Consider the following 57,671-nt stretch of genomic DNA (forward strand, 5'->3'; position numbering starts at 1 on the left):
GGCTACAGCAAGTTCTTCTCCAGCGGTTCCTAGATCATTGTGATCTGCCATGATTTTATTGTGATATGGTAACAGTAAGAGAACGGATATCTATGGTAATAGGCTTGCCTAAAACGAAACTATAATTATCAATAAGATGCCCAGCAGGAAAGTCAAAAATCACAGGATAACTCTTGCCTGCCGTATGTTCTTCAATAATCTCTCGGGCATTTTTACCAAATGGTATCTCGTGATCCTTCATGTCAGTCATTCCACCTATGACTAATGCTTTTAAATCATCCAGCTTCCCTGAACGTTTAAGCGTCGTCATCATCCGGTCGATATGATATAGGTATTCGTCAAGATCTTCTATAAACAAGATGTGATCTTTCAAATCAGGAAAAGTTGGGGATGATAGCATGCTCAATAGAACTGATAAATTCCCGCCTATCACTGGCGCAGTAATCACTTGCTCCTCTATTTCATTTGTATTTTCAAAAGTCAAAGATTGCGACTGTCCAGTAACAACCCGACTCCAGCTGCGCAACAATTCTTCTGATTTTTCAGGAAACTCTTGCGGCATGAAACAATGCACACTTTGCAATCCATGTCGCTGCCACAATCCATGCAAATTAGTAACGTCAGAATAGCCTAGCAACAACTTATTGCGACCTTCCAATATACTCAGGTCAATATCGTCTACAATCTTGATGCTTCCATAACCACCACGAGCGATCCAGATCGCATCAATGGCAGGATTTGCTAATGCTTCTTGAAAATCAGCAAGGCGTTCCTCGTTTGAGCCTCCATATTGATGGTGTTTTTTACCTATCGTTTTTCCTAGACTTACTTGATACCCTTGTGATTTGAGCCAGCCTATCGCAGGGGCAAGTTTTTCTACACTCGCAATTCTAGCGGTGCAAAGAATACGGATGTGAGAGTTGGATTCGAGCGGTGAGAAAGACTGATAATAGGGCATTACTTGTTTTAGGGAATTTATTAAAAATACAATATAAACCGCAGTTGTAAAATGAAAGCCCATGTGGCTTTGTGCTTGTGGGAAAGTTCGCTTTCGCGAAAGCGAAATACCCACCTCTTAAAATCTTTTAACAGACGAATTATTAAACCAGATCACCTATCAATTGTACCTGTATTATGATGACGACTCTGGGGGGCAAAACATCAAGGGACCGCCATAGGAGTTTTCAAAGACATTCTTACAAAGAACCTGAACCCTCGACAGCACCAGCACCTTTAACCCTAAGAGGTAAAAAAGTAAGGAATATTACTTCAACTGTAGGCACTAGGATCTTATAGCTACAGCATAAAAACTTCTACCAGAACAGGGTGTAAACTTTTTATTGTACCTAAAGTTATTTTGTAGCAGGGCCGTTAGTAACAGGAATATCCATTTGAACCCGGGTGATGTAAAGCTTGAGGTCTTTTGATTCAGGACTGGAAGAGTCAAAGCTATTATAACTGTAATATTCTGTTGGGATAAGATCTGATGTTGGACGTACCGCAAAAGTTATTTTTTTATCGACCAGGTTGCCGTTATCAATTTTCACTTTACCAGGTAGGTCGTAGCCTAGACCGTAAAATTTAACGCTCGCACCGTTAGCTTCTACTAGCTTTGTGATAGGGTCGCCTACGGTTCCATAAGGCGTGGTCCATTGTCCAGACTTATACCAATAAAGCGTTTCCGGAGTATCGCCGTTGTAGATAATGACCAGCTCATCTTCGGTTTCTGGATATAAAGTTTTGACGGTACGCTCGGCATTGTATTCGTCTAGAAACTTAGTTTCAGTAGATATGTTGGCATCATTGTATTCTTTTTCCCAATTTGGACCTGCTGATATTAAACTGACCAATCGCTCTGCATCCCAAGGATCCACAGATTCTTGATCATCTTTACAGGCAATCAAAGTAATAGCAAGAAATAGAATCAAAAATCGTTTCATGGAATTGAATTTTTCAGTTCACAAAGATAACTGTGCTTTTAAAACTTATAGGTAATGCTGGAAACGTATAAATGAAGTTTTTCAACATTTGCCGCGTCAGAATCAAAAAAAGTACTGCCCATAAACTCATATGCGTCCTCCTCATTGATGTCGTTATAACTAGGCGATACAAAAATGGAATACCTATCCTCATTGATAGAACCTCCATTGAAACGTATAAGGCCGCTGTAATCCCAGCCAAATCCAGCAAATTGTACTGCAGTTCCATTGATGTCATTCAGTTGCTTTATAGGCAGTCCTATATAAATAGGATGTCTAGTGCGCCAGCGTCCACGATCGCCATAAAGCATTTCAAAAGGTTTTCCATTCTCGTAAGAAACTAGGATTTGATCATCAGTCCCGCTATTGAAAATTTTGACAGGCCGCTCGATAGTCCCCTCACCGAAGAGCATCACATCTTCTTCCATAATCAAGTCAGGATAAGCGCTAGCCAGCCTATTTTCCCTAATCGCATCAGCTAGATTCTCGAGAGTCCAATAGGCAACTTCCTCTGGAGTATCCACTTTCATTTCGCTAGCTTCCACAGGGGACAAATCACTTGACCCGGCGTTGATAGGGGTGTCTCGAGATTCCTTTTTACAGCTTGCAAAACAGACGAATAAAGCACAAAAGAGAATTATTTTCATGAGTGTAGTGGTATTTACGCTTTCGCGAAAGCTTACAATTTACAGCTTTTACAGCTTTTTTAGGCTCATCTTATCTACAGGAATAAATGACCATTGCTAAAAAAATGATCTAAAGTCCTTTCATGGCATCAATATCTAAGAATGGTAAATAGTAATAGGATGGATGGAATGATGCTATAGAAGGTTGATGTGTATATTAATTTGAACGGAGATCCAATAATCTCATTTTCCTCTACCTTTTTACAACCTAAAGCCCTGTGTTTACGTACCTAAGTTATTAAACACTATTAATCGCGACTGAAAAGAACTTAGTACGCCTTAAACAAAACGAAAATTCAAAAAAAATGAAAAATTCAAAAAAATTATTGCTGACCTTGTTTTGTTTGCCTTTGGCATTCCTGAGCTGCGATTCTAATGACGATTTAGATGAAGCAAGTGAGCCGACCGTTGTAAATTCTAAAGTATACACATTAGGTTCTGTTAGCAATCCTTCCATATCGGGCACTGCTACATTTATAGAAAAAAGCGACGCTACTTTAAGTATAGAGCTTTCTCTTCAAAACACAAGCACAGGCAATACACATCCAGCGCACATCCATATGAATACGGCTGCTGAAACTGGTAGCATTGTTCTTGATCTTGAGGCCGTTGATGGAGCCACTGGAAAAAGTACAACCACCTTTAGCACTCTTAAAGATGGAACGCCTATAACTTATCAAGGTCTGTTAGGGTTTGACGGTTACATTAATGTTCATGAAAGTGCTACTAATCTGTCTACCCTGATTGCACAAGGCGATATAGGCCAGAACGAGTTGACAGGTGAAACTAAATCCTATACGCTCAATGCAACTGGTGGTTCAGGAATTAGTGGTAACGTGCAATTTGCTCAGCGTGTAAACGCTACAACACTTGTTACAGTTAATTTAAACGGTACTGCTAATGGTGCTAGTTATCCAGCTCACATTCATGAAAATGATATAGCGGCTACAGGTGCTATTATTGCTGGATTAAACCCAATCGACGGTACCACAGGAATAAGCAAGACTCAAATTTCTCAACTCGTTGGAGGAGCTGCCGTAACATATTCACAATTCCTAACTATTGACGCATATGTAAATATTCATTTGAGTGATAATACAGTAGTCGCACAAGCAAACATAGGGGCAAATGAAGGGAATAATACGGGCAGTGCAGAGTCAAAAACGTTTAATGTGACTAATAATGGGGCGACTTCATATATATTTAATGGAGATGGACAGACAAATGCAGTCAATCCTAATTTCACATTTAAAAGAGGAGGCACCTATACTTTCAATTTAAATACTCCAGGACATCCATTTTTGATCAAAACAGTTCAGGGTACAGGACAAGCAAATACGTATACCAATGGAGTAACGAACAGCGGTGCAGTATCAGGAGCTTTGACCTTTACAGTTCCTATGGATGCACCCAACACCTTATTTTACAACTGTGAATTTCACGGTTCAATGACAGGAACAATTACCATTACAGACTAGTTAGTTTAGTTTTCTATGAAACCGCAGTATGTCATTGACATGCTGCGGTTTTTTATGCTTAAGCGGGTGGTCATTTTTAATTCCATAGCTCTTTTATCTGTAAGCGATATTAAACAACCTCTATCTTAAATATGTTAAAGGCACAAATTGACATCTATCTACTATCAGTGCAAATTTTATCAATTATACGCCCTTACTTTTTAATACCACAATAAACATTTTGGCTTCAATGCGACCTACGCCTTGTATACCAAAAGCAATCGTTAATACCTTTTACTTGTTATGTTGTGGGATAGTTTTTTCGCTTTCCTGTCTGCCGACAGGCAGGCGCGAAAGCGAACTAACGATAACCATAACTGCTTTCATGAGCACATCAAAGCTGCTACAGTTATTGTAAATTTGTGGCTTTGATACGATTTCATGAGCAATCAACAACGATTTACGATTACCGCGGCATTGCCGTATACTAACGGACCGGTTCACATAGGTCACCTAGCAGGCGTTTACGTACCGGCAGATATTTATGCGCGTTACCAGCGATTAAAAGGTGCAGACGTTGCCTTTATTTGCGGGAGCGATGAGCATGGGGTGCCTATTACGCTTAAGGCCAAAAAAGAAGGCGTCTCACCACAGGAAATCGTGGATCGTTACCATAAGATCATTGGAGATTCTTTTGAAGAATTTGGTATCTCGTTTGATAATTACAGCCGCACTAGTGCGCCTATTCATCATGAAACAGCAAGTAAATTCTTTACTAAATTATACGATGATGGCAAGTTTATCGAGCAAGTCACAGAACAACTCTATGATGCTGAGGCTAATCAGTTTCTAGCCGACCGTTTTGTCGTGGGAACTTGTCCGAAATGCGGCAATCCAGAATCCTACGGCGATCAATGCGAGCGCTGTGGAACTTCTCACAACGCAACCGATTTGATCGAGCCCAAAAGCGCCATCACTGGCAACGTTCCAGAATTGCGCGAGACCAAACACTGGTTCCTGCCACTGGACCAATATAGTGACTGGCTCAATGAGTGGATTGTGGAAGGCCATGCGGCTGATTGGAAAACTAACGTATTGGGCCAAGTAAAAGGTTGGGTGACCGACGGTCTCAAGCCACGCGCGGTAACCCGTGATCTGGATTGGGGAATTCCAGTTCCTGTAGAAGGTGCTGATGGCAAGGTGTTGTACGTTTGGTTTGATGCGCCTATAGGCTATATATCAGCTACTAAAGAATGGGCAGCAGATAATGACAAGAATTGGGAAGATTACTGGAAGGATAAAGACACAAAACTGCTTCATTTTATAGGCAAGGATAACATTGTTTTTCACTGCATCATTTTCCCAGCGATGTTGAAGGCGCACGGTGAATTTATTTTGCCAGACAACGTTCCAGCAAACGAGTTTTTAAACTTGGAAGACGACAAGATCTCGACCTCTAGAAATTGGGCGGTTTGGTTGCATGAATATTTACAGGACTTTCCTAATCAACAGGATGTGTTGCGATATGTATTGACTGCAAACGCTCCAGAAACTAAGGATAATAACTTTACCTGGAAGGATTTCCAGGCGCGTAACAATAATGAATTGGTGGCCGTGCTGGGGAACTTTATCAATCGCGCCCTGGTATTGACGCATAAATATTACGATGGAGTAGTGCCGCAGCCTGGCGAGTTTACGGCGGTCGATCAAGAAACGCTTGATGCCGTTAATGCATTTCCCAAAAGCATAGAAGATAGTCTGGAACGATATCGCTTTCGCGAAAGCGCAAACGAGTTCATGAATCTCGCACGACTAGGAAACAAATACCTAGCCGATGAAGAACCTTGGAAACTCATCAAAACCGATCCAGAACGTGTCAAAACCATCATGTTTATTGGTCTACAAATTGCAGGAGCACTAGCCGTTCTTGCAGAACCATTCCTACCGCATACGGCTACGAAATTACAGGACATGCTCAACATCGCGTCAAATCCTGCAGCGAGACTGCGTACAGATCTAGTCAAGATCGAATGGAACGACATTGCTGAGAAACAAGAACTATTGCACCACGGCTACAAAATCAATACAGCCGAATTGCTATTCTCAAAAATCGAGGACGAACAAATAGAAGCGCAGCTGCAAAAATTGGAAGCAACCAAAGCTGCCAACAAATCCACAACACCTAATCTTATGCCACAGAAAGAAGAAACTAACTACGATGATTTCATGAAAATGGACCTGCGCGTTGCAGAAATCCTAACCGCAGAAAAATTGCCGAAGTCCAACAAATTGATGGTCATGACCGTAGATACGGGCATCGACAAAAGAACCATTGTTTCAGGAATAGCAAAGCACTACAGTGCAGAAGAATTAGTAGGCAGAAAAGTAACCGTTCTGGCGAACCTCGCACCCAGAAAATTGATGGGCGTAGAATCTCAAGGAATGATTTTATTAGCTGAAGATCCTGAAGGGAAACTGGTTTTTGTAAATCCGGATGATGCAATCGTGAATGGGGCGACCATAGCATAATGTAATTATTATGAAAGAATTTTTGCCATACCTATCGATATTCACTGTTTTTTTAGCTTCGTTTTTTGCTATAATGGGGGCTTATCTAAATGCGAAACAAAATGCAAGAAATAAATGGCTCGATGATTTTCGAAATGCTATTTCAAGTTATAGTTCATCTATACAACAATTTGAATTTTTTTCTGCAGAGGCAAGAATCGCTTTTCAATCTGGAAAGATAGAATTGGAGCAAATTGAAAAATACAAGCTGACAATTCAATCAATAACCAAAAACAATCAGGATGTTATGTACTTATTATTACCAAATGATAAAACCCATCAGTCATTACAAACAGCACTAAATAATCAGCAAATGCAAATAATTAGCTACGCGCAAACTGATTCAGAAGAATTGGATTTGAAAAGTGCCAGAATTTTTACCCTCGGAAAAACAATCTATCACAAAGTTCAAACTACTAATTATTTTAATCTGAGATCAACCCTATAATCTTGGTTTAATTGAACTTTTAAAACAATAGAGTTATAATTAAAATCAAAGTTCACTTTTGAAAGGAAAGGCGAAAATGTGGTTTTATAATTTTAGATGATGCTATAGTGAATGGAGCTACGATAGCATAACTTTAAATAAATTTTTAATTATGAATTTAAAAAGCGTAATGCTAATTGCTTCATTTGCCTTGTTGACTTCTTGTGCCTTGAAGCCTATTCCATCCCAGATGGAATATCAAAAAATTGAAAATGTTGAATTAGATCAGCTGGGCAACGGAAAGATTATGATATATAACGGCTCCAATGTTTTTCATAAAGCAGATAATACAGAAAGGCTCAATATTCACATAAACGATAAAGCTTTAGGGCAATTACGTGGAAGTGAATATGTAATCATTAATCTAACTGATGGAGATTACAAGTTTGACGTATTGCATCTTGACTTAGTAAATATGCGAAGTTCCCATGATGTCACTGTTAATTCACAGACTAAGGTTATTATGATCAGGCCAAACATTACTTCAAACAAATTAGAAGTCACCAATGAGCTTCCAGAAAAATGGGAGAAATTCAAGTATGTAGAGCCAAGATAGTCTGCTTCTCATGTTAATTTCATAACAGAAAAGGCGCAGAATTATTTCTGCGCCTTTTCTGTTTTCATATAGAAACTTAACTACTCTTCCTCGCTACTATTCTTTGCAGCCTCACCTTTCTTGATGGAATCTGGTTGTAGATTATCGTCCTTAGCAATTCCTTTAGCGTGAGGTATTGGGTGTTTTCCTTTAGTTTCTTCGAAGTTTGGCGTTTTCATAGTTTTCTTTTTTAATTAGTTCATCGCTCTAAAGCGATTTCCTACAAGTTAAAGAAAATGAGGTCAAGTTTTGTGGTTGCTAACATTACTTTACGATTTCTTGGGATTGAAATCGAATAAAATATTATTGAAGTTCTCTAACCTTTTCTTTTTGCCATAGGGCTAGATAAAGTAGAATTCCAATTACCGGCGCAAGAACAACCACTAGAATATAGATTAATTTGTTGTCATCTTTTTTAAAGGTGCTCCGCGCGATGTCAACGATGCAATAAATCCATAATCCGATTAAGGAAAGAACTAATATTAAAATAAAGCTAGCAGGCAAGAAACTGTCCATTTTCAAGAATTTATTAAAAATACAAGTATTTCTTGAATATTATAAGTTATTCCGGCAACGCCACATAAGTATCATCATTTTCCATCATAGGGAAAGTCTTGTCTTTCCAGGCTTCTTTAGCCGCTTCAATCTTGTCTTTAGAATGGCTTACAAAGTTCCAGTAGATATGCCGCTCTTCTGGGAACGGCTCACCGCCAAAAATCAGTATGTGGCTGCCGGCTTTGATGGTTATGTCGCAGACATCTTCGGTTTTACTGACCAGCATATTTCCTGCTTCAATCACGTCACCGCAAGCGGTAACACTTCCTGTGACGATGGTGATGCCTATTTCACCAGATAGATTTCCGGCGGCTTTGAATTGATAATCGGTTGTGGTTTTGATGTCAATCATGAAAAGCTCTGAATGCACAGGTACGGGTGATTCCTTACCATATCCTTTTCCAGCGACTAGTTTGAAGTCTGCGCCACGATCTTGCCATGCGGGCAACGCATCGGCTTCTATGTGGTAAAATTCGGGTTCGATATCTTCCAGTTCTTTTGGAAGTGCGACCCAAATTTGATAGCCGTGCATGGTAAATTCGGTATTGGAGGCGCGTAGGTGTTGAGGCGTGCGTTCGGTATGTGTGACTCCTTTTCCGGCTACCATCCAGTTGACTGATCCAGGTAAAATGGTTTGGTTGGTCCCAATTCCATCTAGGTGTTGCAACTCGCCTTCCATCAAATAAGTTAAAGTGGATAACCCGATGTGCGGGTGTTGATCCACATCCATGTATTTCTCTGGACCTAACGCTTCAGGTCCCATATGATCAATAAAAATAAATGGACCTACCATGCGCTTCTTACGGAAAGGAATCAATCTTCCCACTAGAAAGTCGCCTATATCGCGACTGCGCTCTTCAATAATTAAACCCGTGTTGGACATCTTTGGAAGTTTAGTTCATTGAGTTTGAGATTTTTCTTCTAAATGTAAAAAGAAAAAATATGCTAAATAATACTATAAAGGCGATCCCATAATCAAAGATTGATCTACCCAAATCAAAATGGTGCGAACGCTTCCTAGGTATAAGAATCAACGAATCTTCTCCCGCATCAATATTGCAAGCAGATAATGCATCGATATATGGTTTTTTGTCAACTGGAGCAACAACCTTTTCAAAATATGCGAACTCCTGAAAGTCTTGTTTGGTAAATGCCAGTCTCGATTCATTCAAAAATACCGCTACCTCCTCATTCTGTTTTTCATATTTTTTAATATTATTTAACTGGTCCTGATAATGAACGCCAAAATAAATGGTTTCTTGACCCTCAAAACGTCCAGCAAAGTTTAGATAGATTTTCGCATTATTGCCTCCTCTCATTCCTCTAATATTTATAGAGAGCAATGTGTCTTCGCAGGTCAATTTTTTTTCCAATCCGAATCTATTAATCCGAAAATAGCGTTCTTCAGGATAGTTTTTAATGGTAGCGGGTACCTGAACTGTGATGATTTCAAAAGCTGCTTTATGTAAGTTAAACTGACTTATGATTAGAGGTAAGGAGATAAGAAAAGCACAGAGAAAAGGAATCGTACGGCGCAGCTTGTCATGTCTGTAGTCAAGCAAGTTCAATTTTTTTCTATACCAAATAAATATTGGTATCCAAGGAAAGAAAAAAGGGATCCAGAAATTCCAAGCCCATTTTGGTAAAGTGACCCATCCAAGTTCAAAATCTAATAGCCATCTTAAGATATTGTAGCTAAAAAATGAACCTATCAATAAGGCGATAAATGGCAGGTATATCTTTTGCCATTTCGTCGAAAACTTGAACATGTATATGCTTAAAAAGTTCAATTTAAGGATAATGTATATTCCGCTTTCGCGAAAGCGAAATAAACCTTAAAATTATTTTTGATTTTACTTTCGATTCTGATTTTACACTGTACTTTTGCGGCATCTCAAGGGGTGCTTTTTTAACCGAAGGCTGAGATTATACCCGAGGAACCTGGGCAGGTAATGCTGCCAAGGGATTTGATAACAAGCCATTCTCGACTGTCGCTCGAATCGGCTTGCCATCAATAAACGAGAATCCTCTCAAACATTTTATTTTAACCAAGACCGAATAAATGCCCCTTTTATTTGAACTAATTTAAGTTCATATGAAACATTTTTCTGTCGCTGTACTAGCCGTTGCATTAACACTATCGAGCACGGTATCAGCACAAAACAAACAACCACAAGACACCACCAAAACAGAACAACTGGGTGAAGTACTTGTAAAAGCCGTAAGGGTAGATGCTAAATCACCCATTACCCACAGCAATGTGTCCAAGGAAGAACTTGCCAAACGTAACCTGGGGCAAGACATTCCTATGTTGCTCAATTTTTTACCATCTGTAGTGACTACCAGTGATGCTGGTGCAGGAATTGGCTATACAGGCCTGAGGGTGCGCGGTGTAAGTTCGCAGTCTACTAATGTCACCATCAACGGTATTCCTTATTCTGACGCAGAATCCCTAGGAACCTTTTGGGTGAACCTGGGTGACTTTGCATCCTCCGTCGAGAGTTTGCAATTGCAACGTGGTGTGGGAACCAGTGTGAATGGTAGTGGCGCCTTTGGCGCGAGTATCAATATATTGACTGATGTGGTCAATGAGGATGCCAGCGGAGAAATCTCCAATTCATTTGGAAGTTTCAATAGCCGAAAACACACGGTCAAATTCTCCACAGGACTGATGAACGATCATTTTGAAATTGCAGGGCGCCTGTCTAATATTGCCTCTGACGGTTACATTGATCGCGCCTCAACTGATTTAAAATCCTACTTTTTACAAGGATCCTATGTGGATGATAATACGTTGATCAAGGCCGTCACTTTTGGCGGTAGCGAGGTCACTTATCAGTCTTGGTTTGGTATAGATAAAGAAACCTTAGAAAACGACCGCACCTTCAATCCTGCTGGTCAATATGAAGATGAGAATGGTGTTACCAGATTTTATGACAATGAAGTGGATGATTATAAACAGGATCACTATCAGTTGCACTGGAATCAGCGATATGATGGGAATTGGTCTACTAACATTGGTTTGAATTATACCTATGGACGTGGCTTCTTTGAACAGTATAGAGAAGATGATGATTTTGACACCTACGGTTTTAACCCATTAGTAGTGAATGGTCAGCTCGTAAACTCTACTGACTTAGTGCGTCGCAGGTGGTTGGACAATGATTATTATGTAATCAATGCAAATGCCAATTATAAGACTAATGAACTCGACCTGATTTTTGGAACATCGTATAGTCATTATGATGGAGACCATTTTGGCGAAGTGATCTGGGCACGATTTGCCAGCCAGAGCAATATTAGAGATCGCTATTATGATGGAAATGGGAAGAAAGATGATTTTTCCGCTTTCGCGAAAGCTACTTTCAAACTTAATGATAGGGTGCAATTATATGGCGATCTTCAAGTGAGGAATGTGGATTATAGTACTTCAGGAATTAATTCTGATCTTTCGAATTTTGTGGTGGACGAGAATTTTACCTTCTTCAATCCTAAAGCAGGTATCACCTATGAATTGAATGAGATAAACGACTTGTATTTCTCATATGCTAGAGCAAATCGCGAACCTAACAGGAACGATTTTGAAAGCGACCCAAACATCAATCCAGAACAATTGAATGATTTTGAATTGGGATGGAGACATAAGAAAGGTAATTTCAGCTTTAATGCAAACAGTTACTTGATGCTCTACGACGAGCAGCTGGTACTGAGTGGTGAGATCAATGATGTAGGAGCACCCTTAAGAACCAATAGTGGGCAAAGTTACCGCCTTGGTTTAGAGCTGGAAGCAGTAATCCCTGTAACGCCTCAACTCACCTTACAACCTAATCTTGCGTTGAGCAGCAATAAGAATACGGAAACTATCCGTTCATTTGATGGCGAGATCCAAAATCTGGGAAGTACGGAGATTGCGTTCTCGCCTAGTGTGGTAGGAGCAAATGCTATCGTTTTCCAGCCGGTAAAGAATTTTCAAGTTTCGTTGCTTAGTAAATTTGTTGGTGAGCAATTCATGAGCAATACGGAGGCGCCAGCTTCAAAATTGGATAGTTATTTCACTAACGACATCAACTTGATTTATACCATAGAACCCAAGTCTATTTTTGAAACCATCACTTTTACTGGTCTAGTCAATAATATTTTTGATGAAAAGTATGTGTCTAATGGATACTATTTCACATTTGATGATGATTTTAGTAATCCGGGAATTGTAAATACGGTGGAAGGCGCTGGTTTTTACCCACAGGCAGGAATTAATTTCTTAGCAGGAATGACACTTAGTTTTTAGAAATAATTGCAGAGTGTAATACTTTGAGTCAGAAAAAACCCGAAAGTTGACTTTCGGGTTTTTTGGATTTGAAGAAATTTTTAGCGTTTGAATTCTTCTCGCTCATAAAAGGTATCATCCTGCGGATAATCCGTTTTATTTTCTGAACGCACATAAGTATCTAAAATAATGACCTCATAATCTCTATCAATACGAGTACCTTTTTTCACTCTCTTAGTTCGTGAAAAAGTATCGTGATTTATTTTAGTCGTGGAGACAGTTTCATTGTCTAAGTCTAAGTGAGCCATTCCTATGGGAATAATCACGTGGTTTTCGCCATCTTTATTAATGAAATTGTGTACGCCGTCTTTAGCCCTTGAACTGTAAGGTTGATAATTATTATCAATAACGGATTTATCTAATTCTACATCTAGATATACCACACGCTCTGTATTTTTATTGACTAAGAGGTTATCCACCTTTCCAATATTTCTATTGTCATTGTCCATGACTTCCCAGCCACGAACATCCTTATCGTCGTCAGCGACTTTGTAATTACTTAATTCTTCTAAATAATATAAGTTCTTTTTATTATCTGTATTCATGATTAATGAGTTTTTTATTTCATTTTTAAAAGCAAAGATTCAGCTGCTTTAAAAAATGTATTAACGTCAGTTTTTTGATTCAAAGTTTTTTCACTTTTTATAATGTCGGCGAGATTTTGCTCTACTGCTGACAGTTCATTAGTAAGATTCGGGAACTTTTCTTTTTGCAATGTGGAAAGTGCACGAGTGATAATACCACCAGATTGTTTTATCAAATCTGCATGATTCACTTTATATGGATTTTCCATGATTTGTTTAGCACTCTCTCTAGCCTCTCTAAGATCAGCTGTAACTTCCACATCATGAACATCTGCTTTTGCTTGTACGGCATCAATGAGTAATAGTAGAGCCCCATTACTATATTCATGGTCAATGCTCATTTGGCCAGTATCACCTATATAAGTAGAGTAGTTTTCCAATGCAGTTTCAAATTGGGAAATTGCTGCAGTATTTAGGTCATCACTTTGATCATCCATCCCATCACCTTCCATGACTTGTTCTGTTAGAACTTCATCGTCCATATCGTCTTCGTCATTTGCATATACAAAAAAGTAAATAATTGCTGCTAGGACTAGGATCGCTAGAAGTATCCAGGGCCAAACTGGTTTTTTCTTTTCAATTTTAATTTCTGCCATGATAATTCAGTTTTTAAGGTTAATAGTTGTGTTTAAGCTTTACTTGTCAATAAGTGAGTAGGTAATTTAAGTAGGAATCTACTTTATTTATGGAGTTTAGCATTACAAAATTATTATAAAATTCAAATAAATGGTTGGTATACAAGGGTCTAAGGATACCCCCTGTTTTCAATAGCTATATAAAAAGCAGATTGCCCAATTATCAATGAAGATTCACCTCTATTATTCAAACCAATGAAATATCAGTTCATTTAACGAGTATACTTTTGGAACAATTCAAACGAAGACTTAAGCATGAGATGCTAGTTAGACACAACGATAGTGCTCCCGCTACGATTGACTCGATAGGCTTTCATGCCATATTCTCCACTACCAGATTTAGGCTGGCCGAAGGTGATATCATAAGAATTTGAATCCTCTGGACAGGGACAAGTGGCAGTAAGGCCGCTTACTGTCATAGTGCTGCATGAATTAGGAGCATGATTGGGATCACTCAACTCAAAAGCGCTGTACTGATTATTACCCAGACTGTAAATTACAAAACCACGTATGCCTTGATTTCTAACAATCACGCTATTTCCAGCAAAATTAAGGCTAGAATATTGTGGCAAATCAGTGTTCAAACTGGCTTGAAATGAGATGTCAATCAGGAAAGGATTGCCACGGCGCCCGTCATCACTTTCACAAGAGAGCATTACTAGGGCAGCGAATAGAAACAAAATCTTTTTCATGGGAGTTCTCTAAGAGGTTAAAAGTATAACGATACTATTCATATTTCGTATATTTGCCCTATAAATCCCGCAGCAATGATGGGATTTTGTGTTTTGTAGAGACCTGTGTGTTTTACGGGTTGTGTTAATGAGTTCGCTTTCGCGAAAGCGTAAACTCCACACCATTATCTAAACCATTTGAATCATGAGTAACGTATCCTATTATACTGAAGAAGGCTTAAAAAAGCTCAAAGATGAGTTACACCACTTAAAAGATGTGGAGCGACCAGCGGCATCCCAAGCGATTGGAGAAGCCCGCGATAAAGGAGACTTGAGTGAAAATGCAGAGTACGATGCGGCTAAAGAAGCGCAAGGAATGCTGGAAATGCGCATTTCTAAATTAGAAGCTATCGTTTCTAACGCGAGGATAATTGATGAGAATTCGCTAGATTTGTCTAAAGCATTGATCCACAGTACGGTAAAAATCAAAAACCATAACAATAAAATGGTGATGAATTACAAGCTAGTGGCACAAAGCGAGGCAGACCTTTCTAAAGGTCATATAAGCGTGGATTCTCCTATAGGTAAAGGCTTGCTAGGAAAAGAAGTAGGCGATATGGCTGAGGTTACGGTACCAGTAGGAACCATCAAACTAGAAATCTTAGAAATATCTAGAGATTAAATAATGAGTGTATTTACAAAGATCATATCTGGAGAAATCCCTTCGTATAAGGTGGCAGAAACTGCTGACTTTTACGCATTTCTAGATATCAACCCTAATGCACCAGGACACACCTTATGTGTTCCTAAACAAGAAACCGATAAGCTCTTTGATCTAGAAGAAGACGTTTACACCCGTTTAATGCAATTTTCTAGGAATGTGGCGTTGTGTTTACGGGAAGAAGTGAGCTGTAAGCGATTGGGAATGGCTGTTATAGGCCTAGAGGTACCACATGTACATGTACATCTAATCCCATTGCGAGATATGGAAGACATGCGCTTTAGCAACAAGGTTTCCTTAGAAAATGAAGAGATGCAAGACATTGCAGATAGAGTGAACAATAGATATAATAACACGTTTAATTAAAAAATGGCAACACCTAAACAACCATTGGTCCCCTTCGATGCGTTGAGACGTATGCGCAGTCTTGTAGACCGCGATGCAACAGAAGAATTAATGACTTTACTAGATGATCATGGAGTCGATGCAAAAGATGCTGATGGAAGAACAGCGCTGATACACGCCTCATTTTTTGGTAAAGTAGAATTACTTAAAACCTTAATTGAAAAAGGCGCTGATACGAACCATCAAGATAAGATAGGTTACAGCGCATTGCACCACTGCAGCCTTGAAAAGCAAACAGAAACCGCACAGGTACTACTCAATAACTTTGCAGACCCTAACCTTTTAGATGAGCATGAAAACGGGCCATTATGGGTGGCGCTCATGAATTCTAAAGGAGATTTTAGACTAGTACGCCAGCTTATAGAGCATGGCGCAGATCCAGAAATTGAAAATTTGTACGAGCGTACACCAGAAGACCTGGCAGAAACACTCTATAAGAAAGAACTGGACGAATTACTAGAGGAAGACGAGGAAGAATAGACATCAGTTTCCCATACCAGACGATAGGAACAAATGATGACGGCTTCCTTAGCCAACTCAATAATTGCCATTACCTTTGTAAAAATTTAAAACTATGTACCCAGCAGAAATGGTTCAACCCATGCGTGATGATTTAGGAAACGCAGGTTTTGAACAATTATATACAGAAGATGCCGTAAAAGAGGCGTTAAATAAAAAAGGAACTACTCTAGTAGTTGTAAATTCCGTTTGTGGATGCGCGGCAGCAAATGCACGCCCAGGCGCTAAAATGTCTTTAGCAAACGACAAGAAGCCAGACAACTTAGTAACTGTTTTTGCAGGTGTAGATCGCGAGGCGGTAGACACAGCGAGAGCGGCTATGGTTCCATTCCCACCTAGTTCCCCAAGTATGGCACTATTCAAGGATGGTGAATTGGTTCACATGTTAGAGCGTCATCATATTGAAGGACGTCCTGCGGAGATGATCGCAGAAAACCTAAAAGAAGCATATAACGAGAACTGTTAGATAGCAAACCTTGTTTAAATGACTAAAACGCATTCCTTGATCGGGATGCGTTTTTTATTTGCATTAAGATGAATGCATGCTCGAGCATGGATCCTAGAAATTTGAAAATACTATGCATGCATACTGATTCCTTCCTACAGACTATTACAACGTTGACGCACAGACTATCTTTGCGGGATGCAGAAAATTATTTCCTATCCATTATCAGTTATTCATCTGATTTTGTTCTTTTTGGTCCTGTTGATTTTTCATCCCATACAATTGATATGCTACAAACTAGGCGGTCATAAACTGCATCAGCAAAGTGTCGCTTTACTCAATTGGTTTCTAATGGGAACACAGCTGGTACTCTTCAACCGCTTCTCGATCAATTATAAAACCGATTTACCTGTTGGACCTTCCTATATTTTTGTAAGCAATCATCAAAGTATGTTCGACATACCGCCGTTAATCTATTATTTGAGAAAATACTATCCCAAATTTGTGGCAAAGAAAGAACTCGCCAAAGGCATTCCCAGCATTTCATTGAATCTACGCATAGGAGAGAACTGTGCCATCGACCGTAAAAATCCTAAAGAAGCTGTAGTCGCTCTATCTAAATTTGCTAAAAACGTCCACGAAAAGAACCGCAGTGTCGTTATCTTTCCTGAAGGCACGCGTAGTCGCACGGGTGTTCCTAAGCCATTTCAGGTTAGAGGTTTACAAACTATTTTTAAATATGTTCCAGATGCGGTGATAGTTCCTGTTACAGTCAACAACAGTTGGAAAGTGGATCGCTACGGTAAATTTCCCTTCGGGATGGGGAACCATATCAAGGTTACGATTCATGAACCTATGCCCATAGCTGGTAAAGATCCTATTGAAATCATACAAACGGCACAGTCTGTGGTACATAACAGTATCACATCAACCGCCTTTTAATGCAGGAGAGTTGTTAATGTTTTCGCTTTCGCGAAAGCGTACTCACCTGAATCACTTAATTTTACATTTTTAATACAATAAATGATACAACCTCTTAAAAACATTCGAATCGAAGTCATGCAAACCCTAGAATCTAAGGTGGAGTCCTTCATGGACAAATTCCTGATTCCTGTGGAGAAGATATGGCAGCCAACGGACTTTTTGCCAGATTCCACTGTGGATGGTTTCTACGACAAATTGAAAGAACTACGTGAGCTTGCTAAGGAATTGCCTTATGATTTCTGGGTAACTCTTGTAGGAGATACCATTACTGAAGAAGCACTGCCAACCTACGAGTCCTGGTTAATGGACGTGGAAGGTGTGAACCAAATGGAAGGGAAAGGCAACGCCTGGTCTAAGTGGGTGCGTCAATGGACATCTGAAGAAAATCGCCATGGGGATGTGCTTAACAAGTATTTATATTTATCAGGTCGTGTGAACATGCGCGAGGTAGAAGTAACTACCCAACACTTGATCGCTGATGGTTTTGACATTGGGACGGACCGCGATCCTTATAAAAACTTCGTATACACGAGCTTCCAGGAATTAGCAACCTACATTTCGCACAACCGTGTGGCCAAAATGGCTAGAGAATACGGTAGTACTACTTTATCTCGCATGTGCCGTATAATTTCTGGAGACGAGATGCGTCACCATAAAGCTTATTCCACATTTGTAGATGAGATCTTTAAGATCGACCCTAGCAACATGATGATTGCTTTTAAAGAAATGATGGTTCACAAGATTGTAATGCCAGCCCATTTCTTGAGAGAATCTGGACAAACTATTGGTGCTGCGTTTGAAGATTTTTCTAACAGTGCGCAACGTATAGGTGTCTACACCGCTCAAGATTATATCGATATTTTGCAAAATTTGATTGATACTTGGGATATCGGTAATATCACTGATCTTACAGAGGAGGCGGAGAAGGCTCGTGACTATTTGATGAAATTACCTGCTCGTATGGAGCGCGTTGCACAACGCATGAAAATTCCAGCAGAATCTCACAAATTTAAGTGGGTGACACCGGCGTTGGTTTCATAACTCAACTGCGATAATCCAAATTTATAAACCCTATGAAATTCCAATTCATAGGGTTTCTTTTTATTATCCAATTCTCAAATCTTTCCAATAACTATCTGGCTTCAAACCTACTTTAGAATTTGGATAAATACGTTCCTGCATCTTGGGCTGGAAAAAGGTGTAAGGATAAGGAACGTCGGGCGCACTGCACTCGTTGAGTTTTTTCATCAACTCTGACGGGATTTCAAAATCAAGAGATTTCATATTGGCTTCAATCTGATTCATTTTAGTTGCACCTACAAGTACACTGGCAACGCTAGGCTGGCTGGCCGTCCAGTTGAGCGCAACGCTTGCCATAGGTTGGTTAATTTCTTCACTTACCTCATGTAGTGTTTTGACGATATTCCAGTTGCGCTCATTGTCTTTTGAACTTACCTCGCCGCCATTATCGGTAATGTGTTTCAGGCGACCTTTTACATCTTCTTGATCATCTATTCCAGGTTTGTATTTACCAGAGAGTAACCCGCCACCTAGCGGTGACCAGGCCATGATCCCAGCATTCATGTCTTGAGTTAGATCAATGTACTCGTGTTCAATACTGCGCTGGATCAACGAATACTCCAATTGCAATGCGCTAATAGGCTCATAATTGAATTGGCGAGTCAATGCTTGTGCTTTGCTGGCGTACCAAGCAGGAACATTAGAAAGCGCGTAGTGCAAAATCTTTCCTTCAGATATAAGATCATTGAGGGTTCGCAGTACTTCTTCCACAGGTGTCATGCGATCCCAACAGTGTAGAATGTAAAGGTCTATATAATCGGTTTTTAGTCTTTTGAGAGATTCTTCTAGCGTGCGGCGTATGTTTTTACGCGAGTTACCGCCGCCGTTGATGTGCTGGTTTTTACTAGTATTAAATGTAAACTTAGTAGCAAGCACGATTTCCTCTCGGTTTTGACGCTCCTTCATAAAATCACCTAGGAATTCTTCACTGCTTCCGCCGGTATACATATCTGCGGTATCCACAAAATTACCGCCATGATCTAGGTAGTAATCAAATATTTGAGCAGCATCTTTTTTGGCATTTCCCCAGCCCCATTCCTCACCAAAGGTCATGGTTCCCAAAGCTAATCGGCTTACTCTTAATCCGGTGTTTCCTAGTGTATAGTATCGTTCGATGGCCATTTTATACGTTTTGATGTTGAAGATAGTTTCGCTTTCGCGAAAGCGATATTAAACCCGTCTTAAACTTTCTTGAAGAAGTTCCTGCGAAGACTGGCGCAATAATTGCTATTTTCAAGGCTATGAAATTGTACAGAAACAGCCTGCGAAACCGGATTTTCTTCTCCATGATCCTGTTGACGCTTATTTCAAGCTTATTGATCGCAGGAATGTCGATTTATCAATATTCAGAACAAGGGAAGGATTACCACTACAAACGACTGCAACGTAAGGAAGAAGCGATTCTTGAGAGTTTTAAGTATGTACTCAAAAAGACGGACTTCCCGGTAGTGACGTCTAACCTGCCTTTTATTTTTGCCTCAGAGATTTATGAAATAAGTGACATTCACAGCATGCCGGTGGTGATGTATGACTTGCGAGGTCATTTGATCAAAACATCCAGCAAAAAGCTTCCCCCTTATGATGTCACTTTACAATTAGATTCTTTGACGCTTAGAAACTTGCGTAATTCTGATGACGGTAGGTTTGTTTATCAGTTTGATGAAAACGGGCAGACTTTTCGATCCAGCTACACCTACTTGATGGATGATCAATTCAAAAACATTGCTATCATCCACTTGCCCTATCTGGAGAATGACGACTTCATTGATTACGAACTAAAAGAGTTTTTATACCGTATAGGGATCGTTTATGTGCTGATGTTCTTATTCTCCATCTTGATTGCTTATTTGCTTTCTAGATACATTACAAAATCTATTCGAGTAATAAGCGACAAAATTAAGGAACTGAGTATAGCCAAGCGCAACCAGAAGATACGCGTCGATGTTTCAGGAACTGAAGAGATCAACACTTTAGTAGAGTCGTACAATGATATGGTGGATGAGCTGGAAGAAAGTGCTGTAAAGCTAGCTACCAGTGAGCGGGAGCAGGCCTGGAGAGAAATGGCGAAGCAAGTAGCTCATGAAATCAAAAACCCGCTAACACCTATGCGCCTGACGGTACAAAGTTTTGAACGTAGATTTGATCCTCAGGATCCAGAGGTCAACGAGAAACTTGCCGAATTCTCCAACTCATTAATTGAGCAAATTGACGTGATGAGCAATATTGCAAGTGCATTCTCTACCTATGCTACCATGCCAGCTCAAAAATCAGAAGTGACTAACGTCCCAAAAATCACTCAGCTCGCACTAGACATTTTCAATGAATCTAATATTGAGTACACAGAAGATGCTGAGGAATTACTGGCTATTTTTGACCGTACGCAATTGATACGGGTAGTGACAAATCTGGTTAAAAATGCGATGCAAGCGGCAGTTCCAGAAAGGAAATCGGTCATCAAGGTTTCCGTTACGCATGATGATCAAAACATCTATTTAAAAGTTTCCGACAATGGGACGGGTATCGACCCAGACCACGAGCACAAGGTATTTGAGCCTAAGTTTACTACTAAAACGAGTGGTATGGGATTAGGATTAGCCATGGTAAAACAAATCGTTGAGAATTATAACGGGAACGTAACCATGAAGACAGTGTATGGTGAAGGAACCACCTTTACCGTGAGCTTGCCCATAAGCCGATAGCACATTTTTGAATTTACAGCAAAATCTCCAAGTTCAAATTTGAGGGTGCCTGGTCTCCCCAATATTGATCAAGGAACATTGTCTTCCATTTAAATTCTCTCTATTTTTGGTAATGCGGTCTTGACCGCAGTATCAACTTCAAAATACAGTCATGAACAACGTCCTTATTTCTACAGAAAATAATATCGCAACTATAACGGTCGATAGACCTAGCAAGCTTAATGCTTTAAATGCCGAGACCATTGCCGAATTGGCAGAAGCAGTAGGTAATGCAGAGGATGACGATGATGTGAGAGTGATTGTACTGACTGGTTCAGGAGAGAAAGCATTTGTAGCTGGAGCGGATATCTCAGAATTTGCTGATTATGATGAGTCTGAAGGTAGAAAGCTAGCAGGAAAAGGCCAGAAAGAGTTATTTGATCTATTAGAAAATTGCTCTAAGCCAATTATCGCGGCGGTTAATGGATTTGCTTTAGGCGGTGGATTAGAACTTGCTATGGCGGCTCATTTTAGAGTAGCAAGTGACAACGCTAGATTGGGCTTGCCAGAGACCTCTTTAGGTGTGATTCCGGGATATGGTGGCACACAACGTTTGCCTCAATTAGTAGGCAAAGGACGTGCGATGGAAATGATCATGACTGCTGGTATGATTGATGCTAACCAGGCTTTGACTTATGGATTAGTCAATCACGTGGTAACTCAAGAGGAGTTACTGGAATTCACATACGGTATCGCCAAAAAAATTATGCGCAACAGTCCTATGGCAATCAGCGCAGCGATTGATAGTGTGAATGCGGGTTATGTGGATGGAACAGACGGTTATCAGGTCGAGATCGATAACTTCGGGAGCTGCTTTGGAACGGAGGAGTTTGTAGAAGGAACCACAGCATTTTTAGAAAAGCGTAGAGCTGAGTTTTAGTTCGCTGAAGTTCATGTTGAGCGCAGTCGAAATAGGAAAGAGTAGATAACCTTCAACCCCTGAACAAGAAGAAGTCATCTTTCATGGCTTCGATCTTCTCGTCCTTGTTGGTAATGATGTATTCTAGAGCCTTTTCAGTAAATTCCAGCCCTTTTCGAGTCAAGGAAACTACTTGATTCTCAATCGTGATCATGTTGTTTTGAACGGCGAGATCTAAGACGGATTTTGCCCGTACTTTTTGCCAATTGATATGTTCCTGCAAGTGTGCTACATGGCGTTCTTCCTTGCTGTCGTGGTTGTTAAGGTGGAGTAGAAAGGTCAAAAGGGAAACTTCTTTGCGCTGACGATTTTGGCGCAGTAGCACCGCGATTAATCCTTTACTAGGAGCAAATAGATAAACTCCCAAGAACAATAATCCTAAAACCGTTGTGATGGATCCAGAGATGGAAGCATCCAGCCAGTGCGCTAACCAGTATCCACCTATAGCGCTACCCATACCGAAAAGTAAGGACAGTAAAATCATTTTCCTTAAGTCCGTTGTCAATAAATAGGCCGTTGCTGCCGGTGTAATCATCAAGGCGACAACTAAAATGGCACCTACCGCATCAAAGGCGGCAACTGTAGTTACTGAGGCGACACTCATCAATCCATAATGTAAAATCACCGGAGAAAAGCCAAGTGCGGAGGACAATCCTATGTCAAATGTGCTCAATTTTAATTCTTTGTAAAACGCCAGCATTAAACTGATCGTGAGTAGTAAAATCCCAGATATGATCCATAGCGCTTTTGGTCCTAAGTCCGTTCCTTCATAAAACAACCTGTCGAAAGGGGCAAAGGCAAGCTCTCCCAATAATACGGCGTCAACGTCAAGGTGCACGTCATTGGCATTTTGCGCGATCAATATAACCCCAATACTAAAGAGTGCGGGAAAGACGAGACCTATAGCAGTATCTTCTTTAACCAATCCCGTCTTTTGAATCATCTCGACTAAAACGACGGTGATAATTCCGCTGATGGCGGCCAATAGAATGAGCCATGGAGAGGCAAGGTCTTGAGTAATCATAAACCCAATGACAATTCCTGGTAGTATAGAATGACTGATAGCATCACTGATCAAGGCCATTTTGCGGAGCACTAAAAACACTCCTGGTATAGCACAAGCTGCTGCGGTAACAAGGGCAATCAACTGTATTTCTATGGATGGATTCATACCAGGGGATTGTTTGTATTATATAAATTAGAAGCTGTCTCAAAGCCAGAGTCGGTAAGTGACCACGTATTGCCTTTTACGGTGATCCAGTGCTTTTGTTCTAATTTAGATAAGGTGTTTTTAGTAAACCCTTGAAAGTTATTCAATATCCTGATCGCATGAGGTCTAGAAATATCATCGTGTTTGCGCACAATCGAGTACATGAAATACAGTGTTTTTTGAAGCTCTAACTCTCTACGGTTGCGCAGCAGTCGTATTTGTTTGAATAGAATTCCACGACCTGGCGAGAAAATAAATGAGAAGACCACAAAAACAGCCGCTACCAATACGATCACTGGGCCCGTAGAAAGATTAGGCTGGCTGGAACTTATGGCTGTTCCAAAAACTCCAGAAAACATTCCGAAAATAGCCGCGAGTAAAACCATAACGCTCAAGCTATTAGTCCACTGTCGGGCTGCCGCTGCTGGAGCAAGCAACATCGCACTCATGAGTACCACACCTACAGTTTGCAGGCCTATAACTATGGCTACCACAATAAAAAAGCTGATAAGCCCATCAATGAATTTTGTATTGAATCCCAAGGTCATGGCATAATCTTGATCAAACAGCAATAGCTTAAACTCTTTCCAAAATAGCAATAAGACTAGAAAACTGATTCCGGTAATCACGGACATCAGGATCACGTCGCTCTCTACTAAGGTTGCCGCTTGACCGAATAAATACTTGTCCAGTCCTGCTTGGTTAGCATTCGGTTGCTTTTGAATGTAAGTCAACAACAACATTCCAAATCCAAAAAACAGACTTAAGATCAAGCCTAAAGCCGTGTCTGTTTTCAAGTGTGTTTTAGAAACAATGCCGCGTATCCACCAGATGCCTATCAAGCCGCTAACTAGAGCACCTAGCAGCAATACGTTAGAGTCTTTTGCGCCAGTGATTAAGAAAGCAATGGCAATACCAGGCAGAGCAGCATGAGAGATCGCATCTCCCAATAAACTTTCCTTACGCAATACAGCAAAGCTTCCTAACATACCACAAATAGCTCCCAAAACCGCTGTTCCCAGCGTTATGGTTCTTAGGGTGTAATCTGTGAAGTATTGTGTAATGTCCACTATTCTAGGTTATGTCTATTGTCCTGCTGAATTCATTTCAGCATCTCACTTGTTGTTTTACTTATCTTTTTTCGCTTTCGCGAAAGCGGTACTCACTTAAAATGTCATTCCGCCAACTCTCGCTGACCTTGTTGAAGCGAGGACGGAATCGGTTGTAGCCCTGCGCAATGCTTTAAATATTCTTGTAATGTTCAAAGCTTTTGAACAAAACCTTTTCTCGACTGCCGCTCGAAACAGGTTTAAAAGCATTTTTCTTAACTCTTAACTCTTAACTCTTAACTCTTAACTCTTAACTCTTAACTCTTAACTCTTAACTCTTAACTCTTAACTCTTAACTCTTAACTCCTAACTCTTAACTATTTCTGAACCGCAACTTTATAGTTAATGCCATAAGTCTTGGTCAAATTATCGTCATTGAAAATATCTTTTACCGGTCCTGTGGCGATGTGCTTGACATTTAAAAAGGTGACCCAGTCAAAATATTCTGGAACGGTCTGTAAGTCGTGGTGAACTACGATCACTGTTTTCCCTGCTTTACGCAACTCTTTCAAAATATTAATGATCGCAATTTCAGTAGTCGCATCTACCCCTTGAAAAGGCTCGTCCATAAAGTAGATGGCTGCATTTTGAACGAGTGCCCGTGCTAGAAATATGCGCTGTTGTTGACCTCCAGAAAGCTGACTTATTTGGCGGCTTTTAAAAGCCAGCATGCCGACTTTTTCCAGCGCTTCTAAGGATTGTTTTTTCTCCTTAGCTCCGGGACGTTTGATCCAGCCTAGTGCGCCATAGGTTCCCATCATAACCACATCCAGGGCTGTGGTGGGGAAATCCCAATCTACGCTTCCTTTTTGGGGAACGTAGGCTACTTTATCTCGTTGTTTAGCATATGGTTTGCCATAAATGGCAACAGATCCTGCTATGGGATCTATAATACCTAAAATAGATTTGATTAATGTAGATTTCCCAGCACCATTGGGACCAACAATAGCCATCAAAACGCCCTCTGGAATGGACAAGTCAATATCCCACAATACGGGCTTATAATTGTAAGCTACAGTCAAGTCATCTACGGCAACGGCTATTTTCTCTTCCATTATTTCAAAGCATTAACTATAGTTTCAACGTTGTGTTTGTACATGCCTACATAGGTACCTTCAGCAGTTCCGGCGCTGCCTAGAGCATCACTATACAACTCACCGCCTATAGAAACTTCATGGTTTTGATCCCTGACCGCAGCTTGTAAAGCTTCTACGGTACGACGTGGCACACTGCTCTCTATGAAAACAGCTTTCACTTTGTTGTCAATGATGAACTGAGTGATGCGCTGTACGTCCTGAACTCCAGCTTCTGTCGCGGTAGAAATGCCTTGTAAGCCTACTACTTCAAAACCAAACCTGCGACCGAAATAATTGAATGCATCATGAGCAGTGACTAGTATCCGTTTTTCTTGCGGCAATTCATCAATTTTAGCAGTCAAGTCATCTTTCAAAACCTTGATCTTCTCGAGATAGGCATCTCTATTAGAAACATAATATGCCGCGTTTTCAGGATCTGCTTCTGTGATTTTTTCGGTAACGTAATGGGTCATTGTTGCCCAGTAATCCACATCAAACCAAATGTGTGGGTCGTAATTACTAGCAAAGTACTCACTACCTATCAACGTTTTTTTATCTAAAGCGTCGCTAATAGCGATGGTGTTTTTACCCTGAGCAGACATCTTTTCAAAAACCTCCACTAGTTTACCTTCCAGGTGTAAGCCGCTATAAAAAATGATATCTGCATTGTATAGTTTTGAAACATCGCCTTCACTGGCTTTGTATAGGTGTGGATCTACTCCACTACCCATCAGTCCTTCTACCTGTACTTTATCACCACCTATGTTCTCGACCATATCTGTAATCATGGTGGTTGTGGTAACAACCTTAATTTTGCCGTCGTTACTTCCAGTGTTTCCGCAAGAAACGAGCAACACAGCTAGAAATAAATATAAAAGATTCTTCATAGGTAATATATTTTGGAGGAATTCGCTTTCGCGAAAGCGGGATTATGACTTTTTCAATTATAAATTTCTGAATCGGTAACTTAATCCAGCACTCAGCAATAGGTTTTGCCCATCAGTAAATCCAGAGCCGAAGGTCACATCAAACTGCAGGTCGTCGTTCGCTAGGTATGTGAATCCTGCGTCCCACAAATGGTTAGCGCTAGAGTCCTCTGGAAAATCACCGTAAACTTCAACATAGGTTCCTATCTTATCACTAAGGCTATAACCATATGCAATGGTATACAAGTACTTGAGTTCAGGGTCATCTGCATCAATCCTTGCTCCGAGATTATAGGCAAGGCCAGAGCGGTCTGATAAGGTATGGTTGAAAGCAAACCTGAAATCCATCCCTGTAGTCTCTGGTTGGTAGTCGCTACTCGCGGTTAATGGTAAATAAATATGACCTAATAAAGCGATTTGAGGTTTCCAGCCATCTTCTGGAGCGATTCCTATTTTAGCCCCCAATAACATAGGAGACGTCCCGCTTAAGTCATCGCCTAATTGCTGGCCGTTCACTTCAAACTCAGTACGACGAGTATCAAGACCCAAACGCAATTCTAGATTGTCCAACAACCCATAACGCAGTAGCGTAGTATTGAATGTAGTTTCCTTGATATCGATACCGTTTTCCTCACTTTCAGTATAAAAACCACCCGTCTCAATTTGAAGATAACCTCTTCTAACAAGGCTGGGAGATTCTGTTGCGTCTGGGCGATCAGTGATCAAAGGGCCATCCGTATTTTGGGACTGTTGTGCTACTGCAGGAAACGTAATTATCGAAATTAATAAAAGGAGAAGTTTTTTCATGAGTTGGTCTTTAGATAAATATTATTAGCAATATTCTGGGAAATGTGTAGTGTTTTATGATCTGTTTTTATGGTAAAAGATTCATCAAAATCCTCGCGTTCTAATATTTCTATACTGCTGCCCAGTTGTATCTGGTGCTTGTCTAGATATTTAAGAAAATCCTTTGAGGTGTCAATGACGCCAGTGATTGTTCCTGTCGCTCCCTTTTCTAATTTGGATAGTTGGACCTGTTTTACTTTTTCATAATTCCCCTCACTATCAGGGATAGGATCTCCATGTGGGTCCTGCCTGGGAAAACCTAAATGTTTATCGAGTTCATCTATGAGTTTTCTAGACTGGATGTGCTCTAGTTGCTCTGCCACGTCATGGACTTCATCCCAAGAAAAATCGAGTTTTTCCACTAAAAAAACTTCCCACAGCCGGTGCTTCCGAACGATTTGATTTGCACAGTCTACACCGTTTTGCGTGAGTCGAGCTCCTTTATAAGGAACATATACCGCCAGATTTTTGTCGGCTAGTTTTTTGAGCATGTCGGTGACTGATGAAGCTTTAGTATTCATTTTGCCAGCGATGTCGTTAGTAGAGACTAATTCACTGCGTTTTTGTAGGTGATGAATGGCTTTAATATAATTTTCCTCTGATACTGAATGCATGCGGCAAAGGTAAATTATTTATTCGATTTACAAAAATAAATATTTAGACACGACTAAAAATATCTAATCTTAAGGTCTGTAGTTTAAAATTTCCAACTCGAAACCGACAAATGACAACTCAAGTTCCCTTTGGGAACTCTTGTGCCGAATGACGTAAGACTTTTTTGAGTGAATTAGTAGGAAGTGGGAATTGAATAACGGCTTAATCTCGTAGATAAATTGGGGAGTGTTGACTGCTTATTGAACAATTCCAGCCGGTTCGAGTCCCGATAGTTATCGGGATAGAGAACGAGCGGTGTAAACAATGAGCTTCATACCAAGAACCATATCTCGACTGCCGTTCGATACTGGTTTACAGGACATTTGTAAGTCCTGTTAGAAAGATAAAAAATAGACAATTGGCAATCACAGTTTGCGCAGCAAATCAAGAATCGGTAATGGAAGCTATCAGGATTGAAGCTTGCGGTTTGAGGTTTAAATCGCAGCGAGCTAGACCATACCACGTTCCTTCTGGATCGTTTCATAAGCTTCTTGCACCTTGCGGAATTTCTCCTCGGCACCCCTGCGATACGCCTCGTCCATGTCGATGACTTTGTCTGGATGGTATTTTTTAGCCATGGTACGGTACGCCTTTTTCACCTCGTGATCTGGAACAGACTTGTCTATTTCTAAGATCTTGTAGGCATTGTCTTGATCCTTAACAAACATCGCTTTAATAGAAATAAAGTCACGCTGTGTTAATCGCAAATAGCTAGCAATTTGATCCAGCATGCGAACTTCCGCTTCCCCTACATGACCGTCTGCTTGTGCGATCCCAAATAGGAAGTGCAATATCTGTAACCTGGATTCATAACGCGTCCTGGCATTCAAGTATTGACAAACCCGAGCAGGATTGATCTCCCGCTTTTTTACCACCTCATTGAACACTTTGAATATGGCATTTGCACGATCCTTACCGTAACTGCTTACAAAATACTGCTGTACATAAGCCATTTCGCTTTCCGTCACTTTACCGTCGGCCTTCATTACGATGGACGATAAAGTCAGTAAATGAAGTTCAAAATCTTCAGGACTTACGGTAGTTGATCGCTGCTGGAAAGGAGCCCCAGTACGCTGGGTAGTAGCTGAACTATTGACAAATAGGGAATACAGCCACCTCAGGACTATAAAAAGAAAAATATAACCGAAAAAACTCATGCGCTCAATTAGCTGGCAAAAATAAGCAATAGCCTCTCGCTATCAAATGCAGCCTAAGTTTATTACTTATAACTCTGTTTCAGCACATAAATGTCCTCAATAAGCGCTTCAATTTCCTCCTCGTCCGTACCGTCATAAGAGCGTTCCCTTAAGCGGCCTTCCTTATCTATCAATAAGAAATTCTCTGTATGGATCATGGCGTTTTCACCGCCGTATTTGTTCTTTTTAACGGCGAGATAGGATTTCCTAGCTAGATCATATATCTGCTGGCGATCGCCGGTCACTAGATTCCATTTGGAATCCATTACACCTTTACGGTCCGCATATTCTCGCAGTACAGACACGCTATCAATTTCAGGGGTAACACTATGAGATAACAACATCACTTCAGGATCATTTTTAAATTCCTCTTGTAGTAGTGTCATGTTTTTAGTCATCACAGGGCAAATACTAGGGCAAGTGGTGAAGAAAAAGTCAGCAACATAGATCTTGCCTTCGTAGTCGGCTTGAGTGATGGTGTCACCGTTTTGATTGACTAGAGAAAAAGGAGCGATTTTGTGGTATTTTTTCACAAATAACATGCTGTCATCGACTAACGACGGGTCAAACTGGTCGGGTTGAAGAATCGCCAGTTTTCTTTCAGGCGTCAAAGCATACTGGAACGCTGCCATAATACACGCACACAGCATGACCATAAATAGAATGCGGTATTTGTTGTCTTTAATAAACTTAAGCATGCTTCAATTTTGCTACAAAATTACGATCTTAGAGTCTATTAGTGGAGTCTTTAGACGAGAACTAACAGAGTTAAACATGAGGGAATGAAGTTCTATTTTAAATGTCTTGCAGGGATGTTGCTATTTTTCGCTTTCGCGAAAGCGTACTCCTTTCAATTTCCTGAAATTGTTTCAAACTCTCTACAAACCCAGGGGATAGACGCTTGTCTAGCTAAAGCCAAAATTCTACCCAATCTTCCCGCTAAAAACGCCTTGGTCGACCAATCCAATTATGACCTGAAAGCGGTTCGATTAAGTTTAACGGTTGACCCAGATATTGCTGTATTGAGAGGTGAAGTTAAACTTACATTCACTGCAATGCGCGATTTAACTACCATTTACCTTGATTTTGCTAATGGTATGAATGTTAGAAATATAACTAGTGATAGCGGTAACGTGACTATGAGCCATATCCCTAATGATTTGCTACAAATTGATTTTGATACTACCATTCTTGTAGGGGAAACTAGGATGATATCCGTGTTATACGATGGTGACCCAGTAGGAACAGGTTTTGGCAGTTATGCACGGGAGCAACACAACGGGATAGGTATTATTTGGACATTGTCAGAACCTTATGGGGCAAAATCCTGGTGGCCTACCAAGCAAGATTTGAATGATAAGATTGATAAAACGTCATTTGAGATCACTGTTCCAGAGGGTTATGAAGCTGTAGCTAACGGTCTGAAAGGCGCAACCACCCTTGCGGGCGGCAGCAAAACAGTTACCTGGGAGCATAATTATCCCATTCCCGCCTATCTCATCGCTTTTGCAGTAACAAATTATCAAACCTATACTCAAGTTTTTGAAGGCTCTCGAAGCAGCTTTCCTATCGACAATTATTTCTATCCAGAGAATTTTGAGACTGCAAAACAATCTGTTCAATTGACGCTGCCTATGATGAGGTATTTTGAGAACACCTTTGGTCCCTATCCATTTGATCAGGAGAAGTACGGTCACGCCCAATTCGGCTGGGGTGGTGGGATGGAGCACACCACCATTTCATTTATGGGTAGTTTTTCCCAAAATCTCATAGCTCATGAACTGGCGCATCAATGGTTTGGCAACCTGGTCACTTGCGGTAGCTGGCAAGATATCTGGCTTAATGAGAGTTTTGCTACCTATGCGACTGGGAAATCAGTTGAGGTTATTGATGGAGCTTCTGCTTTTAAGAATTGGCGAGAGACAACTGTCAATTCTATCACTTCTCAAGATGGCGGTAGTGTTTACGTTCCCGCTGCCGATACCTTATCAGTTAGCCGAGTATTCAACGGCCGCTTGTCCTATCGCAAGGGAGCAATGGTGCTCCACATGCTAGAGCAACGCCTGGGAACTGAGATTTTTAATCAAGCGTTGCAAAACTACTTGCAGGATCCCCAGTTGAAATTCGCTTACGCGAAAACGGAAGACTTCATCCGCATTGTGGAACAGACCAGCGGTGTTGATTTACAAGAGTTTTTTGCAGACTGGATTTATGGAGAGGGCCATCCATCGTATCAGCTCCGTTTTAAGCCTGAGGATAATGGGCAAGTAAAAATTACAGTGAATCAAACAACAAGTCACCCCAGCGTGTCTTTTTTTGAAGGCAATGTACCGTTGCAACTGCAAGGGGATGGTCAAATGATGAAAATCGTGCTAGACGTTGCTCAAAACGGGCAGGAATTTACGGTGGAAGTTCCCTTTCGCGTAAGCGATATCATCATCGACCCAGAAACGCACATCATTTCAAAACAAAATACAGCCACTCTAGATTCTGAAATTAGCGCCGCTGCACCGCGCATGCGACTTTATCCTAATCCCACACGAGGTGGTTTCAATATCCAGTCGGACCAGCCACTAGAATCGGTGCAGTTGTGGGATCTTCAAGGGCGTTTAATCATAGATTTTGAGCTCTCGCCTATTGTTGCTGGCGCTTCATTTTTTGAGCTGCAACGACCCAGCGGAATTTATTTTGTGACGGTTAAAACTGTCTCAGGGATCTTTCATAAACAATTGGTCGTCCGTTAAATGCGTGAATGTTGCATTGGCAGCACCTAATCCCTTATTTTTGCCGCTTTAAAATTGATTGAACACATGCATCCTACGATTGTATTAATTATAAACTTCCTGATGAGTTTGTCCCTGCTCATCGTTCTTCATGAATTGGGTCACTTTATCCCAGCGCGACTTTTCAAAATCAAGGTGGAGAAATTCTATTTATTTTTTGATATCAAATTTTCTTTGTTTAAGAAGAAGATAGGTGATACCGTATATGGGATAGGCTGGTTGCCATTAGGGGGTTATGTCAAGATTGCCGGGATGATTGACGAGAGCATGGACAAGGAACAGATGGCATTGCCACCGCAGCCTTGGGAGTTTAGATCAAAGCCGGCCTGGCAACGATTGATCGTGATGCTAGGTGGTGTCGTGGTCAATGTGATTGTAGGTTTTGTGATTTGCGCTGGTTTGCTTTATACGCAGGGAACACAAATTGCTACCGGTGACGATTTCAAATATGGATTCGGTTTTCCAAAAGTATTGGAGGATATCGGGTTTCAACAAGGAGATAATCCGTTACTAGTCAATGGTGACACGCTGCCACAAGCACAAATGCTAACGCGCCAAATCCTTTTTAGGGATGTAGAAACTGTGACTGTGCTGCGTGATGGCGAACTGGTAGAAATAGCGGTGCCAGAGGGGACAGATGATAAAATATTCGACGCTGGGGTTAGTCCGGGACTTCAATACAGGTATCCTTTTGTTGTAGATTCTATAGGTGTAAATAGCCTAGTCGATTCTCTGGGTATCAATGCAGGAGCTGATATTATTTCTGTCGCAGGGTATCCCATCGAGTATCAGACAGATCTTTCCTATGCTGTGAACAATAAAATCGAACCTAATGTTCCTTTTATACTATCGACTGTGAGTAAGGATGGCGAGCAAAAAGACCTTGAAATTACTTTGTCAGAATCCCAGCTGGAAAAAGGCTTTGGTATTTATACTAAAGGAGCTGAATCCATCAGAGATATAGTGAATATTAAGCAACGGAAATATGCAGTTGGAGAAAGCCTGGTTGAAGGTGTTTCTATGGGCTACTGGATCATGTATGACTACATCGCACAAATGAAATACATCTTTACTTCAAAAGGTGCAGGACAACTGGGAGGTTTTGGAACCATCGCAAAACTATATCCAGATACCTTTGACTGGGTTGGTTTCTGGAGAACTACCGCATTGATATCCTTTATACTTGCGATTATGAATATTTTGCCTATTCCTGCACTGGATGGTGGTCACGTGATGTTCTTATTGTATGAAATCGTTACCGGCCGTAAGCCTGGCGATAAGTTTTTAGAACGTGCTCAGATCATTGGGATTTTATTGTTATTGGCATTGATGGTGTATGCTAACGGGAATGATATCTACCGCTGGTTGTTTGAGTAAAAAAAGCCTTTGATTTTTTTACTGAAAATATTGGCTCAAATTTGAAAACGTATTATATTTGCCCTCGCTTAAGCAAATAGCTTGAGTTTGTGTTTATCACAGTCCTCCTTAGCTCAGTTGGTTAGAGCATCTGACTGTTAATCAGAGGGTCCTTGGTTCGAGCCCAAGAGGAGGAGCAAAATCCCAATCAGCAATGGTTGGGATTTTTGTTTTTACTGGTTTTCAGTAAGTTACAAAACGATCAGTTCATTAGAAATAGGCTTTTAGCTCTAAATAAGGTAACAATAAGGATACCCTCTAATTAATTTTAGTCTACCCTTCTGTATTGTGTCAAATTATTAACAATCAAATAATTAGACATGAAACACACTAAACTTTACATCCGATTCTTTGCAGTCCTCAGCAAACAAAATAAAAGAGGTTATTGCCCCATCCGCTGCATTATCTCCTTCAATAAAGCATCAAAGAAGTTCTCTACAGGAATATTTATAGATCCCAGTAACTGGTCTAAAGATGATCAGACTGTGACAGAAGGTGATGTAGATCATATTGCCAAAAATGGATTGCTGCAAACCATATCTTCTAAACTGCAAAGAATTGAATTAGAACTGCAATTGGAATCCCAGCTGATTAATATAAATGCTATTTACGATAGATATAAAGGTGTTAATAGGCAATCAGCCATAAGCGTAACAGAATTCTACGATACCTACGTAAACAAGCTAGAAAAGCTTATTGACAAGGATATCAAGTTGTCAACGTGGAAAAAATTCAAATATATCAAAGACCATGTTGCTCAATTTGTAAAATTAGAGACTATAAAAAACACAGCTATTGATAAGCTAGATATTTCCTTTCTAGAGGAATTTGAGTATTGGCTTAAGGTGACAAAAAATCAGAAGCAAATAACTATCAATAAAACGATTCAACGTTTTAGAAAACCATTTAAGGCAGCAGTTAATCAAGGGTTGTTACCAAAAGATCCATTTGCAGACTACAAAACTAAAACAGTTTCAAATCGTATTGTTTTCTTGACACCTGAAGAGCTTGTAATTTTTCAGGATACTACTTTGGTTCAAAGCAGACTTGATTTAGTACGGCAGTTATTCATATTTTGTTGTTATTCTGGACTTGCATATGCAGAAATGACAGCATTGAATAGAACACACATTCAAAAAGGATTTGATGGTAAGGACTGGATCATCATAACCAGATTGAAAACCTCCAAAACTATATCTATCCCTTTACTTCCAAAAGCAAATCGTGTACTACTTGATTTAGATTTTTACAGTAACAATAGCTTACCTAAACTTTCAAATCAACGTTTCAATAGCTATTTAAAGGAGATTGCAGTCATCTTAGATATAAATAAAAGGTTAACTCACCACACAGCTAGAAAAACGTTTGCCTCAACCGTACTTCTTTATAATGATGTTCCCATGGAAATTGTTCAAAAGCTATTAGGACATTCCAGTATTACGATAACTGAACAGAGTTATGGTAAAATTTTAAATAAACAGGTAAGTAAGGAATTGGCCAAGTTTTATTTGCCAAATTAAATAGATTCGAAAAAGGAGGGTTCAAGCTGTTTAAAACTATAGCATGATAAGTACGCACGGACTTTGATTCAATTTATCAACCAAAAATTGGAGCAACTATTAGCTTCATTAAGAGATTCAATGGTTTTTTTGTGCTTGTTGCACCAATATCCATCATAGGTTTTCTTAAAAGCGAATCTACATGCCACACAATTCTTGAATGAGCTATCAGTTTTACCGAATGAGCTGACTAGACTTTTGAACTTTTCAGATACTTCAGTGAAACCAAGTCTTCTATCGTAAACTTTATAATGCTTCAAATTTTTATCCGTGATTAACGACTCTATCTCGGACATTTTTGAAACAGCGGTAGAGTAACTATTATCTTCAAAAACTCTAAAAAATCCGAACTTACGAAAACAGTACTTTGGGTTATATATCTTTTTAGAGGTCTCTTTAGCTTGAAAATTATAAAAGTAAAGGTTTTCATTTTTTAATTTCATACGTCTAGAATTTATGAAAGATAAATCTGCTTCATCACTTAGGTTGACTTCTACAATCCTAAACCCCTTGTTTATTTTTGTGTCATCACATTTGTGGGTGACAGCAAATTCAAGTGCTAAATATTCGTTCGGCTTTCTGGATGATGATAGTAAAATATCAGCAATTGATCCTTGTATTCCTTTCTCAATTTGTACAATATCAAATACCTTGGTCAAATCAAACTTCTTTGTGACATGATGCGTTTTACATGAAATGTCGTGATGGGCACAAGAAAAACAAGTCATATCAACTAGATATTCAATATAGAAAGGCTCCTTTTTACTCAGACATTGCCTATAAGAATTGAAAAAATGAATTTTACTTACTTTATGGAGATATGATTCATAGCTGCAGTTGCCTTCATGTTTATGAGCGAAATGATGGGAAACTACCTTTCCTTTTTTTGCAATTAGCTGTTCATTGCAATTGCAACATGTATAAATAGATTTCTGATTCTTATCCACCATGTCAATATGGATAAGGTTACCATCTAAATCTAGAGCTCTTAAATTCTTCAAAAGATTACTGATTTAAATGACAATATAGTATCAAGAACTCAATATTCAATTGGTATACACCTTGCATTGGAAACTCATTTAAATTTTTTCTGATTTTTTTTCTAGATTTTTTTTGAAACTCTCACCGTTCACCAACTCACAAATCACCCCCATGCTTTTTAATAAAAGGGAATAATCCCCGCCAAAAATCTTAAATAATTAAAACCATGGTAACGATTACAGATTACAAAACAATTGAAAAAGAAAACGGAGAGTCATTCAACATTTTGATTGTCCAAGGAGGGCTTCAAGCCGAGAAGAGCAAATCAACAGGCAAAACTTACTTCACTGCAAAAACTGCGAGTGTGTCTAGCACATTTGATGAAGCTATGTGCAAGTCACTTGTTGGTCAGCAGATTGAAGGTAGTGTTAAGAAGGTAACGGTAGAGCCTTATGAATATACAGTGGCAGGAACAGATGAGGTGATAACCTTGTCACACCGCTATGAGTATGTTGATGAAAATGACACCATAATCAACGAACAAGTTGCTTCACCTGAAGTAGTGTATTAGAAACAACCTATTAATTGTAAATCAAGAGCCTTTCTATTGAGGGGCTCTTTTCTTATGCTAAAAACTCAACAAAATGAAATTAATTAAAGCCGAAAGGCATCAAGTGAAACTACGCTTAGGATTAAGTGGAGCTTCTGGATTTGGCAAAACAATGTCAGCACTACTGTTAGCTTATGGAATAACAGAAAATTGGTCAAAAATCTGTGTTATTGATACGGAGAACAATAGTGCCAGTTTATACTCTCATCTAGGTGACTACAACGTATTAACTCTAAATGAGCCTTATTCTCCAGAGAGATACATAGAAGCTATCACTATATGTGAAGAACAAGGCATGGAGGTCATTATCGTTGATAGTATCACTCACGAATGGCAAGGTGCTGGAGGTTGCTTGAGCATTCACGAAAAATTGGGTGGACGGTTTCAAGATTGGGCAAAGGTTTCCCCTAGACATCAATCGTTCATTGATAAAATATTGAATTCTACAGCTCACATTATAACGACTGTAAGGAGGAAAATAGATTATTCATTGGATACAAATGGCAATGGTAGAACCACAGTCATAAAGCACGGAACAAAGGAAATTACTCGTGAAGGTTTTGAATATGAATTGACTGTAAACTTTGAGTTGATCAATGATAAACACTTGGTTAGCGTTTCAAAGGATAGGACTGGTCTGTTTATGGATAAACCTGAGTTTGTGATTAATTCAGCAACTGGCAAAAAGTTGAAGAATTGGTGTAATACAGGTAAATCACTGGATGAAATCAAAAAGGAAATCCAATCAGCTAGAACAGAAGCAGATTTAAAGACAATATATGATAGTTACAAAAACCACCATAGCATAATAATCCCTTTGCTTAGTCTTAGAAAGAAGGAGATCCTTCAATCCATTGAAAAAGCCAGTGAAAACTCAAATATTATTAACCCAAATCAAATCGTAAAATGAATAATCTAATAGAATACAACCCTAAGCCTTTGGAAATGGTGATTGAAGAACATAATCACATTGGAAATGATTTTATAGTGGCTAATACAGAGGTGGTCACTTTGGAACATCTGAGAGATGATTGCATTGTTCCAGTTTTCACCAAAGACAATGAAACAACGATAAGCCATTTTCAATTTATTGATAAGGTCAATCAGAGCGTTAGAAACTCCTTACCTGATTACCATGTGAATGATGCTTCCGTAAGAGTTAGTCATGTCATTAAAGGAAGGGTGCCTGGTGCTATTGGTAAATCAGTTAAGGATCTCTTTGAGCACGAAAAGACTAGATACTATGAGAGATGCGCATTTACAATAGATATCCCTGATATTTATCAGGTGATTGGTAATAGCAAGTTATCACTAAGTATTGGTGGTGTTAGAGCCTATAATCAAGAAAACCTCTATAGCAGTAAGTCCATGGAGAAATTCAAGTTGTTCATAGGATTTAAAAATTGGGTGTGCACCAATTTATGCATCAGTACAGATGGTTTGATGGATTCTGTACGGGTATCAAGTTTAGAGGAATTGGGAGAAAAGGCATCAGATTTAATTAACAGCTTTGATGCTCAAAGACAGTTGCTTGATATGGAACAGCTCATAGAACATAAGCTGTCTGAAAAGCAGTTTTCATTACTGGTTGGAAAATTGAGAATGCTGCCCTATTTAGATCGTTCAAAAAATCCTGATGTGATGAACTGTACTCTGTCAGAAAGTCAAGCTTCTACTATTGTAAAAGATTATTATACGGATAAGAACTTTGCAAAAGAATCTGATGGGTCTATAACCTTGTGGTCATTGTACAATTTAATGACAGCTGCCAACAAGTCATCTTACATTGATCGCAGTTTTCAACGTAACGCCAACTGTTTTGAATTGGTCAAACACCTGGGAAAAAGCATGGAAAAAGGTACTCACAGTTGGTATCTTGATTAAATACACATAGCCTTTATCACCAAAATGACGGATGAACAGATTGCTGAAATATTGAAATACAGCTCCCCTAATAGCATTTTGATTGTGGCTAAGACGAATAGATTAGTGGAGCTTATTTGTCCTTTTCGTGTACAAGTTATTCGACCAATAGGCTTGTATTCGTCAAATCAAATCTTGGTGGTTTCATCCGTGAAGGTTACCAAAGATTTAATTACCGTCTATATAATATCAGGACTAGCATACCACTATTTCCACTTTGACATTATGTAGATTGTTTAGTAGCAGTTATGCTGTATTTTGATGCAAACTTTTTAGAAGGTTTCTGCTTTATCAATAAAACCACTGAAAACGACTAGCTAGATATATGCATTACTTGCACTATTTTAGAAAACAAGTAATGCATCATGTGTAAATCAAGTCTATGATACTACCATTCTCTGAATTTAGTAATGCTCAGAAGTACGACTCATTAGTAGCATCTTTTTTAAAAAATGATACTCAAAATAGATATAAAGAATTCAATGGGACAGAATATTCGTTGGATGCTTTAATTGAAAGATCTCTTCTTGATGATACTGGTGAGGTGATTTACGATGAAATTACTTTGAGGGAAACAATTGTTCGATTTATAGACTCTGAAAGAGCAAGTGGAGAATTCTACTTCTTTGAACAAATTAAATCAAACTTAAACTACACTGCTGAAAACATCTCTCATCTAGCTAACAACATGATTTCTCATTTGCAGGATATTATTTATAACGCGGATAGTCTATTCAAAAAAGATGAGCTTCTTACAAATCAATTAACATCAGCTATATCATCCTTGAATGACGTATTATCTGAGTACGTTAAAAATCCATATCCAAAAAACTTGATGAAAATGGATTTTAATTTGAACCGGTCCACATTAACATATTTATTTTGTGTGTTGAGGGAAAGAAACATTCTTAGGCGTAGCATATCTAATGCTGAGCTGGCTAGATTTTTACAGTTCACTACTACATATTTAAATGATGAGGGGAGCTATTCTGATGTGAAAGGGGTTGCTAGTCTCATTTCAGATTTTGGGAGTAAACACGGAGAAAAATCACAGGTTAATGCAGCAAATGAGCTAGAAGATCTGTTTCAAAATGATGATTTCTTTATGTTTTGATTCAGGGTATCACTTTATTCATACCTATGGGTAGCTAAAACTAGATTTACCTTTGGGCCATAATTGCAACGAAGCAATTATATTAAAACTAATTTTATGAATAAATCATGAATGAAATCAGTGTCATTTGCAGAAATGCAAGAAGCACTTAAAACAAGGCCAAAGACTGAATTCCTATTCCGAGGAATAAAAGAAAAATCATTCGGGATAATTTTTGGACCAGCTAAAAGTGGTAAAAGTATTTTTTCGGAAAACTTAGCAATGTCAATTGCTGTTGGCAGAAAAAGCTTTTTAGACTCTAAGCTCTCAGGAATTCCTAAAAGAACACTTTTTATTGGATTGGAAGAATTCTGAGCTGAAAGAGTATCTCGTAATGTTGATCAATCTAGTACGTTGAACGATGAAGAAAAAGATCTTTTCAATACTAATTATAGGTATCAACAACTCGACTTTCCTAATCATATTTGTTCAGAAGATCACTGAACTTTGATTAAAGAACTGATAATTGAATCAGAAGCTGAAGTTGTAGTTATTGATAGTATTACTAGATTGAATACCAAAAAATTGGAAGACTCGAGTAATGCAGAATACATTACAAGAAATCTTAGATCTATTACCTATGAAACTGGAGTTACTTTGATTTGTATACACCATACTCATAAAATGAAAGATAGAAATTTAACTATGGATAGAATAAAAGGTAGTAGCACTTTTGCTCAAGAAATAGATTTTGCAATTGGTATAGCAAGAAGTAGTAAAGGTCATCGTTACTTCAAAGATGTTGTTTCTAGATATGCTTCGGTTGATGATCAATTATCACATGAGTTTGAAATAGACTCTGATAAGATAATTAATCAGATAGGTACCTGTGACGAGGATGATTTATTGAGTCGCACAGATGGCAGAAAATCAGATCGTGAGCAAGAAATGATAAAATTTTTTAGAACTAATAAGTCTAAAAGATTCCCTTTAAAAATGCTTATTGTAATTTTTGAAAAACAATTTGGATGGAGTACCAGATCCGTCAAAGATTATGCAATGAGACTGTTTAAACAGGGTGTCCTAGAAAACGAAAATGGGGTTTATCAATGGAAGAGATCAGAAGACTAATTGTTTATCAGGCGTACAATGCTATAGAAGGTAAGGTTTACGTTGGAGCTACTAGAAATTCTATTAAGCAAAGAAAAATAGACCATTTAGAAAGAGCGGAAAGAGGTCAAAAAGGTAAACTATATGAGGCAATCAGGACCTACGGTCCTGAAGCCTTCATATGGCAAACCATAGATACTTCAGAGTTTATAAATGAATTAGCTAAAAAAGAGAAGTACTGGATTCAGAAGTACAATTCAAAAGTTGACGGATATAATTCAGATGAAGGTGGTGGGTTTAAAAAGACCGTTTATCAATATGATATTAGATCACGTCAATTGATAAAGGAGTTTCCTGATCTTAATAGTGCAGCTAGTGCATGTAGTGCAAGCAAACAAGACATATCAAGAGCTGCTTTGTCAGTGAATTATGAATTCGCAGGATGTTTATGAAGTTATGATCAGGTTAAGATCTTACCGTTTCCAGATGATAAGAGAAGGAAAAAAGTAATCCAACTGGATCTTGATGGTAACTGAATTAATGAGTTTGAATCCATTGCGGAAGCCAGCAGATCAACGGACATAAGCAAATCATGTATAGCTAGGATATGCAGAGGAGAAAGAAGTTCTACAAAAGGATCTGTTTGAATATTTAAGGAGTAAACCTAATAACTAATTGCCCTGTTAATTAATTTTAATGGGGCTTTTTATTTTATAGATTTTAAAGGATGAACACACAAAACAACTTACCCTACCTACGTTTTCCATTTATATTAAAAAAACATATAGACTCTATCAAAAAATAATATAATGACACTTTTCTACTCACAGGGCTATCATAAAATAATAGTTTCCAGTCATACTGGGAGCTTTGAGTCTATGAAAAAAAGATAGACTATATCAAAAAATAATAGAAGCCTGTTAGTCGATACTAATAGGCTTAATTAATAGTAAGAACTGGTGAAGATCAGTTTGCTGTAAAATTGACATAGCTAACAATAAACGAACTGTTAGATACAGGCTTTCTCTCGTATTCATTGATATCAGATCCCGAGCCAACACGCCAAATATCAATGTCAGTATATTTTATAGACAATAACATAGCCATAAAGGTGAACGGTTTTGGTCCTAATGGAGCAATAATAATGCTGTAATCCTTTCTTAGAAAATGATATAAGGAAACTAACTCCCTCTCAATGACTATTAAATCGTCTAAAGGAAATGTGATCACATTACTATTGTGATCGATTAATTCCCTATTATTTTCTTCTATTGTTTTAACAAACGCATCGTCTAAAGCAGGCTTTGAATAAAATATATAGCAAACTTTGGGATCCAAGTGTTCTATTATTCCTTGTGCTTTATTTTGTTCATAACCTAAACATACTATCAAAGCCTTAGGCTTATTCGTTGGTACAACATACTTGCCTGGCAAGGGAGCTATTACCGTATTTGGCTTTGGAGCCATGGGTTTACTATACTTTGATGGAGTATAAACAAAATAAAGATTGAGCTCCTGTTGATTTAATTTCTTTTGACTCAGGTATAATATTATAGTGTAATACCATGGTTTCGTCATACAAGAATAATCTACCAAAATATTTAAAGATGTTAAATCAGAATCCAAAATGGACTCATCCAAAAAAGAAATGATGTCAACCTGATTATCAATATGTATAAATTTAATTCCCTCTATTGGAATGGTGTTGTCATCATAAGTAAAAGCTATTGCATTAAGAACATCGGTTTTTGCCGATATATAATTAAATGCTGTGAGTGCTCTTTCTTCATGATTTTTGGCAAATATGAGAATGTCGATAGTCACTTCAGAGAGTCTATCAATTTCAATTTGTTTGCCGTAACTTAATTTCATTCTAGATTATTTAAATGGAAAAGTAAATTGACCAGAGTTTTGTCCGTTGACTCCTTTTAAACACTTGCTCAAATTAACTTCATTAAATCTTCTTAAAGGAAGATTATATAGTATGGAGAATAAATAAGAGATTTTGAAACGCTTACCGTTGACTCTGAAATCAAAAGAGTTATTCTGTGAACCTACTAAAATTAACGCTCCTTGTGCTGCTGCCTTCTCTATAATATTGGATATATCAGGGTAGCTTAAAATTGCCTTATCATCGATAAAGACCGTTCCTCTAGGGTCCATTTGAAATTCTTTACCCAAAACTTCATTTGAGAAGAAAAGTCCAATTCTTTCCATTAGATCATCGACCGTGTTATCACTTGATCCGACAGGAATATTTGCTATTACATTTTTAAAACGAACTGCAGACTCAAACAATTGCTGATACTGAGATTCTTTTGATGGTTTAGAACCTCCTGTTTTAGACAGCAATTGACTAATAATACCAATTAGCCATCTTGGGTTTCCTTCACACACTTTCAACAATACCTCAATTCCGTAATATAATTCAGATGAACTTTTTCTACTCCGCTTAGTGATTATAGAGTCTTTGTTTGTTTTAATGAAGGCATTCCTGAAATAAACAATAGGTTTAATTTTTCTAAACAGAACGTCTTTTTGATTATTTTCAGTGAATAATGGATTGGTGACATCTATTTTCTTACTAATGAGAAAAGATTTGAACGAGTCATCCTTACTAATTAGTTCTAAAAGTTCTTTATAGAATCGACTTCCTTTTTCATAGCTATAATGAGTTTTATTATAGATTTCATTAGTTCCAAAAAAATCCGTCGGATCAGTGGCGTCGTTTAAAAATGATTGAATTATCTTTTTCGAAAACTCTTCTTTATCCGTTGAGTCCCACATTTTAATCATTGTTACGTCATTATCAACTGAAGGACTGTAGTCAGACATAAGTGATTTTTCAAGCTCTGATGGTAGTATTGGACTTGCACTTAACTTATACAATAAGTATTGTGTACGACTCCGTAAACTGCTAAAAAGTTGATTTTGTAGCCAAATAGGTGCGAACTCTAGTTCGTCAAAACAAAGAGCCCATTTCTTAATTTTATTTATCTTATTAAGATCGTAAATTCTCTCGAATTGAGGGATAATTGACTCTAGTGAGGAGTCAAAAGATAAATTGAAATACTCTGGCAAATCAAACACCTCTGAATCGGAAGAATTAAAAATAATCTTTTGAATCATTTGATTTACTTCATCGACTCTTTGGATTAAAGCTTCTTTGACATAAATAATCTTTGGAATTGTTGACTCTAACTTCCAAGCTTTAATTAAACATCTACAAAGTTCTATTTCCTTCTCTTCACTATTATCTTTTAATTCTAATGACAAAATGTTAAGAAAAGTGTCACAGATGGATGTAAAAACATTGCTATTCACCGAAAAATGGGATACTCTTTCAGATAACCCTTTATAACGCTTTAGTTGATTGCCGTACGTTTGGTTTTTTACATTCCAATATATGTCTGTAGAAACATAAATTGCATAAAATGGGATATTTGTTCTCACATCTTCAGCTCTGCTATCCAATTCCCAAGAATGTAATGCAGGAACGGTAAGCATCTTCATCAATGTAGTCTTTCCACATCCTCTTGCTCCAAGAATAACGGAATGATTGTTTTGAATAAGTTGGGCAAAACTTTCAGACCAAATAAATGTTTTTGCAACCTCCCTTGGGGCCAGATGACGAGCGTTGTAAGCAGTATAAAAATTTTCATTCTTCATATAACTGCTTTTACATTGCTTATTATAGTAGGGGATTGAGATAATGGTGGCGCAATTAAAAACCCTTGACTTTTCAAAAGGTTAGTTAATTTCTCCGCCTCAATGGGTATTAAATAATTAACTTCAGGAAGCTTGGTAGTTATATCTTCCCATTTGTAGGTTACAGATTTTCCAACTACCGAAATTATATCACTAGCTATTTCCTGAATGTTTTTGTTACATCCGAAACCAGTATATGTATCAAATCCACCGTCGTCGTGCATTAATTTCCAACCATTTTTTGGCATAAAAGTCCATGTGGTTATTCTTCCATAACAAACCTTGTTTTTCTTTTCAATATCTATCATATGAAAATGATTTCTACGCCCAGTATAAATAGTGTTACTGGTAGCTGAAAAGCTACCTGATGAAAGTATTGGGATTCTTCCATTTGATTCAGTCAAATTATGATATCTTAGAAAGGCATCATGTTTGTGTCCATGAATAAACAAATCGCAAGAGTGTTTACCTAACAATTCAAGAAGCTCAGTGCCGTTTACAATTATGTCATGTTCACCCAATCCAAGACGTGAATGATTGGTTGGGTGATGATGAGATAGCGCTATAAAAATTTTATCATCATTTATTTCATTCAAATATTCCTCAACATAATCTAGTAGATTAGAATCTACTTTTCCACCAACAGCATGTTCCTTATTATAATGGAAGTGTGCGCTATTAATCACCAATATTCTAAAGTTTTCGCTCTCAACAAACACGCAACCTTTTGACCATAATGTGTCTCTGTCACCATCATTTTTCAACGGAAAATCTTTTTTAATACCCTTGGCTACTTCTAAATTATAATTAGAAATCTTCTCATGCGAATCAACGTCATGGTTGCCTAAAGTTGCAATTAAATCTTTCCCTTTTAAGCAATTGTGAATTTCGTTGACGAAGTCCCAGCTTGAGATAAATCCTTGTTGGTCAGATCTATTGGTGAAATCTCCAGGGCATAATGTAAGATCAGTTGAAAGTTGATCTTTTTCAATAAGCTTAATTAAGCTCTCTACTGGATGATCATTTACTGGGGATCTCAGCATATCTGAGGTCAAATAAGTCTCTTTTTCCTTCGTACTACTGTGATGGCAGTGAAGATCACTTATTATGGAAATTTTCAACGAAAAATCATTCATCTAATTTCTAGTATTGTATACGACTAATTCGTTGTATGTTCTTCTAGTTTTATTTCTTCCTCCAACTTGACTAAGTCTGGAAACCTTAGCTTTTTCACCTAGGCCCTCATAAAGATCAAGAATAGACTTGTGATAAGCATTGGTCAGAATAAAGTAAGCTCCTAATTCATTTATTCTCATGCAAAACTCTTTTAAAGCAAGTTGGTCGTCCCAAGAGAAAAGTTTTTGATTGTATTCAATAAAGCCATTGTTTTCGTGCGCAATAGTATAGGGTGGATCTAAAAAAACCAAATCACCTTCATTTATTGAGTCTATTGATTCATTGAAATCGCAAGATTTGATAATTGTTTTTTTTAAAGCGAGACTAACTTGTTTCAGGTTAGGGAGTGTTAAAATATCTACGTTTGACCTTTTACCATATGGCACATTATATGTGCCTCTATTATTAACACGATAAATACCATTGAAAGAGCAACGATTTAGATAAATAAATTTTGCAGCCCTAGTATGTGGAGTCCGGTATTTTTTAGCCCTGATGTTATAGTAGTCAATCTCCGTGTTTTTAAGTTTTTTCAAGGAATTGATTACTTGATCGAGGTTATCTCTGATCTGTAAGTAAGTTTCTATCAACTCAGTATTACTGTCCGAAAGAAACGAAACCTTCTTAGGTGTTAAAGAGAAAAAAACAGCTCCGCTACCCAAAAAACACTCATGGTAGTTATTGTAAGATTTTGGCAAAAATTTTTCAAGCTGCTCTTTGACAAACCACTTTTTCGAACCAGTCCACCTTAAGAACGGTTTGCATTTGCTTGAACTATTAGTAGAAATTCTCAGAGTTTAACTTATTTAAGATTCAAATATAGATTTTAAAGTTACCCGGATGAACAACATGGTTAACTATCTAGGTAAATAAGATCTATTTTTATTTCAATGCCATCATTATTTCTACCAGAATAATTACTTAGACAAAAGGGTTATCGTGATTATAACCTCTTTAAAGTGTCAAAAATGTTATTTTATTCAATCTTTATAGAGTTCAAAATGATATTAATTCACTTTTCTTTCAGATCAGAAAACTTGCAATTTTAAGGAACATAAAAAATTAGTAACACAATACAGGTGCAGTTTTAAACCTAATACAAATTGATATCTGACCCCTTGGTTAAAGCTATGATAGCACTCTATTGAATTTGCAATAGCTGAATAATAGGGAATAATTTTTGAAGTCTTTTTGAAACGAGGGAATAGCAAAGTATATTTATTCCGTAGGCTACATAAACACAGATGGAAATCTTTTATACCTATACCAATAAATCATCATTTAATTATGAATGATTTGGTAAAATAATTTCAACACCTCTTAAGTAGTCAAGTATCGAAAGATAACTATCTTCAGTCAAGGACTGCTTTTGTAGCAATCCTAATAAAAAAGTTTGAGTCAAATCACTAGGAAGAGACAGCCATAAAGGATGCTTCCCTGCGAAAGGAAAACCTGCTCCATTCTCATCTCCATTCCATCTCATTGCTAAACAAATTTTATCTTCACCTGATCGCACTCCTACGGCTATTGCAAAATCATCGTCGTTATAGATGACCTTATCAAGATTAAATGATTGGGATTGCTGTACTGTTTCTGGATTTGGCATAACATTTTTGTAATAAAAATTAAAACAAGAAAATTATGGTATAATCTATACTAATCCTAAAAAATTAAAGAGTTACATATTTTGTAGCGTTTTACTAATATTTTAAATACCTTTCTTACCAAGTTTTAAATTAATCAGACACGTTATGGGAATCAAACCAGGGCCAAAAAAAATCGCTAAATCCACAGGAAAACCAGACAGACGTCAAAGAGATAATAAAGAAACTCCAAAAAATAACCCGTCTTTGAAGCCCCACAAACACAAAAAAGGAGATTAGTGTTTGTAATATGCTATTTCCAGAGGTGCATTAAACACTCAATTAACTATATCAAAAGCACAATACGGATACCTTTTTAATCTAACACATAATATACCTAATGAAATTGGGATAACTCAGTCCTTGGTTCGAGCCCAAGAGGAGGAGCAAAACAAACCAGCCCATCCGGCTGGTTTTTTTGTGCAACATCTTGAGCGAGAAGCCTGTGCCGCACTTGATGCGGTAAGCCCAAGAGGAGGAGCAAAAAGCCGTTCAGTAATGAACGGCTTTTTTGTGGGATAAATTGAAAGAGATGCCCTTACCACCTTCCATTCATTTAATCCTACTGCAACAAACAAAACCCCAATCATGATAGATTGGGGTTTTGTTTTGTCGTTTTTCAGGGGGCTTATAAAACTTATTGGTTCTTTAAAAAATTAGGCTTTAGGTCTAATGACTTGCACGATACGACACTTAACTAATATTCAAAAGAACCGGCTTGTAGTTTATATTGAGACCCCTTCAATTACAAGGGTAAGCGAGCGGTTATAGTTGTCCCTGTACCTAGAGTAGATGATGCTTCAAGTGTGCCATTCATCTCATTTACGAGATCCATTACCAGCCTTAAACCTAAGCCAAACCCTTTCTCTCCCTCAGTTCCTTTTTTTGATACAACCTCATTCAAAGCAAACTCACCTATTGTAAGTTGATCTAGCTGCTCTTTAGACATACCTAATCCCGTATCAGATACTATTATGATAAGTTCTTTTTTATCATTCTTTTTTTCAATCTTTAAGCATACTGACACGCTACCTTCTGGTGGAGTAAACTTAATAGCATTGGAAATCAGGTTTCCAGAAATAGGTAACAAGCCTTTTTTAGAAAACATATCAGCCTGCTCTCCCGTAAAGTTTACTGAAAATTGAACTCCCTTGCTTTGCGCTTGGGGTTTATATAGAGATAGTAACTTTTCTTTAAATGACCCTAGGGTAAAGTTTTTTTCTTTCTGTTTGTGATCCTCTATAGTCTCGTTTAATATATCCTCTGCAAGAATCAGTAAATCTTTACCGCTGCTCCTCGCCATAGTCAAAATTTCCAGTACTTCGTCTTTACTGTCGATGACTTCCTGGGCAATTTCCAGCAGCTGTACAATACCACCTATAGGTCCACGTATGTCGTGAGCTAGTCTTTCCTTTATCTTCACAGCTTTTTCTACTTTTTTCTCAGACCTTTTTAACAGGAGTTTCAATTCTAGCCTTTTTACAATTTCTCCCGCAATGATGCGCAGTTGATCTATTTGAATACTGCTTAACTCCGTTTCATTCTTGCTTATGACGCAAAGTGCCCCTACAGCAGCCTCATTGTTCATTCTTAATGGAATCCCTAGGTAAAACTTCAGACCATTTTCTCCCTTCACAAAATCCTTATCAGAAAACCGAGGATCTTGATCCAGTCTGGGAATTTTTAAAAATTCGGATTCTTGTATGGCATAAGTACAAACAGTCTCTTCTCTGAGGACAGATTTGACTTTGTCGTCACCACTTACCGTCCATTGATAATGAGCGCCTATAAGGTTTACAAATGAAGTTTCAGTTCCAGCAATGGAGGTAGCAAGGCGCGTCAAGTCTTCAAACTCTGCTTGAAGTTCTTGATAATCAAGATCCAATTCTGCTAGGTGTTTTACCCTTTGATAATCAGAAACATTGAAAGATTCAGCAACACTCATGGTAATTAAATTAAATTTTCAAACTTGCTCAAAACAATAAATACCTAGAAAAAAACAACATGTTAATTTCGCTATTCCCACCATCTCTTTGCTATCAAATTCAAGACCAATAGTGTTCTGTTTTTCATCAAGGTACCTTTATTTTCATGATTTAAGAATGATAATCGTAAAATATGATAAAAGTATATTAAATCTGATTAAAGAAACTGTTTAATCCGCTTAAAAACCAAAACAACAGATTAAAAGCGTTTGACAACTGTTTTATATGGTTTAAATATCTTCACAATAAAGCTGTCGGGTATTACATGAATGATTGGATTTGGTGCTCTGTATTATTTAAAACAATCCCTTACCACTTCTTTAAATCAAATCAAATTTATTTCAATTAGTCCCAGGTTTCTAGAGTTCCACATGCTCAGGCTAACAGCTAGGCTAACGGTTCAATATTTAAATTTCCTACAACTATCATACTGCTTCAGAATCCCTATATTTACGACTAGTGCAATAACTTTCAATCCGTCACACAAGTGATTGGATTTCAATATATAACGTAGGAGAATGAGCTGTAATAGTTGTGGGACTGGTGGTGGAACACCAGGCGGTTGTAAAAATCACGGTACCTGTGGTACCTCAGGATGTAATAAATTAACAGTATTTGATTGGTTGGCAAACATGGAGCTGCCAGAAGGCCAAGAGGAATTCCCATATGTGGAAGTCCGGTTTAAGAATAGCCGTAAGGAGTTTTTTCACAACGGCGAAAAACTATCCCTCAAAATAGGCGACGTTGTTGCAACAGAAGCAGAAACAGGCCACGATATAGGAATCGTAACACTTACAGGAGAATTAGTACGAGTGCAAATGAAGAGAAAGCGCGTCAAACAAGATGATGCTGCTGTCTTGAGGATCTACCGCATTGCCTCTCAAACTGATGTGGATAAATGGAAAGAGGCCCGGGAACGGGAAGATGCCATGAAGGTCAAAGCGAGGGAGATTGCGATACGCTTGAAGCTCAAAATGAAAATCTCTGATATTGAGTTCCAAGGGGATGGATCAAAAGCGACATTTTATTACACGGCTGACCAGAGAGTTGATTTTCGCGAACTGATTCGGGAATATGCAGCCACCTTCCGCACTCGTATTGAAATGCGTCAGATAGGATTGCGCCAAGAAGCCGCCCGTTTAGGTGGGATAGGTTCTTGCGGTCGTGAATTGTGTTGTAGTACCTGGTTGACAGATTTCAGGTCTGTAACGACTAGCGCTGCTAGGTATCAGAATTTATCATTGAACCCGCAGAAGCTAGCAGGACAATGCGGTAAATTAAAATGCTGTTTGAATTATGAGCTGGATTCTTACCTGGATGCGCTCAATAGTTTCCCAAAGCAGAACCAAAAACTCTACACAGAAAAAGGAGTTGCCCTTTGTCAAAAAGTAGATATTTTCAAAGGCCTCATGTGGTATTGCTACGATGGTGAATGGATGAATTGGCATACCCTTACAACAGATCAAGTACACGAGATCGTTGCAAAAAATAAAGCCAAAGAAAAGGTAGCAGGTATTGAAGAATACGCCCGTGAACTGATCATTGAAGAAAAAGTAAGCTTTGAAAACGTAGTGGGTCAAGATAGTTTGACCCGTTTTGATAATCAGCCGGGTGGCTCAAAAACCAAACGTAAAAAGAGACGCAATAACCGCAAAAAGAAACCAGCTGGTAACGCTCCAGCGCCTAAGAGCAACACAGCTTCACCTAATGCTTCTAAGGGCACTGCTAAGCCACGCAAGAACAAACGCCGCAAGCCTAGTGAGAATAAGCCTAACAACAATAAGCCTAGCGGTGACAAACCATCAGGAAACAAACCTAATACGGATAAGAAATAGATGAAATGGATCACCGGTATCATCGCCCTAGTACTCATGGCGACTTTGACCTCCTGCGACGAGTCTTTAGTAGATTCTGGAACTCAAACATTTCCTGATATGGCCTGGCCTGGCGACGATGAGGCTGTATTTGAGATCACTCCACCAGACACGTTGAACACCTACGATATCAATATACGATTGCGCAATAATGCAAATTATGCGTACAAAAACCTTTGGTTGATCACTCAAATGAAATTTCCGCAAGGAAAGATCGTTACTGATACATTAGAATACGATATGGCAAACGCTCAAGGAGAGTTTTTGGGCTCTGGCCAGGATGTCGTTGAAAATAAGCTGGGATATAGAAAGGAATTTCGCTTTCGCGAAAGCGGAACCTACCAACTTTCCCTACAACAAGCAATGAGAAAAAGCGGTAGCGCTACACCTTTAGAACAACTGGAAGGAGTACTGGACGTGGGCTATACCATAGAAAAAGAAATAACAGATGGCAGTAAGTAAAGCTGAAGCAAAACGCAAGGAAGACTTGCGCGGCAACGTAATATTGTTTTGGAAGTTAGTAGCCCTAGGTGTAGGACTAGTGGCACTTGTGCTCATATTAACCAGTTGGGGGGTATTTGGTGCCTTACCAGATCACACAAAACTAGAAAATCCAGACACAGATCTCGCAACTGAGATTGTAACGGCAGATGGGGAAACTTTAGGTAAATTCTACAAAGACAACCGCACACCAGTGGCTTATGAAGACTTGCCACAAAATATGGTGGATGCCCTCGTATCAACGGAAGACGAACGTTTTTTTGAACATAGTGGTATCGATGGGTATGGAACCTTACGTGCCGTCGCCTATTTAGGTTCCCGTGGTGGAGCCAGTACAATCACCCAGCAGCTGGCTAAGAACTATTTTACAGATCAACCTAGTAGTAACATTCTTGAGCGTATAGGTCAAAAATTGAAGGAATGGATTATTTCTATACGCCTGGAAAGACAATACACCAAGGAAGAAATTATAGCTCAATACCTTAACCAAATTGACTTTTTGTACAACGCAGACGGTGTGCGATCTGCTTCTCGTATATATTTTGGTAAAGAGCCTAAAAACTTGAATGTGGAGGAAAGTGCAGTCATTGTGGCTATGCTTAAAAACCCAAGGCAATACAATCCACGTCGAGAAATTAGTAAGGAAAAATCGTTGCAACGCCGTAACCAGGTTTTTGTACAAATGGTACGTAACGATAAGATGACGGAAACTGTTAAAGACAGCTTGAGAGCACAACCTATTGAACTTGATTACAATCCAGAAGGTCATAACGATGGGATGGCTACCTATTTCAGAGAATACCTGAGAAGCTGGTTGGACAATTGGATTGAAGAAAACCCTAATCCGGAAGACGGCGAGAAATACAACATTTATCGGGATGGACTGAAGGTGAATGTTACCATTGACAGTCGTATGCAAAATATTGCAGAGCGAGCAGTTACTAGCCACATGAAAAATTTGCAGGCAGAATTTGACAAGCAAAACCGTAACTTGAAAACCGCGCCTTTCCGTGATGTGACAGAAGAAGAGGTGAATGAAAAAATACTAGGAACCGCAATGCGACGTTCAGAGCGATGGAGGTTAATGAAAGCTCAAGGCAAAAGCGATGCGGAGATCAAAAAAAGTTTTTTAGAGAAAACTGACATGACCATTTTCTCATGGAACGGGAATGTAGACACGGTAATGACTCCAATAGATTCAATACGCTACTACAAAAAATTCCTTCAAGCCGGTATGATGTCCATGGAGCCACAAACAGGACATGTGAAGGCATGGGTAGGAGGAATCAACCATGAACATTTTAAGTACGATCACGTTAAAAAAGGAAAGCGTCAACCTGGGTCGACTTTTAAGCCGTTCTTGTATGCTACTGCTATTGACTTATTACGCTACTCACCTTGTAGAGTGTACAGCGATGGCGAATACACCATTCCAGCGGGACGTTATGGAAACATGAAAGATTGGTCTCCTAAAAACTCCAGTGGAGGTTATGGGAATATGAGGACATTGAAGGATGGACTTGCGAACTCTGTAAATACCATATCAGCACGATTGATGGATGAGGTAGGTCCACAAGCGGTTCTAGACAGAGTGAAGACATTAGGAATTGACACGAGTAATATGAGTGCACAACCAGCACTTGCCCTAGGAACGGAAGATGTGAGTCTTTATGAGATGGTCGCTGCTTATGGCGTATTTGCTAATGGAGGAATTTACAATGAACCTGTTTTGGTGACCAGTATTGAAGATAAAAACGGAACCGTCTTGTATCAATACGTGCCAGAGTCAAAAGATGTCTTGAACCCTGAAGTCGCTTACGTTACTGTAAAACTAATGGAAGGAGTAACACAAATAGGTAGTGGTGCAAGATTGAAGGATACCTGGCGAGTCAATCAATCCTATGCAAATATCTTAACGGATTATCCTTATGGTATAAGCAAGGAACAGGATATTGCAGGCAAAACAGGTACCACTCAAAACCAAAGCGACGGGTGGTTCATGGGAATGGTTCCTAACCTAGTAACAGGTGTGTGGGTAGGTGGTGAGGATCGATCCGTACACTTTCCAACTATAACCTATGGACAGGGAGCCTCTATGGCATTGCCTATCTGGGGATCTTTTATGAAAGGCGTTTACAAAGATGAAAGTATCGGAATTTCTAAAGAGCCTTTCCCTAGACCTACAGACCTTTCCATTCAAGTAGATTGTGCCGTTTATGACATGGAGAATGGAACAAATGGGGAAGACAGCGGTGACGATAGTGATGAATTAGATATGTAATTATGATCCAACGATTAGCTCTCGAGAACATCCTTTTTCTGGATATTGAAACGGTTCCTCAAACGGAGCATTTCAATGATTTGGAAACAGAAGATCAGGAGCTATTTGCGTTGAAAACTCAGTATCAGCGTAAAGATGATAGTACTCCAGAAGCGTTTTATGAACGCGCAGGAATTTGGGCAGAATTCGGTAAAATTATTTGCATATCTGTTGGGTTTTTTACCCGACCAGATTCCGACCGTAGCTTTAGAATGCACAGCTATACAGGAACGGAGTTTAAAATACTGACCGACTTTTCTAAAATGCTACAAGATCATTTTTCACGCAACGATCATTTGTTGTGCGGTCATAATGCCAAAGAATTTGACTTTCCATACATCGCAAGACGTATGATCATCCATGGTATGGAATTGCCAGCAAAGCTGAACTTGTTCGGGAAGAAGCCGTGGGAAATTCCGCATTTAGACACGATGGAGCTTTGGAAATTTGGGGATTATAAGCATTACACAAGTCTGAAACTTTTGACCCGAGTGTTAGGCATAGAATCTCCTAAAGATGATATCGACGGCTCGCAGGTGCGCAACGTATTTTATGAAGATAAAGACATTACTCGCATCGCTAACTATTGTGAGCGAGATGTTGTGGCTGTAGCGCAAGTATTCTTACGATTGCGAGGTGAAAAATTATTGACAGATGACCAGATCGTCAGCAAGTAATCCATTAGTAGATTTAAAAGGGTTGAACCTGAGTTTTGGGAAAAGTTCGGCTGCTAACCAAGTCTTATTCGACGTCGATCTACAACTTTTTGAAAATGAAATCCTAGCCGTTGTTGGGGAGTCGGGTAGTGGTAAATCGGTTACCAGTAAGGTGTTGATGGGATTACTACCACAAGACGGCACACTGATTCATGCAGAAAAGGCTTTGGTACTGGATAAAGACTTGCAAAAGTTAGAGAGTGGAGAATGGTCTCGCTTTCGCGGAAGCGAAATAAGCATGATTTTTCAGGAACCCATGAGTTCTTTAAACCCTACCAGTTCCTGTGGAAATCAGGTTGCTGAAATTCTTGAGATTCACACAAAACTAACTTCAGAAGAGCGCAAGGAAGAGGTTTTAAAGCTTTTTGAGAAAGTAAGACTGCCACAGCCTGAAGTTACTTATCACAAATACCCTCACAATATTAGCGGTGGTCAAATGCAACGCGTCATGATCGCAATGGCCATTGCTTGTAAGCCTAAAATATTGATAGCCGATGAGCCTACCACAGCTCTTGATGTCACGGTACAAAAAGAAATTATCCTGTTACTGCAATCTTTACAGCAGGAATATGGAATGAGCATATTATTTATATCCCATGACCTTTCACTAGTACAGTCCATTGCAGATCGCATCGCTGTAATGTATCAAGGACGCATTGTTGAAACGGCTGCGTCTCAAGATATATTCTCAAACCCACAAAACGATTATACAAAAGCCTTAATTGCTGCCCGGCCTGAAACAGACCGAAGGTTAAAACGTTTGCCCACTATAAAAGATTTCGTATCAGGTGAATTGAACGATGATGTAGAAACGCATTCAGAGCGTATCGCAAGACAAGAATGTCTTTATAAGAAACAACCTATTTTAAAAGTGGAAAATGTAGTAAAAGATTATCCGCTTAAGAAAAAACTATTCCGTTCCCGAGAATATTACCGTGCCGTTGATGATGTCAGTTTTGACCTGTTTTCAGGAGAAAGTCTGGGATTAGTAGGGGAGAGCGGCTGCGGGAAAAGCACATTAGGCAACATGATTTTAGGTTTGACTCCAGTGACTCAAGGAAAGATTTTGTTTAATGGTGTTGATCTTTCTAGGATCGACGCTGCAAGCTGGCGTCAATTGCGTAAAAGGATCCAGATTATTTTTCAAGACCCGTTTGCTTCCCTCAACCCACGGATTAAAATAGGGGAGGCCATTCTAGAACCTATGCAATGGCACGGGATAGGAAAAAATCGCAAACAACGGATTCAAATGGTGGAACAGCTACTAGAAAGAGTGGGGCTTACGGCTTCACATTACCATCGGTATCCTCATGAATTTAGCGGCGGACAGCGACAACGTATAGGAATTGCTAGAGCCGTGGCGTTACAGCCTGATTTGATCGTATGTGATGAATCTGTAAGTGCACTTGATATTTCAGTACAGGCACAAGTATTGAATTTATTGAATGAGTTTAAGGAGGACCTTGGGTTTTCCTATTTATTCATTTCGCATGATCTGGCAGTGGTCAAGTATTTTTGTGACCGAGTCATTGTAATGAATAAAGGACAGATAGAAGAAATAAATGAGGCGGATGCTTTGTATCAGCATCCTCAAAAAGCCTATACGAAACAATTGATCGAGGCTATTCCTAAGTAACGAGAACACCTGATTTTTTAACAGCAAGACATAAAAAATGCCATCTAAGAAGGTAATTCTAGATGGCATTTTAATTTGAAAGGAATAAATCTAAAACGTAAAAAAGGTACGCGCTACTAATTTGCAAAGACCTTTAATGAAAACGTAAGTAGAGATAAAGCTGTTAGTATTTTGAACGGATGTCTGCACGGTAGTATGTTTTAAATTCTTGACACCCTAAATATCATAATAAAAACCTAATAACCTGTTATAATGCTTTAAATATTCGATTAAAAGCACAAAATACTTTATAAAAAGTTAAGGCTCCTTTCGTGCGGCATCTTCTTGTTCCTGCTTTAAGTGATCTAAATACAAAATACCATTAAGGTGATCGATCTCATGCTGGAAGATTACTGCGGTAAAATCTTCTACCATTTCTATCTTTCGCTTTCCTTCCGTAGTATCATATTCTACTAAAATCGCATAGGATCTAGAATTTAATGTATCACGCCTGTCTGGAATCGAGAGACAACCTTCCCGACACTCTTGTTTTTTCTTTGAATACTGAATGATTTCTGGATTCAAGATAACTTCAAAAGGGTAGTTAGGTTTGTCAAATCGCTGCACCCAGGCAATACGTTTCAAAACACCTACTTGTGGAGCTGCAATGCCTGCGCCCAGAGACATACTATCTCTTACAGTAGCATACATGCGATCAACCAGTCTTTTTAAAACAGGATCTTTAGGGTCTACTTTTACAGCTTCACTGTTTTCTCTTAACAATAGAGAATCTGTTTTACTAGTGATCTTGAAAACCCTCATAGGTTTAGAAGCTTTGGCTTCCATGATAAAGCTGGCTTGTAGATCAGTGAAACCTACGGCAGCATCATTTTCTTGTGCTGTGCTTATACTACTGCATAGAGCAATTAGGATAAAACAGAAGTTTAAACCAATATTCTTCATCTCTTAATTTTTAGGTGTAGAATTCATAATAGTAAAGTCAGGACGTTTTCCTACGCTTACTTCGCTGGACCCTAATATTGTCACAGTACCTGCGGTAAAGTCATCTGCTTCCGCCTCAAAGATGTTTTCTACATACTTTTGAGGATTTCTATCGATGTATGGAAACCAAGTGCTGTGAATCTGTATCATGATGCGGTGGCCTTTTTTGAACGTATGTAGGACATCCTGCAATGGGAAGTTCACTGAAGTTTTTTGACCTTCTGTGAAAGCTTCTGGTTTAGAAAAATCATTGCGGAAGCGTCCTCTAAAGGTCTCTGCACGTACCA

Annotated in this window: 57 protein-coding genes and 1 tRNA gene (2 of these 58 cut by a window edge); 29 read left to right on the top strand and 29 right to left on the bottom strand. The window is 38.8% G+C overall.

Annotated features, from left to right (window positions below):
* The 4 genes from NMS_RS04620 to NMS_RS04635 all read right to left on the bottom strand — a co-directional run.
* Positions 1 to 51, bottom strand: partial view of a YraN family protein gene (locus tag NMS_RS04620; protein WP_041495647.1) — the beginning only. It extends 312 nt beyond the left edge of the window; the window shows 51 of its 363 coding nt (coding positions 1-51); the start codon lies at positions 49 to 51; the stop codon falls past the left edge of the window.
* A 4-nt stretch (positions 52 to 55) separates the two neighbouring features.
* The gene (locus NMS_RS04625) at positions 56 to 958 is read right to left on the bottom strand and encodes a S66 peptidase family protein (protein ID WP_041495648.1); all 903 of its coding nucleotides are present in this window, start codon (positions 956 to 958) and stop codon (positions 56 to 58) included.
* A gap of 394 nt (positions 959 to 1,352) precedes the next feature.
* Complete coding sequence (locus NMS_RS04630) at positions 1,353 to 1,940, bottom strand: hypothetical protein (RefSeq protein ID WP_041495649.1); 588 nt, start codon at positions 1,938 to 1,940, stop codon at positions 1,353 to 1,355.
* A 38-nt stretch (positions 1,941 to 1,978) separates the two neighbouring features.
* A complete protein-coding gene (locus NMS_RS04635; RefSeq protein WP_148311333.1) occupies positions 1,979 to 2,626 on the bottom strand; it encodes a hypothetical protein in 648 nt (215 codons plus the stop codon).
* A gap of 344 nt (positions 2,627 to 2,970) precedes the next feature.
* On the opposite strand from NMS_RS04635, the gene NMS_RS04640 reads away from it, so the two are divergent.
* From NMS_RS04640 to NMS_RS04655, 4 genes are all read left to right on the top strand, one after another.
* Positions 2,971 to 4,143: a cupredoxin domain-containing protein gene (locus tag NMS_RS04640; RefSeq protein WP_041495651.1), complete on the top strand. Its 1,173-nt coding sequence runs from the start codon at positions 2,971 to 2,973 to the stop codon at positions 4,141 to 4,143.
* Positions 4,144 to 4,563: 420 nt separating this feature from the next.
* On the top strand, positions 4,564 to 6,651 hold the full coding sequence (metG, locus tag NMS_RS04645; RefSeq protein ID WP_041495652.1) for a methionine--tRNA ligase: 2,088 nt from the start codon (positions 4,564 to 4,566) through the stop codon (positions 6,649 to 6,651).
* A gap of 10 nt (positions 6,652 to 6,661) precedes the next feature.
* A complete protein-coding gene (locus tag NMS_RS04650) occupies positions 6,662 to 7,138 on the top strand; it encodes a hypothetical protein (RefSeq protein WP_148311334.1) in 477 nt (158 codons plus the stop codon).
* Positions 7,139 to 7,289: 151 nt separating this feature from the next.
* On the top strand, positions 7,290 to 7,733 hold the full coding sequence (locus NMS_RS04655) for a hypothetical protein (RefSeq protein ID WP_041495654.1): 444 nt from the start codon (positions 7,290 to 7,292) through the stop codon (positions 7,731 to 7,733).
* Between the two features lie 80 nt (positions 7,734 to 7,813).
* Here NMS_RS04655 and NMS_RS13965 read toward each other — a convergent pair whose 3' ends face one another.
* The 4 genes from NMS_RS13965 to NMS_RS04670 form a co-directional block, all read right to left on the bottom strand.
* Positions 7,814 to 7,951, bottom strand: coding sequence for a hypothetical protein (locus NMS_RS13965; protein ID WP_173405814.1), 138 nt, complete (start codon positions 7,949 to 7,951; stop codon positions 7,814 to 7,816).
* Between the two features lie 124 nt (positions 7,952 to 8,075).
* The gene (locus NMS_RS14100; RefSeq protein WP_052476723.1) at positions 8,076 to 8,288 is read right to left on the bottom strand and encodes a PLDc N-terminal domain-containing protein; all 213 of its coding nucleotides are present in this window, start codon (positions 8,286 to 8,288) and stop codon (positions 8,076 to 8,078) included.
* 46 nt (positions 8,289 to 8,334) lie between these two features.
* Positions 8,335 to 9,210, bottom strand: a complete 876-nt coding sequence (locus tag NMS_RS04665; RefSeq protein WP_041495655.1) for a pirin family protein — start codon at positions 9,208 to 9,210, stop codon at positions 8,335 to 8,337.
* A 10-nt stretch (positions 9,211 to 9,220) separates the two neighbouring features.
* Positions 9,221 to 10,096, bottom strand: coding sequence for a hypothetical protein (locus NMS_RS04670; RefSeq protein ID WP_041495656.1), 876 nt, complete (start codon positions 10,094 to 10,096; stop codon positions 9,221 to 9,223).
* Between the two features lie 326 nt (positions 10,097 to 10,422).
* Here NMS_RS04670 and NMS_RS04675 point away from each other — a divergent pair, with 326 nt between their 5' ends.
* Positions 10,423 to 12,612, top strand: a complete 2,190-nt coding sequence (locus NMS_RS04675) for a TonB-dependent receptor (protein WP_041495657.1) — start codon at positions 10,423 to 10,425, stop codon at positions 12,610 to 12,612.
* An 80-nt stretch (positions 12,613 to 12,692) separates the two neighbouring features.
* Here the strand turns inward: NMS_RS04675 and NMS_RS04680 are convergent, their stop codons facing one another.
* The 3 genes from NMS_RS04680 to NMS_RS04690 all read right to left on the bottom strand — a co-directional run bounded on the left by NMS_RS04680 (position 12,693) and on the right by NMS_RS04690 (position 14,562).
* On the bottom strand, positions 12,693 to 13,196 hold the full coding sequence (locus NMS_RS04680) for a PRC-barrel domain-containing protein (protein ID WP_041495658.1): 504 nt from the start codon (positions 13,194 to 13,196) through the stop codon (positions 12,693 to 12,695).
* Positions 13,197 to 13,210: 14 nt separating this feature from the next.
* Positions 13,211 to 13,831, bottom strand: coding sequence for a hypothetical protein (locus NMS_RS04685; RefSeq protein ID WP_041495659.1), 621 nt, complete (start codon positions 13,829 to 13,831; stop codon positions 13,211 to 13,213).
* Between the two features lie 302 nt (positions 13,832 to 14,133).
* Entirely contained in the window at positions 14,134 to 14,562 is a 429-nt protein-coding gene (locus tag NMS_RS04690) for a hypothetical protein (protein WP_041495660.1), read from the bottom strand.
* A gap of 184 nt (positions 14,563 to 14,746) precedes the next feature.
* Between NMS_RS04690 and greA the strand changes: the two genes are divergently transcribed.
* From greA to NMS_RS04720, 6 genes are all read left to right on the top strand, one after another.
* Positions 14,747 to 15,223: a transcription elongation factor GreA gene (greA, locus tag NMS_RS04695; protein WP_041495661.1), complete on the top strand. Its 477-nt coding sequence runs from the start codon at positions 14,747 to 14,749 to the stop codon at positions 15,221 to 15,223.
* On the top strand, positions 15,224 to 15,628 hold the full coding sequence (locus tag NMS_RS04700) for an HIT family protein (protein ID WP_041495662.1): 405 nt from the start codon (positions 15,224 to 15,226) through the stop codon (positions 15,626 to 15,628).
* A 3-nt stretch (positions 15,629 to 15,631) separates the two neighbouring features.
* On the top strand, positions 15,632 to 16,147 hold the full coding sequence (locus NMS_RS04705; RefSeq protein WP_041495663.1) for an ankyrin repeat domain-containing protein: 516 nt from the start codon (positions 15,632 to 15,634) through the stop codon (positions 16,145 to 16,147).
* A gap of 94 nt (positions 16,148 to 16,241) precedes the next feature.
* A complete protein-coding gene (locus NMS_RS04710; protein ID WP_041495664.1) occupies positions 16,242 to 16,652 on the top strand; it encodes a BrxA/BrxB family bacilliredoxin in 411 nt (136 codons plus the stop codon).
* A 177-nt stretch (positions 16,653 to 16,829) separates the two neighbouring features.
* A complete protein-coding gene (locus NMS_RS04715) occupies positions 16,830 to 17,573 on the top strand; it encodes a lysophospholipid acyltransferase family protein (RefSeq protein WP_041495665.1) in 744 nt (247 codons plus the stop codon).
* 81 nt (positions 17,574 to 17,654) lie between these two features.
* Positions 17,655 to 18,656, top strand: coding sequence for an acyl-ACP desaturase (locus NMS_RS04720; protein WP_041495666.1), 1,002 nt, complete (start codon positions 17,655 to 17,657; stop codon positions 18,654 to 18,656).
* A 63-nt stretch (positions 18,657 to 18,719) separates the two neighbouring features.
* Here the strand turns inward: NMS_RS04720 and NMS_RS04725 are convergent, their stop codons facing one another.
* Positions 18,720 to 19,817, bottom strand: coding sequence for an aldo/keto reductase (locus tag NMS_RS04725; RefSeq protein ID WP_041495667.1), 1,098 nt, complete (start codon positions 19,815 to 19,817; stop codon positions 18,720 to 18,722).
* 119 nt (positions 19,818 to 19,936) lie between these two features.
* Here NMS_RS04725 and NMS_RS04730 point away from each other — a divergent pair, with 119 nt between their 5' ends.
* Positions 19,937 to 21,394, top strand: a complete 1,458-nt coding sequence (locus tag NMS_RS04730; protein ID WP_084217609.1) for a sensor histidine kinase — start codon at positions 19,937 to 19,939, stop codon at positions 21,392 to 21,394.
* Positions 21,395 to 21,545: 151 nt separating this feature from the next.
* Positions 21,546 to 22,313, top strand: coding sequence for an enoyl-CoA hydratase/isomerase family protein (locus NMS_RS04735; RefSeq protein ID WP_041495669.1), 768 nt, complete (start codon positions 21,546 to 21,548; stop codon positions 22,311 to 22,313).
* 52 nt (positions 22,314 to 22,365) lie between these two features.
* On the opposite strand, the gene NMS_RS04740 is transcribed toward NMS_RS04735, so the two are convergent.
* From NMS_RS04740 to NMS_RS04775, 8 genes are all read right to left on the bottom strand, one after another.
* Positions 22,366 to 23,523: a metal ABC transporter permease gene (locus NMS_RS04740; protein WP_041495670.1), complete on the bottom strand. Its 1,158-nt coding sequence runs from the start codon at positions 23,521 to 23,523 to the stop codon at positions 22,366 to 22,368.
* Entirely contained in the window at positions 23,520 to 24,632 is a 1,113-nt protein-coding gene (locus NMS_RS04745) for a metal ABC transporter permease (protein ID WP_041495671.1), read from the bottom strand. The genes NMS_RS04740 and NMS_RS04745 overlap by 4 nt, the downstream gene beginning before the upstream one ends.
* A gap of 356 nt (positions 24,633 to 24,988) precedes the next feature.
* Positions 24,989 to 25,726, bottom strand: coding sequence for a metal ABC transporter ATP-binding protein (locus NMS_RS04750; protein ID WP_041495672.1), 738 nt, complete (start codon positions 25,724 to 25,726; stop codon positions 24,989 to 24,991).
* Complete coding sequence (locus NMS_RS04755) at positions 25,726 to 26,634, bottom strand: metal ABC transporter solute-binding protein, Zn/Mn family (protein WP_041495673.1); 909 nt, start codon at positions 26,632 to 26,634, stop codon at positions 25,726 to 25,728. The genes NMS_RS04750 and NMS_RS04755 overlap by 1 nt, the downstream gene beginning before the upstream one ends.
* Positions 26,635 to 26,691: 57 nt before the next feature.
* Positions 26,692 to 27,480 carry a transporter gene (locus NMS_RS04760; RefSeq protein WP_041495674.1) on the bottom strand — a complete coding sequence of 263 codons (789 nt, stop codon included), beginning with the start codon at positions 27,478 to 27,480 and terminating at the stop codon, positions 26,692 to 26,694.
* Positions 27,477 to 28,133 (bottom strand): metal-dependent transcriptional regulator, encoded by a 657-nt coding sequence (locus tag NMS_RS04765; RefSeq protein WP_041495675.1) that lies wholly within the window; start codon positions 28,131 to 28,133, stop codon positions 27,477 to 27,479. Before NMS_RS04765 ends, NMS_RS04760 begins: the two co-directional genes overlap by 4 nt.
* Positions 28,134 to 28,622: 489 nt before the next feature.
* Positions 28,623 to 29,330, bottom strand: a complete 708-nt coding sequence (locus NMS_RS04770) for a molecular chaperone DjiA (RefSeq protein ID WP_041495676.1) — start codon at positions 29,328 to 29,330, stop codon at positions 28,623 to 28,625.
* A gap of 62 nt (positions 29,331 to 29,392) precedes the next feature.
* Complete coding sequence (locus tag NMS_RS04775; protein ID WP_041495677.1) at positions 29,393 to 30,067, bottom strand: SCO family protein; 675 nt, start codon at positions 30,065 to 30,067, stop codon at positions 29,393 to 29,395.
* An 84-nt stretch (positions 30,068 to 30,151) separates the two neighbouring features.
* On the opposite strand from NMS_RS04775, the gene NMS_RS04780 reads away from it, so the two are divergent.
* From NMS_RS04780 to NMS_RS04795, 4 genes are all read left to right on the top strand, one after another.
* The gene (locus NMS_RS04780; protein WP_084217611.1) at positions 30,152 to 32,113 is read left to right on the top strand and encodes a M1 family aminopeptidase; all 1,962 of its coding nucleotides are present in this window, start codon (positions 30,152 to 30,154) and stop codon (positions 32,111 to 32,113) included.
* A 102-nt stretch (positions 32,114 to 32,215) separates the two neighbouring features.
* Positions 32,216 to 33,529, top strand: a complete 1,314-nt coding sequence (gene rseP / locus NMS_RS04785) for an RIP metalloprotease RseP (protein WP_148311407.1) — start codon at positions 32,216 to 32,218, stop codon at positions 33,527 to 33,529.
* Positions 33,530 to 33,631: 102 nt separating this feature from the next.
* A tRNA-Asn gene (locus NMS_RS04790) sits at positions 33,632 to 33,705 on the top strand.
* 183 nt (positions 33,706 to 33,888) lie between these two features.
* Positions 33,889 to 35,088 (top strand): site-specific integrase, encoded by a 1,200-nt coding sequence (locus NMS_RS04795; RefSeq protein ID WP_041495680.1) that lies wholly within the window; start codon positions 33,889 to 33,891, stop codon positions 35,086 to 35,088.
* Between the two features lie 68 nt (positions 35,089 to 35,156).
* Here NMS_RS04795 and NMS_RS13415 read toward each other — a convergent pair whose 3' ends face one another.
* A complete protein-coding gene (locus NMS_RS13415; RefSeq protein ID WP_052476724.1) occupies positions 35,157 to 36,128 on the bottom strand; it encodes a competence protein CoiA family protein in 972 nt (323 codons plus the stop codon).
* A gap of 206 nt (positions 36,129 to 36,334) precedes the next feature.
* Between NMS_RS13415 and NMS_RS04805 the strand changes: the two genes are divergently transcribed.
* The 7 genes from NMS_RS04805 to NMS_RS04835 all read left to right on the top strand — a co-directional run bounded on the left by NMS_RS04805 (position 36,335) and on the right by NMS_RS04835 (position 41,296).
* Positions 36,335 to 36,679: a hypothetical protein gene (locus NMS_RS04805; protein ID WP_041495681.1), complete on the top strand. Its 345-nt coding sequence runs from the start codon at positions 36,335 to 36,337 to the stop codon at positions 36,677 to 36,679.
* Between the two features lie 73 nt (positions 36,680 to 36,752).
* A complete protein-coding gene (locus tag NMS_RS04810) occupies positions 36,753 to 37,628 on the top strand; it encodes an AAA family ATPase (protein ID WP_041495682.1) in 876 nt (291 codons plus the stop codon).
* On the top strand, positions 37,625 to 38,602 hold the full coding sequence (locus NMS_RS04815) for a DUF3871 family protein (RefSeq protein ID WP_148311335.1): 978 nt from the start codon (positions 37,625 to 37,627) through the stop codon (positions 38,600 to 38,602). The genes NMS_RS04810 and NMS_RS04815 overlap by 4 nt, the downstream gene beginning before the upstream one ends.
* A gap of 421 nt (positions 38,603 to 39,023) precedes the next feature.
* Complete coding sequence (locus NMS_RS04820; protein ID WP_041495683.1) at positions 39,024 to 39,755, top strand: hypothetical protein; 732 nt, start codon at positions 39,024 to 39,026, stop codon at positions 39,753 to 39,755.
* Between the two features lie 111 nt (positions 39,756 to 39,866).
* Complete coding sequence (locus NMS_RS04825) at positions 39,867 to 40,109, top strand: AAA family ATPase (protein ID WP_041495685.1); 243 nt, start codon at positions 39,867 to 39,869, stop codon at positions 40,107 to 40,109.
* A 132-nt stretch (positions 40,110 to 40,241) separates the two neighbouring features.
* Entirely contained in the window at positions 40,242 to 40,865 is a 624-nt protein-coding gene (locus NMS_RS04830) for an AAA family ATPase (protein WP_041495686.1), read from the top strand.
* Positions 40,844 to 41,296, top strand: a complete 453-nt coding sequence (locus NMS_RS04835) for a GIY-YIG nuclease family protein (protein WP_041495687.1) — start codon at positions 40,844 to 40,846, stop codon at positions 41,294 to 41,296. The genes NMS_RS04830 and NMS_RS04835 overlap by 22 nt, the downstream gene beginning before the upstream one ends.
* A 514-nt stretch (positions 41,297 to 41,810) precedes the next feature.
* Here the strand turns inward: NMS_RS04835 and NMS_RS04840 are convergent.
* From NMS_RS04840 to NMS_RS04865, 6 genes are all read right to left on the bottom strand, one after another.
* Positions 41,811 to 42,716 carry a hypothetical protein gene (locus NMS_RS04840; RefSeq protein WP_041495688.1) on the bottom strand — a complete coding sequence of 302 codons (906 nt, stop codon included), beginning with the start codon at positions 42,714 to 42,716 and terminating at the stop codon, positions 41,811 to 41,813.
* A 6-nt stretch (positions 42,717 to 42,722) separates the two neighbouring features.
* Positions 42,723 to 44,513, bottom strand: a complete 1,791-nt coding sequence (locus NMS_RS04845) for an ORC-CDC6 family AAA ATPase (protein ID WP_041495689.1) — start codon at positions 44,511 to 44,513, stop codon at positions 42,723 to 42,725.
* Positions 44,510 to 45,607, bottom strand: a complete 1,098-nt coding sequence (locus NMS_RS04850) for a metallophosphoesterase family protein (RefSeq protein ID WP_148311336.1) — start codon at positions 45,605 to 45,607, stop codon at positions 44,510 to 44,512. Before NMS_RS04850 ends, NMS_RS04845 begins: the two co-directional genes overlap by 4 nt.
* An 81-nt stretch (positions 45,608 to 45,688) precedes the next feature.
* Positions 45,689 to 46,522: a DNA adenine methylase gene (locus NMS_RS04855; RefSeq protein WP_052476726.1), complete on the bottom strand. Its 834-nt coding sequence runs from the start codon at positions 46,520 to 46,522 to the stop codon at positions 45,689 to 45,691.
* A 491-nt stretch (positions 46,523 to 47,013) separates the two neighbouring features.
* Positions 47,014 to 47,334 carry a hypothetical protein gene (locus NMS_RS04860; protein ID WP_041495693.1) on the bottom strand — a complete coding sequence of 107 codons (321 nt, stop codon included), beginning with the start codon at positions 47,332 to 47,334 and terminating at the stop codon, positions 47,014 to 47,016.
* 782 nt (positions 47,335 to 48,116) lie between these two features.
* Positions 48,117 to 49,316 (bottom strand): GAF domain-containing sensor histidine kinase, encoded by a 1,200-nt coding sequence (locus tag NMS_RS04865; RefSeq protein ID WP_041495694.1) that lies wholly within the window; start codon positions 49,314 to 49,316, stop codon positions 48,117 to 48,119.
* 558 nt (positions 49,317 to 49,874) lie between these two features.
* On the opposite strand from NMS_RS04865, the gene NMS_RS04870 reads away from it, so the two are divergent.
* From NMS_RS04870 to NMS_RS04890, 5 genes are read left to right on the top strand one after another with little or no spacing between them, the layout of a single operon-like run.
* Positions 49,875 to 51,191 (top strand): PSP1 domain-containing protein, encoded by a 1,317-nt coding sequence (locus tag NMS_RS04870; protein WP_052476728.1) that lies wholly within the window; start codon positions 49,875 to 49,877, stop codon positions 51,189 to 51,191.
* Positions 51,192 to 51,692: a gliding motility lipoprotein GldH gene (locus tag NMS_RS04875; RefSeq protein WP_041495695.1), complete on the top strand. Its 501-nt coding sequence runs from the start codon at positions 51,192 to 51,194 to the stop codon at positions 51,690 to 51,692.
* Positions 51,679 to 54,012, top strand: coding sequence for a penicillin-binding protein 1A (locus NMS_RS04880; RefSeq protein ID WP_041495696.1), 2,334 nt, complete (start codon positions 51,679 to 51,681; stop codon positions 54,010 to 54,012). Before NMS_RS04875 ends, NMS_RS04880 begins: the two co-directional genes overlap by 14 nt.
* A gap of 2 nt (positions 54,013 to 54,014) precedes the next feature.
* Positions 54,015 to 54,728 (top strand): 3'-5' exonuclease, encoded by a 714-nt coding sequence (locus NMS_RS04885; protein ID WP_041495697.1) that lies wholly within the window; start codon positions 54,015 to 54,017, stop codon positions 54,726 to 54,728.
* Positions 54,706 to 56,403: an ABC transporter ATP-binding protein gene (locus tag NMS_RS04890; protein ID WP_041495698.1), complete on the top strand. Its 1,698-nt coding sequence runs from the start codon at positions 54,706 to 54,708 to the stop codon at positions 56,401 to 56,403. The genes NMS_RS04885 and NMS_RS04890 overlap by 23 nt, the downstream gene beginning before the upstream one ends.
* 297 nt (positions 56,404 to 56,700) lie before the next feature.
* Here NMS_RS04890 and def read toward each other — a convergent pair whose 3' ends face one another.
* Positions 56,701 to 57,345 (bottom strand): peptide deformylase, encoded by a 645-nt coding sequence (gene def / locus NMS_RS04895; RefSeq protein WP_041495699.1) that lies wholly within the window; start codon positions 57,343 to 57,345, stop codon positions 56,701 to 56,703.
* Between the two features lie 3 nt (positions 57,346 to 57,348).
* Positions 57,349 to 57,671, bottom strand: the end of a protein-coding gene (locus NMS_RS04900) for a CocE/NonD family hydrolase (RefSeq protein WP_052476730.1). Its footprint extends 1,588 nt past the window's final position; the window shows 323 of its 1,911 coding nt (coding positions 1,589-1,911); the start codon falls outside the window, past its right edge — the gene reads right to left on this strand; it ends in the stop codon at positions 57,349 to 57,351.

The organism is Nonlabens marinus S1-08, assembly GCF_000831385.1.
Taxonomy (GTDB): domain Bacteria; phylum Bacteroidota; class Bacteroidia; order Flavobacteriales; family Flavobacteriaceae; genus Nonlabens; species Nonlabens marinus.

Excerpts from the sequence above, each read along its gene's own strand:
- NMS_RS04625 (WP_041495648.1), bottom strand. The coding sequence starts at position 958 with ATGCCCTATTATCAGTCTTTCTCACCGCTCGAATCCAACTCTCACATC.
- NMS_RS04630 (WP_041495649.1), bottom strand. The coding sequence starts at position 1,940 with ATGAAACGATTTTTGATTCTATTTCTTGCTATTACTTTGATTGCCTGT.
- NMS_RS04635 (WP_148311333.1), bottom strand. The coding sequence starts at position 2,626 with ATGAAAATAATTCTCTTTTGTGCTTTATTCGTCTGTTTTGCAAGCTGT.
- NMS_RS04640 (WP_041495651.1), top strand. The coding sequence starts at position 2,971 with ATGAAAAATTCAAAAAAATTATTGCTGACCTTGTTTTGTTTGCCTTTG.
- metG (WP_041495652.1), top strand. The coding sequence starts at position 4,564 with ATGAGCAATCAACAACGATTTACGATTACCGCGGCATTGCCGTATACT.
- NMS_RS04650 (WP_148311334.1), top strand. The coding sequence starts at position 6,662 with ATGAAAGAATTTTTGCCATACCTATCGATATTCACTGTTTTTTTAGCT.
- NMS_RS04655 (WP_041495654.1), top strand. The coding sequence starts at position 7,290 with ATGAATTTAAAAAGCGTAATGCTAATTGCTTCATTTGCCTTGTTGACT.
- NMS_RS13965 (WP_173405814.1), bottom strand. The coding sequence starts at position 7,951 with ATGAAAACGCCAAACTTCGAAGAAACTAAAGGAAAACACCCAATACCT.
- NMS_RS14100 (WP_052476723.1), bottom strand. The coding sequence starts at position 8,288 with ATGGACAGTTTCTTGCCTGCTAGCTTTATTTTAATATTAGTTCTTTCC.
- NMS_RS04665 (WP_041495655.1), bottom strand. The coding sequence starts at position 9,210 with ATGTCCAACACGGGTTTAATTATTGAAGAGCGCAGTCGCGATATAGGC.
- NMS_RS04670 (WP_041495656.1), bottom strand. The coding sequence starts at position 10,096 with ATGTTCAAGTTTTCGACGAAATGGCAAAAGATATACCTGCCATTTATC.
- NMS_RS04675 (WP_041495657.1), top strand. The coding sequence starts at position 10,423 with ATGAAACATTTTTCTGTCGCTGTACTAGCCGTTGCATTAACACTATCG.
- NMS_RS04680 (WP_041495658.1), bottom strand. The coding sequence starts at position 13,196 with ATGAATACAGATAATAAAAAGAACTTATATTATTTAGAAGAATTAAGT.
- NMS_RS04685 (WP_041495659.1), bottom strand. The coding sequence starts at position 13,831 with ATGGCAGAAATTAAAATTGAAAAGAAAAAACCAGTTTGGCCCTGGATA.
- NMS_RS04690 (WP_041495660.1), bottom strand. The coding sequence starts at position 14,562 with ATGAAAAAGATTTTGTTTCTATTCGCTGCCCTAGTAATGCTCTCTTGT.
- greA (WP_041495661.1), top strand. The coding sequence starts at position 14,747 with ATGAGTAACGTATCCTATTATACTGAAGAAGGCTTAAAAAAGCTCAAA.
- NMS_RS04705 (WP_041495663.1), top strand. The coding sequence starts at position 15,632 with ATGGCAACACCTAAACAACCATTGGTCCCCTTCGATGCGTTGAGACGT.
- NMS_RS04710 (WP_041495664.1), top strand. The coding sequence starts at position 16,242 with ATGTACCCAGCAGAAATGGTTCAACCCATGCGTGATGATTTAGGAAAC.
- NMS_RS04715 (WP_041495665.1), top strand. The coding sequence starts at position 16,830 with ATGCAGAAAATTATTTCCTATCCATTATCAGTTATTCATCTGATTTTG.
- NMS_RS04720 (WP_041495666.1), top strand. The coding sequence starts at position 17,655 with ATGATACAACCTCTTAAAAACATTCGAATCGAAGTCATGCAAACCCTA.
- NMS_RS04725 (WP_041495667.1), bottom strand. The coding sequence starts at position 19,817 with ATGGCCATCGAACGATACTATACACTAGGAAACACCGGATTAAGAGTA.
- NMS_RS04730 (WP_084217609.1), top strand. The coding sequence starts at position 19,937 with ATGAAATTGTACAGAAACAGCCTGCGAAACCGGATTTTCTTCTCCATG.
- NMS_RS04735 (WP_041495669.1), top strand. The coding sequence starts at position 21,546 with ATGAACAACGTCCTTATTTCTACAGAAAATAATATCGCAACTATAACG.
- NMS_RS04740 (WP_041495670.1), bottom strand. The coding sequence starts at position 23,523 with ATGAATCCATCCATAGAAATACAGTTGATTGCCCTTGTTACCGCAGCA.
- NMS_RS04750 (WP_041495672.1), bottom strand. The coding sequence starts at position 25,726 with ATGGAAGAGAAAATAGCCGTTGCCGTAGATGACTTGACTGTAGCTTAC.
- NMS_RS04755 (WP_041495673.1), bottom strand. The coding sequence starts at position 26,634 with ATGAAGAATCTTTTATATTTATTTCTAGCTGTGTTGCTCGTTTCTTGC.
- NMS_RS04760 (WP_041495674.1), bottom strand. The coding sequence starts at position 27,480 with ATGAAAAAACTTCTCCTTTTATTAATTTCGATAATTACGTTTCCTGCA.
- NMS_RS04765 (WP_041495675.1), bottom strand. The coding sequence starts at position 28,133 with ATGCATTCAGTATCAGAGGAAAATTATATTAAAGCCATTCATCACCTA.
- NMS_RS04770 (WP_041495676.1), bottom strand. The coding sequence starts at position 29,330 with ATGAGTTTTTTCGGTTATATTTTTCTTTTTATAGTCCTGAGGTGGCTG.
- NMS_RS04775 (WP_041495677.1), bottom strand. The coding sequence starts at position 30,067 with ATGCTTAAGTTTATTAAAGACAACAAATACCGCATTCTATTTATGGTC.
- NMS_RS04780 (WP_084217611.1), top strand. The coding sequence starts at position 30,152 with ATGAAGTTCTATTTTAAATGTCTTGCAGGGATGTTGCTATTTTTCGCT.
- rseP (WP_148311407.1), top strand. The coding sequence starts at position 32,216 with ATGAGTTTGTCCCTGCTCATCGTTCTTCATGAATTGGGTCACTTTATC.
- NMS_RS04795 (WP_041495680.1), top strand. The coding sequence starts at position 33,889 with ATGAAACACACTAAACTTTACATCCGATTCTTTGCAGTCCTCAGCAAA.
- NMS_RS04805 (WP_041495681.1), top strand. The coding sequence starts at position 36,335 with ATGGTAACGATTACAGATTACAAAACAATTGAAAAAGAAAACGGAGAG.
- NMS_RS04810 (WP_041495682.1), top strand. The coding sequence starts at position 36,753 with ATGAAATTAATTAAAGCCGAAAGGCATCAAGTGAAACTACGCTTAGGA.
- NMS_RS04815 (WP_148311335.1), top strand. The coding sequence starts at position 37,625 with ATGAATAATCTAATAGAATACAACCCTAAGCCTTTGGAAATGGTGATT.
- NMS_RS04820 (WP_041495683.1), top strand. The coding sequence starts at position 39,024 with ATGATACTACCATTCTCTGAATTTAGTAATGCTCAGAAGTACGACTCA.
- NMS_RS04825 (WP_041495685.1), top strand. The coding sequence starts at position 39,867 with ATGAAATCAGTGTCATTTGCAGAAATGCAAGAAGCACTTAAAACAAGG.
- NMS_RS04835 (WP_041495687.1), top strand. The coding sequence starts at position 40,844 with ATGGAAGAGATCAGAAGACTAATTGTTTATCAGGCGTACAATGCTATA.
- NMS_RS04840 (WP_041495688.1), bottom strand. The coding sequence starts at position 42,716 with ATGAAATTAAGTTACGGCAAACAAATTGAAATTGATAGACTCTCTGAA.
- NMS_RS04845 (WP_041495689.1), bottom strand. The coding sequence starts at position 44,513 with ATGAAGAATGAAAATTTTTATACTGCTTACAACGCTCGTCATCTGGCC.
- NMS_RS04860 (WP_041495693.1), bottom strand. The coding sequence starts at position 47,334 with ATGCCAAATCCAGAAACAGTACAGCAATCCCAATCATTTAATCTTGAT.
- NMS_RS04865 (WP_041495694.1), bottom strand. The coding sequence starts at position 49,316 with ATGAGTGTTGCTGAATCTTTCAATGTTTCTGATTATCAAAGGGTAAAA.
- NMS_RS04870 (WP_052476728.1), top strand. The coding sequence starts at position 49,875 with ATGAGCTGTAATAGTTGTGGGACTGGTGGTGGAACACCAGGCGGTTGT.
- NMS_RS04875 (WP_041495695.1), top strand. The coding sequence starts at position 51,192 with ATGAAATGGATCACCGGTATCATCGCCCTAGTACTCATGGCGACTTTG.
- NMS_RS04880 (WP_041495696.1), top strand. The coding sequence starts at position 51,679 with ATGGCAGTAAGTAAAGCTGAAGCAAAACGCAAGGAAGACTTGCGCGGC.
- NMS_RS04885 (WP_041495697.1), top strand. The coding sequence starts at position 54,015 with ATGATCCAACGATTAGCTCTCGAGAACATCCTTTTTCTGGATATTGAA.
- NMS_RS04890 (WP_041495698.1), top strand. The coding sequence starts at position 54,706 with ATGACCAGATCGTCAGCAAGTAATCCATTAGTAGATTTAAAAGGGTTG.
- def (WP_041495699.1), bottom strand. The coding sequence starts at position 57,345 with ATGAAGAATATTGGTTTAAACTTCTGTTTTATCCTAATTGCTCTATGC.